We start from the raw sequence: 56720 nt of genomic DNA on the forward strand, positions 1-56720 counted from the left end.
TCGGCCCCAGATGTGGACAAGGATGGCAGGTCGGCCATGAGCCCTGCGTTCATCTGTAGTTCGATGCGGCTGCCGCACTGCGTTTCGGCGGGTTTGTCCCGGATTGAGGCGTAGCGTTCGAGTGCGGCGGCCTGCATTTCCAATTTATCGCGGAAGGCGTTGCGCACGCTGTCGTCGGGGCGCAGGTGAACGATGCCTTGGTCTCCATCCACCAAGACCACGTCATTGTTGAGCGCCTCGGTGGTGATGCCTTTGCAGTTGATCACGAGTGGAATAGCCCAAGCCCGAGCCACGATCGCCGCGTGTGATCCGACAGAGCCTTCCTCTAGGATCACTGCGCTGAGGCCACGGCCATACTCCAACAGTTCAGCCGGCCCAATGTTGCGCGCCACAAGGACTGCGCCGTCGGGCAGGGCCTCGGCGCTGACAGTGGCTTGGCCGGTTAGCTGTCGCAGCAGGCGGTTGGACAGGTCATCCAGATCGGCCAAACGGTCGCGCAGATAGGGATCCGGGACTTGGCCCATTCGGGCACGGGCGGTTGATTGCTCTTTCTCGACGGCGGCTTCGGCCGTGAGGCCAAGGTCAATGTCTTCTTCCATCCGGCGCAGCCACCCGCGCGAGTTGGCAAACATCCGGTACGCCTCGATCACTTCGACCTGCTCTTTGTCGCCTCTGGCGCCTTCGAGCATTTCATCGACCGAAACCCGCAGCACATCAACAGCGGCGCGCAGCCGCTCGAGTTCGGCTTGGGGGTCGTCGGCCACGGGGTTGGTGATCACCACCCGTGGGTTATGCAGGAACACAACGCCCTCGGCCGCGCCTTCTTGTGCGGTGCCACCCCGAAACAAAACCTGACTTTTGTGGCGGGCGCGTAGTGCTTCGCCTTCGCCGACAAATGCGCCCAGCTCGGTCATCTCGGCCAGAACCATCGCCACAACCTCAAGGGCGTAGACTTCATCCTCAGTATAACTGCGCGCGTCCTTGGACTGTACAACCAGAACACCCAGCGTTTCGCCAAGGCGCTGGATCGGCACACCAAGAAAGCTGGAATAAATCTCTTCCCCGGTTTCGGGCATGTAGCGGAAACCGGGTGAGCTAGGGGCGTCGGACGCATTTACGGGGGCGGCACGTTTGGCCACGCGGCCCACAAGGCCTTCGCCCACGCGCATACGGGTGACGTGCACGGCCTCGGCGTTCAAACCCTTGGTCGCGCACAGTTCAAGCGTTTCGGCGTCGCGGTGTAAATAGACCGAGCAAACCTCGGTGCCCATGCTGTCTGCAACCAACGCCGTAATCCGATCAAGCCGCGCCTGACCTTCGCCAGCCTCGGCCATAACGCCTTGCAAACGTTGCAAGAGCCTGCGGCTATCTGAGTCTTTGGTCTGTACCATGTGACCCTCCCTGAGAGGGCACTATGAAGACAAAGCCAGCCCAGTGAAAGGGGCATGAAATGACCCGTGGGCCGAAAATTGCTGTCTGTTGGGTGGTCGGGGGCGAAATGTGTCGCCCCAGTTGAATTTTTAGGCTTTTTCTAACTCGAACGTATCGTGCAGGGCTTGCACGGCAAGCTCCATATACTTGCGATCAATCAGGACCGAGACTTTGATCTCGGATGTGGTGATGACCTTGATGTTCACGTTCTCATCGCTGAGGGCTTTGAACATTTTGGAGGCCACGCCCGCGTGACTGCGCATCCCGATACCAACGACGGACACCTTCGCGACCTCGGTGTCGGCGATCAGATCGTGGAAGTTGATCGAGCCGACCTCACGGGCTTCTTGCATCGCGCGCTCTGCCTTGAGGACCTGATCCACAGGGCAGGAGAACGTCATATCGGTGCGCCCCTCCTCGGAGATGTTCTGAACGATCATGTCGACGTTTACGCCAGCATCAGCCAAGGGGCCAAAGATCGCAGAAGCGATCCCGGGGCGGTCTGCCACCGATACCAGCGTCATCTTTGCCTCGTCGCGCGAATAGGCCACACCGGCCACAACATTGCTTTCCATGATGTCCTCCTCGTCGCACACAAGCGTGCCAGCGTCGTCAGATTGTTCCTCAAAACTGCTCAGAACGCGCAGTTTCACTTTGTAGCGCATCGCCAGCTCAACCGAGCGGGTTTGCAGCACTTTGGCCCCGAGGGACGCGAGCTCGAGCATTTCCTCAAAGGCGATCCGGTCCAGTTTCCGGGCCTTTTTGGTGATGCGCGGGTCGGTGGTATAGACGCCGTCAACGTCAGTATAGATGTCACAGCGTTCCGCGTCGAATGCGGCCGCAAAGGCCACCGCGGTCGTGTCCGAGCCGCCCCGGCCGAGCGTCGTGATCCGGCCCTCGGGGCTGATGCCCTGAAAACCCGCCACAATCGCGACCTTCATGCCTTCGTCGAATTTGGTTGCCAAATTCTCGGTTGGGATTTCTTCGATCCGCGCGCTGGAATGTGCAGAAGTCGTCATTACCGGCACTTGCCAGCCCTGCCATGACCGTGCGGGCACGTCCATTTCTTGCAGAACAAGGGCCATTAACCCGGCGGTGATATTTTCACCCGACGACACAACTGCATCGTATTCGCGTGCATCGTGTAGCGGTGAGATTTCATTGACCCAGCCGACCAGTTCGTTGGTTTTGCCGGACATGGCCGACACGATCACGATGACATCATAGCCCTTCGCGACCTCAACGCCGACACGCTTGGCGGCGCGGCGGATACGGTCAAGGTTTGCGACAGACGTGCCGCCGAATTTCATTACGAGGCGTTTACGTTGGCCTGACATTGCTATTCCCGGGACGTGGCTCCTGTTAGCTGGGCCTGTTAGGGGAGGGGGCGTCAAAGGGCAAGGCCTCGACGCGAATAGGGTTGGGTTTTGTGCTGTGGCATGGGCGCATGTTGCCATGTCTACACAGGCTCAGTCGTGCGGAGATCGTTGCTAAAGAGTACGGCCCAAACCCAAAGGAGCGGACCGTACTCATCGTCGTACTGGGCTAATCGTTAACCATAGAAACAACACTAAGCTGCACCAGTTCGAACACATTCTTGCCCGTTTGTGGCGAGAACATGTCAAAATAATGCCACCCATCGATATTTCGGTGCGCAAAGCGTTTGCCGCGCCGGGATCGGCGGATTTAAGCTGGTTTCAGGAGTCTTTGGGCCTCTGTTCGGGCGAATTTGCTCATTTTTTCACCGTGTAGGGCGATAAAGATGCGGACACGCTCAGGGTCACGCTTGCTTAGCTCGCGCAGCCACCACGCTACGGCCTTTTGGATGAACCATTCAGGATTCGTTGCGTAGCGCTCTGCCCAGCCCAAAATTCGTTCCCGAGCTTCCAACTCGGCAGGTTTGGGGTGGGGTTGTTTTGTCCAGGGCAGCGTCATGACCATTGCCGCCCTTTGGGTCCAAAGGTGGTCAGAGGTTGTCCAACCCTCAACCACATCCAGCCGGGCCGGGTCAGCGATTAAGCGGCGTGAGCCTGCACTGGAGACGGCGTCGGCAATGGCCCAGCTGTCAAATTCCGGCACCCACGATTGGATCATATCCCATGCGGGCGTGTCGTCGGGGCGAATGCGGGCTTGGGTCAACAGTTTGGCCGCAGTGATCCGGGCCTCAAATACGTCAGTTTCCCACAATCCTTGCGCAAGGGTCAGCCGATCGCTCAGAGTAAGCGTTTGGCGCCAGTCCTTGGCGTGGGCATCCAGCGTGGCGCTGGGCACGCCCAGATACCGCCGCTCAATCTTGTGGTAAGCGGCCATCTCAACGGCTTTGTCCGCATCGCCCAACTGTTCCAGCGCGACAAGCGCGTCCTGCGGTGTCATTCCACGGTCACCGATTTGGCGAGGTTCCGTGGCTGGTCCACGTCCGTCCCTTTGTGCACCGCTGTGTGATAGGCTAGCAGCTGCGCGGGCACCACATAGACGAGCGGCGCAAAAATGGGGTCAACATCGGGCATCTGTATCGTGGCCCACACGTCATCGCCGGCCTGCGTGATCCCGGCGGCATCAGACACCAGTAGGACCATGCCTTTGCGCGCCATGACCTCCTGCATGTTGGATACGGTCTTGTCGAACAGTGCGTCACGGGGGGCCAAGACGACGACGGGCAGGGTTTCTTCCACCAAGGCGATGGGGCCATGCTTTAGCTCGCCGCTGGCGTAGGCTTCTGCGTGGATATAACTGATTTCCTTCAGCTTCAGCGCGCCTTCATGGGCCATTGGATACATCGACCCGCGCCCAAGAAACAGGATGTCAGAGGCTGTAGCCAGCTTGCGCGATAGGTCTGAGATATGTCCGGACAGGCCGAGGGCTTGGTTGATCAGGCCGGGCACATGGGCAAATTGGCCCACCAGTTCGGCTTCGCGCGCGGCATCAATTGCGCCGCGTTGACGAGCGGCGGTGATGGCGAGCGACATCAGGACTGCCAACTGATTGGTGAACGCCTTGGTGGATGCCACGCCCACCTCAACGCCAGCATGAATGGGAAAGCTCACGTCGCTTTCGCGCGCGATTGAGCTTTCGGGGACGTTCACGACCGACAACACCGATTGCGCCTTGTCTTTGCAGTACCGCAGCGCCGCGAGGGTATCGGCGGTTTCACCGGATTGGCTGACGAAAATCGTGGCGGTACGGGTTTGGATGGGCGGTTCGCGGTAGCGGAATTCGGATGCGATATCGACCTCAACCGGCAGGCGGGCCAATTGTTCAAACCAGTACTTCGCCACGGTGCAGGCGATATGCGCGGTGCCGCAAGCAACCATGATGATCCGGTCGATCCCGGTGAAATCGAATGGCTCTGGCAGGGTGATCGCATTGTTGCTGATATAGGTCTTGAGACAATCGGCCAGCACGGCGGGCTGTTCATGGATTTCTTTGGCCATGAAGTGCTTGTGGCCGCCCTTTTCGACCTGCGTGTGCGCTAGGTTCACCTCACGGATTTCGCGGTTGGCCAAGGTGCCGCTGTGATCGTAGATCGTGGCGCCTGCACGGGTGATCTCGGCGCGGTCGCCTTCCTCTAGGTAGGTGATCCGGTTGGTCATGGGGGCCAGCGCAATCGCGTCGGAGCCGATGAACATTTCTCCGTCGCCGTGACCTATTGCCAAGGGTGAGCCGAGCCGCGCGGCGATCAAAAGGTCTTCTTCACCGTCAAAAATGAAGCACAGCGCAAAGGCGCCCTCAAGGCGGGCGATGGTTGCGGTGGCGGCGTCCTGCGGACCCAAGCCGGTGGCCAGATAGTGCTCGCACAATAGGGCTACGGTTTCAGTGTCGGTTTCCGTCTGAAACGGGACACCCAGCTCGGCCAGCTCGGCGCGCAGCTCCCGGTAGTTTTCGATGATGCCGTTGTGCACCACGGCCACGCGACCTGCGCGGTGCGGGTGTGCGTTGCCCACACTGGGTGCGCCGTGTGTGGCCCAACGGGTGTGCCCAATGCCGACCTTTCCGGCCAGCGGTTCATGCACCAGCTTATCGCTTAGGTTAACCAGCTTGCCGACTTCCCGGCGGCGATCCAGCCGTTTTTCGTGCACGGTGGCAATGCCGGCACTGTCGTAGCCGCGGTATTCCAGCCGTTTGAGCGCCTCAACCAGTTGAGGAGCGGCTTCGTTATTGCTTAGGACGCCGACAATTCCACACATCAGTTCGTGCCTTTCGCTTTGAGCCGTAGGGCAAGGTCGTGCAGTTTGCGCGCAAGCCCGGGCTTTGTTTCCTGCTTGGCGCGGGCCACGGCCAGCGCGCCGTCGGGCACGTCATTCGTGACGACTGATCCGGCGGCGGTCATCGCCTCGATCCCTACGCTGACAGGGGCCACAAGGGCGGTGTTGGTCCCGATAAAGCTGCGCGCGCCGATTTCAGTGCGGTGCTTGTTGACCCCGTCATAGTTGCAGGTGACGGTGCCCGCACCGATGTTTGCCTCTGGCCCAACAGTTGCGTCGCCGACGTAGGACAGGTGATTGACCTTGGCGCCAGTACCGATGCTGGCCTCTTTGATTTCGACGAAATTGCCGATCTTGACGCCGCGGTCCAGCTCTGCGCCGGGGCGCAGGCGGGCGTAGGGGCCAACGACGCAACCGCCTGAGACGTGACACCCCTCTAGGTGGCTGAACGCACGGATATGGGCCCCGGTCTCAACCGTGACCCCGGGGCCGAACACAACATTCGGCTCAATCACAACATCGCGCCCGATGTACGTGTCATGGGCGAAAAAGACCGTTTCGGGTGCGGTGAGCATAGCCCCTTCGTTCAGGGCCTGCGTGCGGGCGGCCGTCTGAAATGTGGCCTCTGCGGCGGCCAGATCGGCGCGGGTGTTGACGCCAAGTGTCTCGGCCTCATCGCAGGTCACGACACGTGCAGTCAGGCCGCGCTTGGTCGCAAGGCCGACGATGTCGGTAAGGTAATACTCACCAGCTGCGTTGTCGTTTCCGACGGCCGCCACCAGATCAAAAAGCAAGGTGCGCGGGGCGCAGACGACGCCTGAATTGCACAGACGCACGGCCAATTCTTCGGGGGTGGCGTCTTTGGCCTCTACGATACGCTCAAGCTGGTCGCCTTGGGTGATCAACCGGCCATAACGGCCCGGATTGGCGGCTTCAAACCCTAGCATCACGATGTCGGCCCCGCTTGCACGGGCGGCAAGCATCGCTTCGAGCGTTTCGGCAGATACAAACGGCGTATCGCCGTACAAAACGATGACGTCCCCGTCAAAATCCGCAAGCGGCGGGCCCGCTTGTGCGACGGCGTGGGCGGTGCCCAATTGCGGCTCCTGCCGGACGGTTTGCGCCTCAGGGTGCGATGCGGCCAGCTCTGCCTCAACCGCTTCGGCTCCGTGACCGGCCACCACGACAATGCGGGCGGGATCAAGCGCCAAACCCGACCCAATTGCATGGCTCAACAGCGGGGCGTGGCCGATTCTGTGCAAGACCTTGGGCAAGTCAGAGTGCATTCGGCTGCCGTGTCCAGCAGCAAGAATGGCGAGAGCTATAGGCATACCTGTAAATCGCTTTTTCTATCATTCGTTAACGTTTCTCTTGTCACATCCCGGCGCGGGGCTGCAAGACAAGCGATGGTCAAATTGCATAACAGAGTGTAACCGCGATGGGCGGGATGCCGCCAATGAAAGGGCAGGGGACAAGATGCAAACGGTTATATTCGATCTCGACGGAACACTTGCGGACACCAGTGGCGACCTCTTGGCGGCGGCGAATGCGGCCTTTGATGCGTTGGGCCACCCCGCCCGGCTTGACCCGGTCGCTGCAGAAGATCAGGCCACCGCGCTGCGCGGCGGGCGCGCGATGCTTCGGCTGGGGTTTGGGCGACACGGTGCCATTGATGAGGCCGCGGTCGATGCGGGCTATCCGGTACTGCTAGAGGCCTATGCCCAAGCGCTGAGCGTGCATACCACCCTTTATCCCGGCGTGATGGACGCGGTTGAGCGGTTGCGCGTTGCGGGCCATCCGGTTGGTATTTGCACCAATAAACCCAGTGGCTTGGCCGAAAGCCTGATGCGAGACTTGGGTGTTCGTGATGCGTTTGGTGCGCTTGTGGGGGCGGACACCCTGCCAGTACGCAAACCTGACCCTGCCCCGTTTCGTCACGCGGTCGAATTGGTGGGCGGCGATCCGGCGCGCGCGGTCCTAATTGGTGACACTGAAACCGACCGGGAAACTGCCCGCGCGGCGGGTGTGCCCAGCGTGCTGGTGACGTTCGGACCCTTGGGGCGCGGTGTTGAGGCGCTCTCTCCCGAGGCGCTTTTGGATCACTACGATGATCTGGACCGGGTTCTTTCGGGCATCTGGACCGACTGAGGGCAATTGACGCAGCCACAATTGCTTCATATCGCTAGGGTATCGCGTGTTTGAGAGGCTGCCATGACCGAGAGTTTTACGGGATCGTTTACTCAGCAGGAACCCATTCCAGAGGCCGGGATCGAAGCCGCGCTAGAGGTGCTGCGTTCGGGTCGTTTGCATCGCTACAACTTGTCTCCGGATGAAATCGGTGAAGTCGGCCTGTTGGAGGAGGAATTCGCCGCCTCTGTCGGGGCGAAATACGCGCTGGCCGTTGCCTCGGGTGGTTATGCCATGGGCTGCGCGTTGCGCGCGCTGGGCGTCGGTCCCGGTGATAAGGTTTTGACCAATGCCTTCACGCTGGCCCCGGTGCCGGGCGCCATTGCGAGCGTCAATGCTGAGCCGGTTTTGGTCGAAATCACATCGGAGCTTGTGCTCGATCTAAACGACCTTGAGGCGAAGGCGAAATCTTCCGGCGCGCGCGTCCTAATGCTGAGCCACATGCGCGGGCACTTGGTCGATATGGAGGCGTTGGTGGCGGTTTGTAACCGGTTGGGCGTCACGATCATTGAGGATTGCGCACACACGATGGGGGCGGCGTGGAACGGCAAAGCCTCCGGCACGTTCGGTGCAGTCGGCTGTTTTTCGATGCAAACCTATAAACACATCAACTCTGGCGAGGGCGGGCTGATCGTCACGGATGACCCAGAGCTTGCGGCGCGGATGATCCTGCTGTCGGGCAGCTACATGTTATATGAACGCCACGGCGCGCGCCCACCGATGGAGGCGTTTGAGGATGCTCGTTTTGTGATGCCCAACGTGTCAGGCCGGATGGATCACCTGCGAGCGGCGATCTTGCGTCCGCAATTGGCGGACCTGCCGCGGCAGGTGGCGCGATGGGCCGAGCGGTATCAGACGCTTGAAGCGGGGCTTGCCCAAACACCCGGCCTACACGTGGCGCCCCGCCCAGATGCAGAGACTTATGTGGGCTCTAGCTTTCAATTCACTTTGCCCGGCGCTTCGGCCGATCACATTCGTGATTTCGTGGCACGCTGTGCCGCGCGCGGTGTTGAGCTGAAATGGTTCGGGGCGGATGCGCCCGTGGGCTTTACGTCGCGCCACAGCCATTGGGGCTATGTCAGCCCGCAGCAATTACCCAACACGGATCGTATCCTGTCAGGGCTGTTGGATATGCGCGTACCCTTGACGTTCAGGGTCGAAGATTGCGCGTTGATCGCGCGGATCATTGATGCCGAGGCACGGGTGCCTGCATCCGTGGCCGCTGAGTAAAACGTGCCGCGTTGGTGGATATTTGCGCCCATTGCGGCGTTCTTCGGGCTGATTGGCGTTATGGCTTTGCTCTATGGCAAAGATATCGCGGAGCTGTCCGAGACCGAAGTCATTACCCACTACGCCGAGCGCTATGTGGTTGAGAGCGACAATCCAAATGCGCGCATGACGGACTGCCACGCGGTTCCCGGTGCGGACAATGTTTGGATCATCGTGCGTTGTGCGGGGCATGAATATGCGGTGAACCGCTTTGGCGGGCTGATCGAATACACGCCGCTGTCGCAACTGCCGCCCAGCACCTAGCGCGCCTTGCGCAGAACATGCGCAACACCCTTGATGCCTGCGCGATACTGGGCACTGTAGGGGCACCTTTTTAGTACACTTATTAACGTATGGATTTTGATATGTCTGATTTCACGGATCTTATTGATTGGTATCGACCTGTTGGCGGCATTCGGTACCGCACGATCAAACCTGTCCCGTGGGAAATCGGCGCCAAGGGATCGGGCCTGCGGATCGTTGTGCCGGTCGATTATGAGTTCGACGTCTCAATCCCTTGGTTCCTGCGTTGGCTGTTTGATCCCCATGATGCGCGCTATCTCAAGGCGGGGGCGCTGCACGATTATGCCCTGCATGTCCTCAGCTGGTCACGGGTTGCGGCCGCTGCCTCCTTTTCAGAGGCGCTGAGCGCGGACGACGTAAAGCTATGGCGCAGATTGCCCATGGTGCTCAGCGTAATCGTCTACAAATTCGACTGAGTCGTCACCGGACGATCCATGGCGCGGATCAGGCTGGCAAAGGCCACCGTCCAAGCCTGCGTCAGGACGCCGCCCCTGCAAAATCCAAAAATTCCCGCCTGCGTTGCAAATCAGGCGGGTACTGCGACGCTGCGCCGATTGACCCCCCGGGTCATGGGGACTAGATACCCCTCCAAGGTGCCTTTCGCATGAACGACCGAAACGAAGGAGGCCCACGTGGACGCGCTACTTTCGGAATACTTGCCTATCTTGATGTTTATCGGTGTGGCTGTCGGCCTCGGCCTTGTGCTGATGTTGTCGGCGCTGATCGTTGCTGTGCGCAACCCCGATCCCGAGAAACTCTCTGCTTATGAGTGTGGTTTCAACGCCTTTGATGACGCGCGGATGAAGTTCGACGTGCGGTTCTACCTCGTGGCGATCTTGTTCATCATTTTTGACCTCGAAATCGCATTCCTGTTCCCGTGGGCCGTGGCCTTTGGGGATATGAGCATGGCGGCCTTCTGGTCCATGATGGTGTTCTTGGCCGTTTTGACCGTGGGCTTTGCTTATGAGTGGAAAAAGGGAGCCCTCGAATGGGAGTGATGACAGGCGCACACACGGCCGGACCCGACAAGGAACAGGCCACCGCTCTTATCAATCAGGAGTTGCAGGACAAAGGGTTCCTCGTCACCTCCACGGATGATCTGATCAACTGGGCGCGCACTGGTTCGCTGCACTGGATGACCTTTGGGTTGGCCTGCTGCGCCGTTGAGATGATGCACACCGCGATGCCGCGCTACGACATGGAGCGGTTCGGCACCGCGCCGCGTGCGTCCCCGCGTCAGTCGGACCTGATGATTGTGGCCGGTACGCTGACCAACAAAATGGCGCCCGCGCTGCGCAAGGTCTACGATCAGATGCCAGAGCCGCGCTATGTGTTGTCGATGGGGTCCTGTGCGAACGGTGGCGGCTATTATCACTACAGCTATTCGGTTGTGCGCGGGTGTGATCGGATCGTTCCGGTCGATCTGTATGTGCCCGGTTGCCCGCCCACGGCAGAGGCGCTGCTGTATGGTCTGTTGCAGCTGCAACGCAAAATCCGCCGCACTGGCACGATCACGAGGTAGGCTATGTCTGACGCACTCCAACAGGCTGCGCATCAGGCGCTTTTGGACTTGGCGGACCATATTTCGGCCAAGCAACCCGATGCCGTATCCAGCCACACTGTGACCCACGGTGAGTTGACAGTTGAGGTCTCGCCCTCGGCCATCGTGGATTTCGTGGATTTTCTGAAGTCCGACGCGACCTGCCGGTTCAGCAGCTTGGTGGATATCACTGGCGTGGATTATCCCGGCGAAGAGCGTCGCTTTGTGGTCGTCTACCACTTTTTGTCGATGTACCAAAACCAGCGTATCCGGGTCAAAGCGGCGATCCGCGAAGAGGAAATCATCCCTTCGATCGTATCGGTTTATCCGGCGGCCAATTGGTTTGAGCGTGAAGTGTTCGACATGTACGGCGTGCTGTTTTCCGGTCACCCGGACCTGCGCCGTATCCTGACGGATTATGGGTTCCGTGGCTATCCGCTGCGCAAAGACTTCCCCACCACGGGCTACACCGAGGTGCGCTACGATGAGGTTCAAAAACGCGTGGTCTATGAGCCCGTGAACCTGACCCAAGAATACCGCCAATTCGATTTCATGTCCCCGTGGGAGGGTGCGGAATACATCCTGCCCGGTGACGACAAAGCGGAAGAGAAGGCCTAATATGATGGACGGCACGAACTTCGACGACGCCCTCACGGGCGAGCAAAAAATCCGGAACTTTAACATCAACTTCGGGCCTCAGCACCCGGCTGCCCACGGCGTGTTGCGGCTGGTGCTAGAGCTGGATGGTGAGATCGTGGAGCGGTGTGACCCGCACATCGGCCTGTTGCACCGTGGCACCGAAAAGCTGATGGAAAGCCGCACGTATCTGCAAAACTTGCCTTACTTCGATCGCCTCGACTACGTGGCGCCGATGAACCAAGAGCACGCTTGGTGTCTGGCCATTGAAAAGCTGACAGGTGTCGAAGTGCCCCGTCGTGGCTCTTTGATCCGGGTTCTGTACTGTGAGATCGGGCGCATTCTGAACCACATCCTAAATGTGACCACACAGGCCATGGACGTTGGCGCGCTGACGCCGCCGCTGTGGGGCTTTGAGGAACGCGAAAAGCTGATGTGCTTTTATGAGCGGGCTTGCGGCGCACGTTTGCACGCCGCGTACTTCCGCCCCGGCGGTGTTCATCAGGACCTGCCTGATGATCTGCTGGATGATATCGAAGAATGGGCGCATTTCTTTCCCAAGGTCATGGATGACATCGACGGCCTGCTGACGGAAAACCGTATCTTCAAACAGCGTAACGTAGATATCGCCATCGTGACCGAGGAAGAAGTCACCGATTGGGGCTTTTCGGGTGTGATGGCGCGGGGCTCTGGCCTTGCGTGGGATTTGCGTCGTGCGCAGCCCTATGAGTGCTACTCCGAGTTTGATTTCGACATCCCAATCGGCAAAAGCGGCGATTGCTACGACCGCTATTTGGTCCGCATGCAAGAGATGCGCGAAAGCCTGAAGATCATCCTGCAAGCCATCGCCAAGCTGCGCGAATGCCCCGGTGATGTGCTGGCCCGTGGGAAAATCACGCCGCCCAAGCGTTCGGACATGAAAACCTCGATGGAAAGCCTGATCCACCACTTCAAGCTTTACACCGAAGGTTTCCACGTGCCCGCAGGTGAGGTCTATGCCGCCGTTGAGGCCCCGAAGGGTGAATTCGGCGTTTATCTCGTGGCGGATGGAACCAACAAACCCTATCGCTCCAAAATTCGGGCGCCCGGGTTTTTGCACCTTCAAGCGATGGATCACGTCGCCAAAGGCCACCAACTTGCAGACGTTGCAGCCATCATCGGCACCATGGATGTGGTGTTCGGAGAGATCGACCGCTAGCGACGCGCCCCGACCATTGGGCTAGCCAGAAACAAGAACGAGACCGACCACATGCTCCGCCGCCTGCACAAAGACCAACCTGAGAGTTTCGCCTTCACGCCGGATAACCACGCGTGGGCCGAAGCCCAGATCAAGAAATACCCCGAGGGTCGTCAGGCTTCGGCGATTATTCCGCTGTTGTGGCGCGCGCAGGAGCAGGAGGGCTGGTTAAGCCGTCCCGCGATTGAACATGTCGCGGCGATGCTGGATCTGGCCTACATCCGGGCGCTTGAGGTTGCGACGTTCTATTTCATGTTCCAGCTACAGCCGGTGGGCGCGGTGGCGCATATTCAGATTTGTGGCACGACCTCGTGCATGATCTGTGGCGCAGAGGATCTGGTCGCGGTCTGTAAGGACAAGATCGCAAAGGCCCCGCATGTGATCTCGGACGATGGAAAGCTGTCGTGGGAAGAGGTTGAATGCCTTGGGTCCTGCGCAAACGCGCCCATGGCCCAGATCGGCAAGGATTATTACGAAGACCTTACGGCCGAAAAGTTCGCGACCATCTTGGATGAGCTGCGCGCTGGTCGTGTGCCGACCCCGGGTCCGCAGAATGGTCGCTACGGCTCTGAGCCGTTGGGCGGTTTGACCAGCCTCAAATCCTATGAGGCGGGTAAGGCTGCGGGCAACGCGTCTGTACAACTGGCCACCGACATTGGCGATACCGTGAAACGGATCGACGGAACCGAGGTGCCTTTGTTGACGCCGTGGATCCATGATGGCGCGGCCAACACGTCCGCAAAGCCAGCCGCGCCGAAAAAGGCGCAAAAAGCCGCCGACACGGCGACACCGGGCACCAAACCTGCTGGCCTGACGGCCGCGCGGGACGGCAAGGCCGACGATCTTAAGCTGATCAAAGGCGTTGGGCCCAAGCTGGAAACGCTCATCAACTCCCTCGGGTTTTATCATTTTGACCAGATCGCAGCGTGGTCCGAGGATGAGATCGCATGGGTCGATCAGAACCTCGAGGGCTTCAAAGGTCGGGTCACTCGGGACACTTGGGTTGCCCAAGCCAAGGCGCTTGCCGCCGGAGGGGAGACAGAAATCGCATCTCGCGTTAAGAAGGGGGACGCCAACGAATAAGGCGCTTTTAACGGGGAGAAGTTAATAATGGAAAAATCATCTAGCAAATTGACCTGCGCGATCACCTGTTGGGGGATTGCTGCGTTATTTGGTGTGGTCGTTGCGGCCGTTTTGATTTCCATGAGCGGATGGATGTTTTTGCAAGGCGCCTTCATGGGCGCCGTCGGTTTTGTGGTTCTTGGGGTGCTGTTGTCGCTGACGTTGTGCCGAGACCTGCCGCACCTGTCTGAGGTTCGCGCCGTGAGCAGCGCGCCTGCGCCAACAGCAGCACCTGATGCGCCATCGGCCGCCCGCACATCCGCGACAGCGGCAGCCGCCGCCGCGATGGACACGGCAACCGCGGATGCAACCGACGACGTCGCGGCACCTGCGCCTGCCCCTAAGAAAGCGGCCCCGGCACCTACGCCTGCGCCAAAACCCGCGCCAGCCAAACCAGCAGCGGCGGAAGGCGAAGGTACCAAGCCCGCGGCCTTGGCAGCAGCCCGCGCGGGCGGTGCAGATGATTTGAAACGTATCAAAGGGGTCGGCCCAAAATTGGAGCAGACCTGCAATAGCCTTGGGTTTTACCATTTCGATCAAATCGCGGCATGGACCGCAGATGAGGTCGCTTGGGTGGATCAAAACCTTGTTGGCTTTAAGGGCCGCGTGAGCCGTGATGATTGGGTCGCGCAGGCCAAGCTTTTGGCGTCCGGAGGGGAGACTGAGTTCTCCAAGAAGGTCGACAAAGGCGATGTATACTGAGGTGTAAATGGCACCTCGCAACACGGACGCCTCCGTCCGCACGGCCAAACAGGCTAAACTGGTCGCTATCGTGCTTGTCGCCACGATGGTGCTCTGGATGGGGGCGAATTTCATTGGCGCGCAGGTGGGGATATCGACCCGCTTTGCGTTGCTGTTTGATCTGGCGGCGCTGGGGGCCTTTATCTGGGCCCTTATCGTGACGATTGGCATCTGGCGTGCGCGCCAGAACGAAAAGGACTAGGACATGCTGCAAGATCAGGACCGGATCTTCACCAACCTTTACGGAATGCACGACCGCACCCTAGCGGGCGCGCAACAGCGCGGCCATTGGGACGGGACCAAGGATCTGATCGGTTTGGGCCGTGACAAGATCGTCGAAATCATGAAGGCGTCGGGCCTGCGTGGCCGTGGCGGCGCGGGCTTTCCTACTGGGCTTAAGTGGTCCTTTATGCCCAAGGAAAGTGACGGCCGTCCTGCGTACCTTGTCGTCAATGCGGACGAGTCCGAGCCGGGCACCTGCAAAGACCGGGAGATCATGCGCCACGATCCCCACACCCTGATCGAAGGGTGCCTGATCGCGTCTTTCGCGATGAATGCGCATGCCTGCTACATCTACATCCGGGGCGAATATATCCGCGAAAAAGAGGCGCTTCAGGCCGCTATCGATGAGGCCTATGCCGCGGGTCTGGTCGGTCCGAACGCGTGCAAATCCGGTTGGGACTTTGAGATATACCTGCACCACGGGGCAGGGGCCTACATCTGCGGCGAAGAAACTGCGCTGATCGAGAGCCTTGAGGGCAAAAAGGGCATGCCCCGCATGAAGCCGCCGTTTCCTGCGGGTGCGGGTCTTTATGGCTGCCCCACGACGGTGAATAACGTCGAATCCATCGCCGTTGTGCCGACCATCCTGCGCCGTGGCGCTGAGTGGTTTTCCCAGTTCGGTCGCCCCAACAACGCTGGCACCAAGCTGTTTGCGATCTCGGGCCATGTGAACAACCCCTGTGTCGTCGAAGAAGCCATGTCGATTAGTTTTGAGGAACTGATCGAGACCCATTGCGGCGGTATTCGTGGCGGTTGGGATAACCTCAAGGCCGTGATCCCCGGCGGATCCTCGGTGCCCTGTATCCGCGGCGAAAACATGCGCGACGCGATCATGGATTTTGACTACCTGCGTGAGCAACGCTCGGGCCTTGGGACTGCGGCGATCATCGTGATGGATAATTCCACCGATATCATCAAGGCGATCTGGCGGCTTTCGAAGTTCTATAAACACGAAAGCTGTGGCCAATGTACGCCCTGCCGTGAAGGCACGGGGTGGATGATGCGGGTCATGGACCGGTTGGTCCGAGGCGAAGCTGAGGTTGAGGAAATCGATATGCTGTTGGACGTGACCAAGCAGGTCGAAGGCCACACGATCTGTGCCCTTGGTGATGCGGCCGCGTGGCCCATCCAAGGCCTGATCCGCAACTTCCGGGATGAGATCGAAGATCGCATCATCGCCCAGAAAAAGGGCCGCGTTAGTGCGGTAGCCGCAGAATGATCCGTGCCTCTCTCCTCCTGTGTTGCCTCGCGACACCCGCGTTTGCGGCTGAAAAAGTCCCTGCGCCCACGTATTTCGTGTCCACGGTCATGGAAACCTCGACCGCTCAGATGCTGGCCGTTCGATGTTCGACCTTGTCGATCCATCTGGGCAAAGCCGCGCTGCGCAGCGAAAGCGTGTTGGTGCAACTGACGAAGGACGGGTTTGAGCCTTCGAACCTTGAGGACCAGATGCAAGACCCCTCTGCCGACGTGGCAGTGTTGCAGGATGCCTTTGTGGCCAAGCATAACCTGCGTGGCACGGTGACCGAAGATCAGATTTGTGCCGCGGGCCAGATCGAAATCGCCGAAGGCACCGGCATTGGTGAGCTGTTGTTGGGTGTTGCTCAATGATCCGCGCACTGGTGATCGCCTTTTTGGTCGCAAGCCTGTCCGGCTGTGGCTGGTTCGGCATTGGCCAAGACCGCGCGCTGCGCTCAGAGCGGGTGTTGTTTGACGGCATCCGGTTCCGTACCGACGTAGACAGCACCAGCCAAGACCGCCGCGACTTTACCGTCGATGTCCGGGGTGCGTCGCGCAGCTTGGCGGGCGCCCAAGAGGCGGGTGAGTTCGAAGCGGTTAAGTATTGCCTCGGCGTGTTCGGCGGATCGGATATCGCCTGGACACAATCCCCGTACCAAGAGCTTGAGGCCTTGGAATTAGGGGCGAATGACACATTGACGATTGCAGGGCGCTGCACCAAACGCTGAGCCCAAGCCAGCGCCGCCAGACACGGCGCGCGAAGTATGATGAAGGACGACGAAAATGAGCGACCTTAGGAAAGTGAACATCGACGGCCATGAGGTCGAAGTCGACGGTGCCATGACCCTGATCCAAGCCTGTGAAGAGGCCGGGATCGAGGTGCCGCGGTTCTGCTATCACGAGCGTCTTTCCATCGCGGGCAACTGCCGGATGTGTTTGGTTGAGGTCGTTGGCGGCCCGCCCAAACCTGCGGCCTCCTGCGCGATGCAGGTCCGCGATTTACGCCCCGGCCCCGAAGGTCAGGCCCCCGTCGTCAAAACCAACTCCCCGATGGTCAAAAAGGCCCGTGAAGGGGTGATGGAGTTTCTGCTCATCAACCACCCACTGGATTGCCCTATCTGTGATCAGGGCGGTGAGTGTGACCTGCAAGACCAAGCCATGGCGTATGGCGTTGATTTCTCCCGCTTCCGGGAACCAAAGCGCGCCACGGAAGACTTGGATCTCGGCCCATTGGTCGAAACCCACATGACGCGCTGCATTTCTTGCACCCGTTGCGTGCGCTTCACGACCGAGGTCGCGGGCATCCACCAGATGGGCCAGACGGGACGCGGCGAAGATGCCGAGATTACCTCTTATCTAGGTGAGACGTTGAACTCGAACATGCAGGGCAACATCATCGACCTGTGCCCCGTGGGTGCGTTGGTGTCGAAGCCCTATGCCTTTACGGCTCGCCCTTGGGAACTGACCAAGACCGAGAGCATCGACGTGATGGACGCGCTTGGCTCAAACATTCGGGTTGATACCAAGGGTCGTGAAGTTATGCGGTTCCTGCCGCGCAACCACGACGGCGTGAACGAGGAATGGATTTCCGACAAAACGCGGTTCGTGTGGGATGGTCTGCGTCGCCAGCGTCTGGACAAGCCCTACGTGCGTATCGACGGCAAGCTCAAGCCCGCCAGCTGGGGTGAAGCGCTTCAAGCCGCCGCCAAGGCGATCAAGGGTGCGCGCAAAGTTGCCGGTGTTGTGGGTGATTTGGCCCCAACCGAGGCGGCCTTTGCGCTTAAGGCACTGGTTGAAGGCCACGGTGGTGCGGTCGAGTGTCGTGCCGATGGTGCGAAGTTGCCGTCTGGCAACCGCTCTGGCTATGTCGGGACCGCGTCGATCGAAGATATCGACACGGCAGAAGCGATCATGCTTATCGGCTGCAACCCGCGCGATGAGGCGCCTGTGCTGAACGCGCGTCTGCGCAAGGCGTGGTCGCGGGGCGCAAACGTGGGCGTCGTTGGGCCAGAGGTCGATTTGACCTTTGATCACGCGCATCTGGGCACTGGGCCCGCCGCTTTGACGGAGCTGCTGGCAAAAGATCATTCTGATGTCGCTGACAAGCCATCGTTGATCATTGTCGGCCAAGGCGCTTTGGCGCGCGAAGACGGTGCGGCGGTTTTGGCTGCGGCTCAGGCTTTGGCGGATGCGACCAAATCCAAATTCTTGGTTCTTCATACCGCAGCGGGCCGTGTTGGTGCGATGGATGTCGGCGCGACCACGGATGGTGGCATCACGGCGGCGCTGGATGGCGCTGATGTGGTGTACAACCTTGGCGCGGATGAGGGTGATATCCCCGCCGGGCCGTTCGTGATTTACCAAGGTTCCCACGGGGACCGAGGCGCGCACCGTGCAGACGTGATCCTGCCCGCGGCTGCCTACACCGAGGAAAACGGCCTGTTCGTGAATACCGAAGGCCGCCCACAACTGGCGATGCGCGCGAGCTTCGCCCCCGGTGAGGCCAAGGAAAACTGGGCGATCCTGCGGGCGTTGTCGGGTGAACTGGGCGCGCCATTGCCCTATGACAGCCTTGCGCAATTGCGTCAGGCCTTGGTCAAGGCGGTGCCGCACCTCAAGAAAATCGACGAAGTTGCGCAAAACGAATGGACACGGGAGGCCGAAGGCAAAATGACCGACGCGCCGTTCGCGCGTGCAATTTCGGAGCATTACCTGACCAACCCGATCGCGCGGGCAAGCCAGTTGATGGGCGAACTCGCGGCCAACGCCAAAGCGCGCCAAGACGCGCCCATGGCTGCGGAGTAACAAACGATGGCGGTGGGCCTTAGACCGGCCCTTGTCTGCGGTGCCATGGCCCTTGGGGCCTGCACGCCACAGACGCCGCCCACACAAGATACCTTTAGGCCCGTGTACATCGGGCTTGAGACACGCAAACTGGACAACGACCTCGTGAATTTCCTTGTTGAGATGAAAGGCGCGCGCACGGGCGCAGACGTCGCGGAATACGCAAAGTGCGCAGCTGCACAATATGCGTTGATCCGGGGCTTCGGTTTTGCGCGTCACGTCCGCACATCTGTGGACAACAAGGGTGGAATCTGGAGCGGCGATGCGGTTTACACCGTCTCACCGGCGCTCCCGCAGGGCGTACGAACGATTGATGCTGAGGTTGTGGTGGAAAACTGCCGCGATCAGGGCATTCCGACGGTATAGGGACGACTAGAGATGGCTGAATTCTTCACCACACCCGCCGGCATTGCGGTGCTGATCTTGGCTCAGACCCTTGCGGTTGTGGGCTTTGTGATGGTTTCACTCATTTTCCTCGTCTACGGCGACCGGAAAATCTGGGCCGCTGTGCAGATGCGCAAGGGTCCGAACGTCGTTGGCCCGTTTGGGTTGCTCCAGATTATCGCGGATTTCCTGAAATACGTCGTCAAAGAAGTCGTCATCCCCTCGGGCGCTGACCGCACGTTGTTCATGCTGGCGCCGATGATCACATTCGTCCTCGCACTGATCGCGTGGGCGGTGATCCCGTTCAACACGGGTTGGGCGGTTGCTGACATTAACGTGGCCGTTTTGTACGTTTTCGCTGTTTCGTCGCTGGAGGTTTACGGCGTGATTGTTGGTGGCTGGGCGTCGAACTCGAAATACCCCTTCCTTGGCTCGCTGCGCTCTGCGGCGCAGATGATTTCCTATGAGGTGTCCATCGGCCTGATTATCATCGGGGTGATTATCTCGACGGGTTCGTTGAACTTCGGCTCGATCGTTGCGGCCCAAGACACTGACTACGGGTTCTTTGGGTGGTACTGGCTGCCGCACCTGCCGATGGTGTTCTTGTTCTTTATCTCGGCCCTGGCTGAAACCAACCGCCCTCCGTTCGACCTTCCGGAGGCTGAGTCCGAGCTGGTCGCAGGCTACCAGGTTGAATACTCGTCCACGCCGTTCCTGTTGTACATGGCGGGTGAGTACATGGCGATCTTCCTGATGTGCGCGCTGATCTCGCTGCTGTTCTTTGGTGGTTGGTTGTCGCCCTTCCCATTCCTGCCTGACAGCCCGCTGTGGATGGTCGCGAAAATGGGCTTCTTCTTCTTTATCTTTGCGATGGTGAAGGCCATCGTACCCCGCTACCGCTACGACCAATTGATGCGCATCGGTTGGAAGGTCTTCTTGCCGATGTCCCTCGCGTGGGTTGTGGTTGTGGCGTTCCTTGCAAAATTCGAAGTGCTTGGCGGCTTTTGGGCCCGCTGGGCCGTGGGAGCATAGGACATGACGCAGATCGACTACGGACGGGCCGCGAAGTACTTTTTGCTGGCCGACATCTTCAAGGGCTTCAAGCTGGGAATGAAATACTTCCTCGCGCCGAAGGCTACGGTGAATTACCCGCACGAAAAGGGCCCCATCAGCCCGCGCTTTCGGGGTGAACACGCGCTGCGCCGGTACCCCAACGGCGAAGAACGCTGCATCGCCTGTAAACTTTGCGAAGCCGTGTGCCCGGCTCAGGCCATTACAATCGACGCCGAGCCGCGCGAAGACGGCTCACGCCGGACGACGCGCTATGACATCGACATGACCAAATGCATCTACTGCGGTTTCTGCCAAGAAGCCTGTCCTGTGGATGCAATCGTAGAAGGGCCGAACTTTGAGTTCGCCACCGAGACCCGCGAAGAACTGTTCTATGACAAGGACAAGCTTCTGGAAAACGGGGACCGCTGGGAAGCCCTCATCGCCCGCAACCTTGAAATGGACGCGCCGTACCGATGATTGATCCCAAGAACCCATTCGCCGCTTTCCTTGAGCAAAGCCAAGCTATGGCCAAGGCGCTGAACCCCGCGCTGGAACATTTTACGCCTCAGGGCTTTGAAAAGCTGTGGCCCACGATGCCCGCCGAAATGATGGAAGCCACCATTGGCAAGGGCGCCAACCCCGAAGGGTTGGATGCGAAGACCAAGCTGTTGCTGACGTTGGCCGGGCTGACGGTGCACGGTGCGCAAGCAGAGGCGCAGGTGCGCCTGACTGTGCGCCACGCCAAAGAGGCAGGGGCAACCCATCAAGAGATCGCCGAAACCATCGGCATGATGGCCATGTTCGGCGGCGTGCCTGCGATGAACAAAGCGATGGAACTGGCGACGTCTGTTCTGGACGGGTCCGAGGAGTAAGCCCTGTGTCGATTGCTGAGATCACTTTCTACCTCTTTGCCATCACAACCGTGACGGCGGGGCTTTTTGTCGTCGTGGCGCGCAACCCTGTGCACTCGGTCCTGTGGTTGATCCTGACGTTCCTGTCTACGGCGGGCCTGTTCGTGCTAGTCGGGGCGGAGTTTGTGGCGATGCTGCTGGTCATCGTCTACGTCGGTGCTGTCGCGGTGTTGTTCTTGTTCGTTGTGATGATGCTGGACATCGATTTTGCTGCTCTCAAGGCTGAAATGGCCAAATACGTGCCGCTTGCGGGTTTGATCGGTGTCGTCTTGCTGATGCAACTCGCGCTGGCGTTTGGCGTTTGGGAAACTGCGGACGGCGTGTCTACGGCTGCAAACCTTGGTGCGATTGAACGCGGTGAGATGGAGAATACGGCAGCCTTGGGTATGATCCTCTATGATCAATACTTCTTGCTGTTCCAACTGTCGGGTTTGATCCTGCTCGTAGCTATGATCGGGGCGATCCTTTTGACCCTGCGCCACCGTCAAGACATCAAACGCCAGAACGTTCTGGCCCAAATGTACCGCGATCCAGCCAAGACCATGGAAATCAAAGACGTCAAACCGGGGCAGGGGCTGTAATCTTGTTCCGTTTGGCCTCCATATCGTTTGCCCTGGCTGCGCCTGCGGCAGCCTTGGACCTTGGTCAGTGTACGCGCACGACCCATGTTTCCCATGGTGGTGAGGCTGAGCATCGTGACCTCGGCGCAGGTCGCGTCGGATGGGCCGAGTGGTGGAGCCAAGAAGGCGTCTATGTGGATGCCTACGTTGCGGATTGCGGCACGGCGCGGGTTCTGATCACCCGTCTGCGTGAAGAAAACGTTGGCGCGCGGCAGTTTGATCGCCGGGATGCGGGCCAAAAGATTATTGAGCGTCATACGCGTCGGCATCCCTCGCTGTTCTCGCTTGAAGGATTGGCGGACGATTTGGCCAACACCGGTGAGGACACGCAGCTGTCCGACATGAAAACAGAGCCCTGCGCCTGCGCGAGCCTCTATCCCAATATGCGAGGGGCCATGATGCCCTTCGTTCTGAACTAGCAGACAGTTTTTCGTGAAAAACTGTTCGCCCTAAAATCTTTCAAAAGATTTTTTGGGCATGAGTAAGACCACCGGGCCGCAAAGGCCCACAATGAAGACAAGGGGCCAACGCGCTCCGGAGGGACGACATGATCGGCTTGGAACATTACCTCACGGTGGCGGCAGCGCTTTTCGTGATCGGGATTTTCGGCATCTTTCTGAACCGCAAGAACGTCATCATTATCCTGATGAGCGTTGAGTTGATGCTGCTTGCGGTCAACATCAACCTCGTGGCGTTTTCTGCGTTTTTGGGCGACCTCACGGGGCAAGTGTTTACGCTGTTCGTTCTGACAGTAGCCGCCGCTGAGGCCGCAATTGGCCTTGCGATCCTTGTCTGCTTCTTCCGTAACCGTGGGACAATCGCGGTCGAAGATGTCAACGTGATGAAGGGCTAAGATCATGGAAACGATTATCCTATTTGCGCCCCTCGTTGGCGCCCTGATCTGTGGCTTTGGCTATAAGTGGATCGGTGAAACACTGGCGATGTGGGTTGCCACGGGCTTTTTGTTCCTTGCGGCGATCTTGTCTTGGGTCGTGTTTGTAACGTTCGACGCATCTGCGCATGACGGTGGGTTCTACACGGTAACGATCCTGCGCTGGATCGAAAGCGGCAGCCTCGCGACGGATTGGGCGATCCGGATGGACGCGCTGACGGCGACGATGTTGATTGTCGTAACAACTGTATCTGCGCTCGTGCACCTATATTCCTTTGGGTACATGGACCACGATCCGCAGTGGCGCGATGGCGAAAGCTATAAGCCGCGCTTCTTTGCGTATCTGTCGTTTTTTACCTTTGCGATGCTCATGCTCGTGACGGCGGATAACCTGATCCAAATGTTCTTTGGTTGGGAAGGCGTGGGCGTCGCCTCCTACCTTTTGATTGGGTTCTACTGGCGTAAGCCTTCGGCGTCTGCTGCCGCGATGAAGGCCTTTGTGGTCAACCGCGTGGGTGACTTCGGTTTTGCGCTTGGGATCTTCGGGATCTTTTTGCTGACCGACAGTGTCGAGTTCGCGGTGATCTTCGAAAAGATGCCCGAGCTGGCCGATACAACCGTCCGCTTTTTGTGGTCCGACTGGAATGCGGCCAACTTGATCGCGTTCTTGTTGTTCATCGGCGCGATGGGGAAATCGGCACAGTTGCTTTTGCACACATGGTTGCCCGACGCGATGGAAGGCCCGACGCCCGTGTCGGCCCTGATCCACGCCGCGACAATGGTAACGGCGGGTGTGTTCCTTGTCTGCCGCATGTCCCCCCTGATGGAATTCGCGCCCCAAGCGATGGAGTTTGTGGTGTTCCTCGGGGCGACCACAGCCTTTTTCGCCGCGACCGTGGGTCTTGTGCAAAACGACATCAAGCGCGTGATCGCCTATTCGACGTGTTCCCAGCTTGGCTACATGTTCGTGGCGGCGGGGCTTGGCGTTTATTCGGTGGCGATGTTCCATTTGCTTACCCACGCGTTCTTTAAGGCGATGCTGTTCTTGGGTGCGGGCTCCGTGATCCACGCAATGCACCACGAACAAGACATGCGGAACTATGGCGGTCTGCGTAAGAAAATCCCCCTGACTTTCTGGGCGATGATGATCGGTACATTGGCCATTACAGGTGTCGGTATTCCGCTTTTGTACGTGGGCTTTCCGGTTGGCTTCGCGGGCTTTGTCTCCAAGGACGCCATCATCGAGAGCGCATATGCAGGCACCGCGGGGGGCTACGCCTTCTGGATGCTGGTCGTCGCAGCCTTGTTCACCAGCTTCTACAGCTGGCGCCTGATGTTCATGACATTCTACGGCACGCCGCGTGGTGACAAGCATACCCATGAACACGCCCATGAAAGCCCCCTCGTGATGACTGCCCCGCTTGGTATCCTTGCGATTGGTGCCGTGTTCGCGGGCATGGTGTTCTATGGTCCGTACTTCGGCAGCCAAGCCAAGGTCGACAAATTCTTTGGCACCCATGAGGGTGGCGCGCATGGTGAGCATCACGCCGCAACCAATGTGATCCCGTTGATCGCACAGGCCCATGCCGCAGGCGACAAAGACCACGCCGAGCGCGCACCCCAAAAAGCGGGCCACGGTGGTATCTACATCGGCGATGACAACACCATGATCCACGACGCGCATGTCGTGCCCAAATGGGTTAAGGTATCCCCGTTTATTGCGATGTTGCTGGGCTTTGCCGCGGCATGGGTTGGCTATATCAAACGCCCCGAATGGCCCAAGGCATGGGCCGAGGCGGCGCAGCCGCTGTACTTGTTCTTGCTGAATAAATGGTACTTCGACGAACTCTACGACGCGGCCTTCGTTAAACCCGCCCAAGCCATTGGCCGGTTCCTTTGGAAAAAGGGCGATGAGGCGACGATTGACGGCGGTATCAACGGGCTTGCGATGGGGATCATTCCCTTCATCACCCGTCTCGCGGGTCGGGCACAGTCCGGCTATCTGTTCCACTACGCCTTCGCGATGGTCATTGGGATCGTTGTGTTGGTCACATACATGACGATCGCCGGAGGGGCGAAATAATGGAAAACAACCTCCTCTCCTTTATCACGTTTACCCCATTGTTGGGGGCTCTGATCCTTGCGTTGTTCTTGCGCGGCGATGACGCCGCTGCACAGCGCAATGCCAAGTGGTTGGCCCTTGGTGCTACGGTATTCACGTTCCTGTTCTCGATCGGGTTGCTGACCGGGTTTGACGCGCAAAACACGGACTTCCAGTTTGTTGAGGAGCGCACTTGGCTGTTGGGTCTGACCTACAAGATGGGTGTTGATGGCATTTCGGTTCTGTTCGTGATGCTCACGACATTCCTGATGCCGCTGGTGATCGCCGCCTGTTGGGATGTGACCCACCGGGTTAAAGATTACATGATCGCGCTTCTGATCCTTGAGACGCTGATGATCGGCGTGTTCTGCGCGCTCGACCTGATCCTGTTCTATGTCTTCTTTGAGGCGGGCCTGATCCCGATGTTCCTGATTATCGGGATTTGGGGCGGCAAGAACCGCATCTACGCGAGCTTCAAGTTCTTCCTCTATACCCTCCTCGGGTCGGTATTGATGCTGGTGGCGATGGTCGCGATGTATGTCGACGCGGGCACGACGGACATTCCGACCCTGCTGACCCACACCTTCGCAACCGAGAGCTTTTCAGTCCTAGGTATCCATGTCATCGGCGGCTTGCAGACCATGATGTGGCTTGCGTTCTTTGCGTCATTCGCGGTGAAGATGCCCATGTGGCCGGTGCACACTTGGTTGCCCGACGCCCACGTTCAAGCGCCGACAGCGGGCTCTGTCGTTCTGGCGGCGATCTTGCTGAAAATGGGGGGCTATGGGTTTCTGCGGTTCTCATTGCCTATGTTCCCGGTGGCATCAGACTTGCTGGCACCGATGGTCATGTGGCTGTCCGTGATCGCGATTATCTACACCTCTCTGGTGGCGTTAGTGCAGGACGATATGAAAAAGCTGATCGCCTATTCGTCCGTGGCACACATGGGCTACGTCACGGCGGGGATCTTTACGGCCAACCAGCAAGGCATTGACGGGGCGATCTTTCAGATGATCTCCCACGGGTTCGTGTCTGGCGCGCTGTTTTTGTGTGTCGGCGTGATCTACGACCGGATGCACACCCGTGAGATCGACGCCTACGGCGGTCTTGTGAACCGGATGCCTGCTTATGCGTTGGTGTTCATGCTGTTCACGATGGCCAACGTCGGCCTGCCGGGCACTTCGGGGTTCATCGGTGAATTCCTCGTGCTGATGGGTTTGTTCCAATACAACACATGGATCGCAATGTTCGCGACAACTGGTGTGATCCTGTCGGCCTGTTACGCGCTGTGGCTTTACCGTCGTGTCGTGTGGGGTGACCTGATCAAAGAAAGCCTCAAATCGATCACGGACATGACCATGCGTGAGCGTGCGATCTTTGCGCCGTTGATCGTCATGACGATCCTCTTTGGCGTCTATCCCGCCCCCATTCTCGACATCATCGGGCCCTCGGTTGAGGCTCTTGTCGCTGATTATCAAACCGCGACCCTCGTGACGGACACCGTCACGGCTGTGGCCGCCGCAAGCCAATAGGACGCACGTGATGAGCGCTGACCTCAACATCATCCTGCCCGAAATCCTGCTGTCGCTGTTCGCGATGGGGGCCCTGTTGGGCGCGGTCTATACCGGCAAGGACAAACTGGCCCTGCCGATTTTGTGGGCCACCGCAGGCCTGTTCGTGGCCATGGCATTCTGGATCGGCGTGTCCGGTGACACGGACCGTATGGCGTTTGGCGGCATGTTCACCGATGACGCGTTTTCGCGGTTCGCCAAGGTGACGATCTTGCTGAGCGCTGCGGCCGTTTTGTTGCTGGGTCAAGACTACATGACCCGCAACGATATGCTCAAATTCGAGTACCCTGTGCTGGTCACACTTGCGGTTGTCGGCATGATGACCATGGTCTCCGCTGGTGATCTGATGGTCCTCTACATGGGGCTGGAGCTGCAATCTTTGGCGCTTTACGTCGTGGCGTCTATGCGCCGCGATAACCTTCGCTCGACTGAAGCGGGGCTTAAGTATTTCGTGTTGGGCGCGCTGTCTTCGGGTCTGTTGCTTTATGGTGCGTCGCTCACCTACGGCTACGCGGGCACGACTAATTTCGCAGGCATCATTGCCGCGGCTGAGGGCGATATCTCGCTCGGGCTATTGTTCGGACTTGTGTTCATGGCGTCTGGCCTTGCGTTCAAGGTTTCGGCAGCACCCTTCCATATGTGGACACCAGACGTTTACGAAGGTTCACCCACGCCTGTCACCGCGTTCTTTGCGACCGCGCCGAAGGTTGCGGCCATGGGGCTATTTGCCCGCGTCGTGCATGATGCCTTTGGTGGTGTTGTCGCTGACTGGCAGCAGATCATCGCGCTGCTGGCTGTGGCGTCGATGTTCCTAGGTGCGATTGCTGCGATTGGTCAGACCGATATCAAACGCTTGATGGCTTATTCTTCGATTGCTCATATGGGCTTTGCTTTGATGGGGCTTGCGGCGGGTACGGCTGCGGGTGTGCAGGGTATGCTGATTTACATGGCAATTTACGTCACCATGAACATCGGGACCTTTGCGTTTATCTTGTCCATGCGCCGCGATGGCCGGGATGTCACGGACATTGCCGCGCTCAACATGCTGTCTAAATCGCATCCGACACATGCCTTGGCGCTGTTGGTTCTGTTGTTCTCGCTTGCGGGTATCCCGCCGATGCTGGGCTTCTTTGGTAAGCTGTACGTGCTACAAGCCGCCGTGGACGCGGGCCTGTTCTGGCTTGCGGTTCTGGGCGTTGTCGCTTCGGTAATTGGTGCGTTCTATTACTTGCGTCTGGTCTATTTCATGTACTTCGGCACGGAGGGCGAGCCTCTCGATCAAGCGATGCCTGCAATCCAATGGGTGGCAATGGTTGGTTGTGCTGCGATCATGGTCTTGGGCATCGTAAACCTGTTTGGGATCGAAGGTCTTGCGGCGGCGGCTGCCGAAACGCTGGTCCGCTAAGATGCGGATTGGTTGTGTCCATCGCGGGGGTCACGCATCGTGATCCCGCGCTGGCCCGAGGGTGTCGGGCAGGTAATCCTCCCCACCGTTGATAGCACATCGCTGGAGGCCGCGCGCCAAGCCCCGCATATCGCGGGGCCGACGTGGTTTTTGGGGCTAGAGCAAACCGCGGCCAAGGGGCGGCGCGGGCGCGCGTGGTCCAATCCGGCGGGCAACTTTGCAGCATCGTTGGTCTATCGCCCCGGTGGCGCGATTGCGCATCGGGCGCTGCGCAGCTTTGTGGCCTCGCTTGCGTTGCAGGACGCGTTGATCGCGGCCACGGGCCGGACCGAGGGGCTGCGGCTTAAGTGGCCCAACGACGTGCTGTTGAATGGGGGCAAACTGGCGGGCATCTTATTGGAAAGCGGCCCCTCCGAGACCCTGATCATCGGGATCGGTGTCAACCTGCGCGCCGCCCCAACGCAGGCTGAGGTCGAAACCGGTGCGGTTGCGCCAGTGTCCCTTTTGTCCGAGACAGGCACCGACATCACGCCCGAGGCATTCCTTGATCTTTTGGCGCCCGCCTTCGCCGCCGTTGAGGCGCAATTTCTGACCTACGGCTTTGACGCTGTGCGCACCCGCTGGCTGGCCAATGCCGCCAAATTGGGTGAGCCGATCCACGCGCGCACCGTCACCGAGACCCACCACGGCACGTTCGAGACCGTGGACGCGGAGGGGCAACTGGTGTTACGGACCGCGGCGGGCCAGCGGATGATCTCGGCGGGCGACGTATTTTTCTAAAGGGGGCAGCCATGCTTCTTGCCATCGATTGCGGAAATACCAACACCGTCTTTTCCATCTGGGACGGCGATGACTTCGTTGCGAGCTATCGGATGTCGACGGATCATGCCCGCACCGCGGATGAGTATTTCGCATGGATCAGCCAGATGATGCTGCTGCAAGGGGTGGCTGCGCGGATCGACAGCGCGATCATCTCATCGACGGTGCCGCGTGTGGTGTTTAACCTGCGGGTGCTGTGCGACCGGTATTTCGACTGCCGCCCCCGGGTTGTGGGCAAGCCGGGCTGTGCCCTGCCGGTCGAAACACGGGTGGACGCCGGGACTGCCGTTGGGTCAGATCGCCTTGTAAACACGGTGGCAGGTTACGACCTATTTGGGGGCAACCTGATTGTCGTCGATTTCGGCACCGCCACCACGTTTGATGTGATAGACCATGACGGTGCTTATATCGGCGGCGTGATTTCCCCCGGGGTGAACCTGAGCCTTGAGGCGCTGCACCGTGCGGCGGCCGCGCTCCCCCATGTGGATATCAGCAAGCCATCGGCCGTGATTGGCACCAACACCATCGCCTGCATGCAGTCGGGCGTTTTCTGGGGCTACATCGGCCTCGTCCGAGAGATTTGCGCGCGGATCAAATCTGAGCATGGCGCGCCTATGAAGATCATCGCTACAGGGGGACTGGCCCCACTTTTCCAGCAAACCGAGACGCTCTTTGATGCTTTCGAAGAGGACCTGACAATGCACGGACTGACCGTGATACATAAATACAATGAGAGTTTAGAGGCCTAATGAAAAAACCTGACCGACTGATCTACCTCGCCCTTGGGGGCGCGGGTGAGATTGGCATGAACGCCTATGTGTATGGCTACGGCCCCAAAGGCAAAGAACGCTTTATCCTTGTGGACCTAGGCATCGCCTTTCCTGACATGGACAGCACTCCGGGTGTGGATGTGATCCTGCCGGATATGTCGTGGCTCGCGGAACAGGCGGACCGTTTGGATGGTATCTTTATCACCCACGCCCATGAGGACCACGTGGGCGGCGTGGCCCACATGTACCGCCATTTCAACGCGCCGATCTATGCGCGCCCGTTCACTGCAAACATCGCCAAGCGCAAGATGATTGAGCAAGGGCACGCCCCCGAAAATGTGCATGTGGTCGAGGCGATGGAGCCGGTCGAAGTGGGCCCCTTTACGGTCAGTTACCTGCCCATCTCACACTCCGTTCCCGAAAGCGCAGGCCTTGTGATCGACAGCCCCGAGGGCCGTGTGATCCACACCGGTGACTTTAAGCTGGACGAAAGCCCCGTCGTGGGTGAAGCCTTCGATCCCGACCTCTGGGCCGAAGTGTCCAAGCCCGGCGTCCGCGCCCTTGTGATCGATTCGACGAATGTGTTCACCGGCCATGCGGGTCGCTCTGAGGCGGTTTTGGGCCCAGAAATCCAAAAGCTGATCAAGGCTCAAAAGGGCATGGTCGTGGCCACAACGTTCGCCTCAAACATCGCGCGTCTGAAAACGCTGGCGGATGCGGGGCGGGATGCAGGGCGTTCGATCGTTCTGTTGGGTCGCGCGATGCGCCGCATGACCGAGGCCGCGATGGAGGAAGGTATCCTTACGGATTTCCCCAGCGTGATTTCGCCCGAGGACGCCAAGAATGTGCCGCGCGAAAACCTGATGCTGATCGTGACCGGTTCGCAGGGTGAGCGGCGCGCAGCGTCTGCCCAGCTTAGCCGGGGTAAGTATCTGGGGCTAGAGTTGAAGGAAGGCGATACGTTCCTGTTTTCCTCCAAGACGATCCCGGGGAATGAGCGCGGCGTGGCCCAGATCATGAATAACTTCAGCGAGATGGGGGTTGATGTCGTGACCGATGCGGATGGTCTGTACCACGTGTCAGGTCACGCAAATCGCCCTGACCTTGAGCGGATCACGGGTATCGTGAACCCACAGGTCGTGATCCCGATGCACGGGGAACACCGTCACCTGCGCACCCATTCCAAGCTGGCCACGGCCAATGGCCGCCAAGGCGTGTTGGCCCCCAACGGGACCATCGTCGACCTGTCCGGAAATGCGGCCACGGTTGCGGGCTACGTCGACACAGGCCGGGTGTATTTGGATGGTGCCGCACATGTCGGATCCTACGACGGGGTTGTGCGGGATCGCCTGAAAATGGCGCTGAACGGGCATGTGGTTGTGGCGGTGATGGTCGATGAAGACGATGACCTGCTAGAGGATGCTTGGGTTGATATCCGGGGCCTGAGCGAAGTGGGCACCAATGGCGCCCCGCTTTTGGACCTGCTTGAGGATGAACTCGCCCAAGCCTTGGCGCGCGTTGATGGGCGGACTGCTGCGGATGATGACAAGCTGTCTGATGTTGTCAAACGTGCGGTGCGGCAGCTCTGCAAAGAACAGATCGGCAAGAAGCCTGAGGTCACGACGTTGATCACGCGGCTGGCGGCTGAATAACGAAAAAGGGCGGGATCAACTCCCGCCCTTTCCAATTCTAACGATGCGATATGTGCGGACTGACCGCCGCAGGGATTAGCCTGCGTTTTCTTCGCGGCGTTCTTCAAAGCTGAGCGCGATGAAGCCGGGCAGATGATCGCCCAAACCCACCACACGATTGTCCTGACCGCCGGAGCGACCACGTCCGCCGCGCGAACGTCCGCCACCTGCGTTGTCACGCTTGGGGGCTGGTTGCTCTGCTGGAGCGGCGTTGTCGGCTTGGGCCTCAGGGGCGGCTGCCTGTGCTGCGGTATCCTCAGCGGGACGCTCCGACTTGTTGCGGCCACGGCCACCGCGCGAACGGGTCCGCTTGGGGCGCTCTTCGGTCTGCTCTGGCGCCGCGTCATCAGAGGCGGGCTTGTTGCCGCTGCCGGGTGGGGACCATGGGCTTTCGACCCGTGGAATTTCCTTTTCCACCAAACGCTCAATCGCGGTGAGGTATTTTTCGTCCGACGGCACCGAGATTGAGAACGCCGTTCCCAATTTGCCCGCGCGCCCGGTGCGACCGATGCGGTGCACGTAATCTTCGGCGTGGCTGGGCAGATCAAAGTTGAACACGTGGCTCACGTCCGGAATGTCCAGCCCGCGCGCAGCCACGTCAGAGGCCACAAGGAACCGCAATGACCCCTCACGGAACCCGTCCAATGTGCGCATCCGCTGGGCCTGATCCAGATCGCCGTGAATAGGCGCTGCGTCATAGCCGTATTTCTTGAGCGACTTGGCAACGATATCCACGTCAACCTTGCGGTTACAAAAGATGATACCGTTTTTGCATTTGTCGCCTTCGCTATCGATCAGCGCGCGCAGGATTTCGCGTTTGTCCTTGGCCGTCATATCGCGGCGTTTGGGCGTGTGCTGGATCAACCCTTGAGTAATCGTATCGGAGGTCGAGTTCTGCCGCGCGACTTCAATCTTTTCGGGGTTCGACAAGAAGGTCGATGTGATCCGCTCAATTTCAGGCGCCATTGTGGCCGAGAAAAACAGAGTTTGCCGGGTGAAGGGCGTCAGCTCAAAGATACGCTCAATGTCGGGGATGAACCCCATGTCGAGCATCCGGTCAGCTTCATCCACCACCATAATCTGCACACCACCGAGCAGCAGTTTGCCACGCTCAAAGTGATCCAGCAGACGGCCCGGTGTTGCAATCAGGACGTCAACACCACGGTCGATCAGCTTGTCCTGTTCTTTGAACGAAACGCCGCCGATCAGCAGAGCCTTCGTGAGGCGCGAGCCTTTGGCGTAGGTGTCAAAGTTCTCAGCAACCTGTGCTGCCAACTCCCGTGTGGGGCACAGCACGAGGCTGCGTGGCATCCGCGCGCGCGCGCGGCCTTTGCCGAGCAGGGTGATCATGGGCAGGGTAAAGGCGGCGGTTTTGCCGGTGCCTGTTTGGGCAATTCCCAAGACATCGCGGCCTTCGAGGGCAGGCTTGATCGCGCCTTCTTGGATCGGTGTCGGAGACGTGTACCCTGTGGCTTCGATAGCCTTCAGGACTTTGGGGTCGAGGTTGAGCTCGGAAAATGTCGTCATGTGCGTCCATTGTTAGCGGGGAGCCGTATTGCTCTGATCCGCGGGGGGAGGACGCCTGCATTCACGCCCAAACGGTTTTCAAACGCGCGTTCTTCGCACGTGCGGCAGGACCTAGACCATAACGCGCAAAACGTCAACTTTTGCCCGTGTCGCGGGCGGTTGGGTGTACATCGGGGCGGTAGCCGTGCCGAAGGGTGGCAATTGTCGGGGCAGGGGTCAGGACCGTGACGGTCCCGCTGGGCCGGGGCTTGGGTGGGCCGTACCCTGCGGGGCTATAGGTATGCGCTGCATTTTTAGTCAGCAATATCGGGGTTTGTCCGGCGATAAAGCTGCCCGGCGGCAGGTCGGCTGCATCCGCGCTATGCACGATCTGTTGGCGGCCGCGTGTGACGCGGGCGGCGTGCAAGGCCCGGTCTAGATCGGGCATGCGTGTGACGGGGCCGCCGATAGGACCATGTGCAGCATCCCACGCCGCGCGAAATTCCCGTGCGCGGGCGCGTTGGCAGTAGTGGCAGGGGCGGTGACCCGCCGCGAGTGCAACAGCCTCATCAAGGAAAAACAGCGCGGTCCAGGCGCGGTCCGGCATCGGACCATGATAGGTACCGCGCGGGTGATGTAGCGTGCAAATCACCCAATTGGGGTGCTGCCACCGAGAGGTGCCAAGGGTCTGATCGGGCCGGTGCAGGATGCCCCGGTTGCCGGTCAGCGTTCCGCGGGCTGGATGGGTGATAATCTCACCCGTCGGAGCCACACGGTTTTGCAGTGTCACACCATCATTTCCTTGGTGTTTGACAGGGTCACATCCGGATAATCGCGCACCACACGGTCGATATCCCACTGAAGGCGGGTCAAAAACACCACGTCGCCGTCGTTGTCGTGGGCGATGTGCTGTTTGTTGGCATTCACGAGCTTGTCTACCGCCTCTTCGGTGCCATGCACCCAGCGCGCGGAGGTAAATTGCGACGGCTCGAACCGGACGGGCAGGCCGTATTCCAGCTCAATCCGCGAGGCGAGGACTTCAAACTGCAACGCGCCCACCACGCCGACGATAAAGCCGCTGGCGATGGAGGGTTTGAAGACCTTGGCCGCGCCTTCTTCGGCAAATTGCATCAGCGCCTTTTCGAGGTGCTTGGCCTTCATAGGGTCGCCCGCGCGGACCGTTTGCAAAAGCTCGGGCGCAAAGGACGGGATGCCGGTGAACTTGAGGGCCTCACCCTCTGTTAGGGCGTCGCCGATGCGCAATTGGCCATGGTTGGGGATGCCAATGATGTCACCGGCCCATGCCTCTTCGGCCAACTCGCGGTCTGCGGCCAAGAACAGCACAGGGTTTGAGATCGCCATCGGTTTTTTGGACCGCACGTGCGTCAGCTTCATACCGCGCTGAAAGTGACCAGAGGCAAGGCGCACAAACGCCACGCGGTCCCGGTGTTTGGGGTCCATGTTGGCCTGCACCTTAAACACAAAGCCTGCGACTTTCTTTTCATCGGCGCTGACTTGGCGGGGGGAGGCGGATTGCGGCTGTGGCTCGGGCCCGAACTCCGCGATGCCGGACATCAGTTCCTGCACCCCGAACGAGTTGATTGCAGAGCCGAACCAAATGGGGGTCAGAGTGCCCTCAAGGAAGGCTTTGTGGTCCATGGCTGGCAGCAACTCGCGCGCCATCTCGATCTCTTCCAGAAAGGTATCCAGCAATTCTGCGGGAACGTGTTCCGCAAGTTTGGGGTCATCCAGACCTTCAATCGCGATGCTCTCAGAGATTTTGTTACGGTCCGCGCGATCCATCAGCTCTAGCCGGTCGCGCAACAGATCGTAGCAACCCACAAAGTCGCGACCGCGCCCAATTGGCCATGAGGCCGGGGTCACGTCGATCGCGAGGTTTTCCTGGATCTCATCGATGATCTCAAAGGTATCGCGGCTTTCGCGGTCCATCTTGTTACAAAACGTCAGGATCGGAAGGTCACGCAGGCGGCAAACCTCAAACAGCTTTTGCGTCTGGCTCTCAACGCCCTTGGCGCCATCGATCACCATCACGGCGGCGTCTACGGCGGTCAGCGTACGATAGGTGTCTTCGGAGAAATCCGAGTGGCCCGGCGTATCCACAAGGTTAAAGCGAAACTCGCGTTCGGGCGTGTGATAGTCGAACGACATCGCTGAGGCCGACACGGAGATGCCGCGATCCTGCTCCATCTTCATGAAGTCCGAGCGCGTGCGTCGCGCCTCACCCTTGGCGCGCACCTGACCCGCCATCTGGATCGCGCCCCCGTACAACAGGAACTTTTCCGTCAGCGTCGTTTTCCCGGCGTCGGGGTGCGAGATGATCGCAAACGTCCGGCGGCGGCTGATTTCGGGGGGCAATTGGGGCGCATTATCAAGCATGATCGGGCTATAGAGCGCAGGCGATCAACGTGCAAGTTCGCAGGCCTATGCCGCCCGCTTCTTGGCTTTGGATTTTGCGGGGCCCCAGTCCAGTTTGACCTTCTTCTTTTTCAGCTTCTTAAGGTACGCTTGCTCCCAGTGGGTGTAGTGGCCAAGCGTATCTTGTTGCTGACGCAGCATGTCCAGAAACGCGATCTGGTGCTTTTCCTTTTTCAGCCCCTTGAACAGGGATTTTTGCGCCTTGGTCATGGAGCATCCGATGCAGTGGCCTTCGCGCTTGAATTTGCACACGTCAATGCAGGGGCTGGGCACTTTGCTCATTGTGGGTTCCGTGTGTTGCGGGCCTTTATTCAATACTTGATGATTTTGCCCCAAATTTCAATCCCGACAAAAACAATCAGACTAGGCGCCGGCACGGCGTAGACCGGCCCCTATCGATTGCAGGTTGCAGTACGCGCGCATTCGGCTAGGTCTAGCGCCGAAACGTATGGGAGAAGACGACTATGGATCTGGGTATCAAAGGTAAACGCGCCCTCGTGTGTGCAAGCTCCAAGGGTTTGGGCCGTGGGTGCGCCGAAGCACTGGCCGAGGCTGGCGTTGATCTGGTGCTGAACGCCCGTGGGGCAGAGGCGCTTGAGGCGACCGCGGCACACATTCGCAGCACCTACGGCGTAGAAGTCACGGCCGTGGCCGCCGACATCACATCCGAGGATGGCCGCGCGGCCGTGTTGGCCGCCGCTGGCGACATCGACATTCTGGTCACCAACGCGGGCGGCCCGCCCCCCGGCCTGTGGTCCGATTGGAGCCGCGATGATTTCATCGCAGCCATCGATGGCAACATGCTGGCCCCCATCGCATTGATGCAGGCAGCACTGCCGGGCATGATCGCGCGCGGCTGGGGCCGTGTGGTGAACATCACATCCGGTTCGGTCAAAGCACCGATCCCACAGTTGGGTTTGTCGAACGCGGCACGCACCGGGCTGACCGGCTTTGTCGCAGGCACCGCACGTCAGGTCGCCGAAAAAGGTGTGAACATCAACAACCTGCTGCCCGGCATCCACGATACCGACCGTGCCGTATCGCTGGATACAGGCGTGTCCAAGGCGCAGGGCATCACCATGGATGAGGCCCGCACACAGCGCGAAGGCACCATTCCGGCCCGTCGCTACGGCACCGCGGCTGAGTTTGGCGCGACCTGCGCATTCATGTGCTCGCAGCATGCGGGCTTTATGGTCGGGCAGAACGTTCTGCTCGATGGCGGCGCAATTAACGCCACGATCTAAGGCCAAATTAGGCAAAAAGTGTCGCAGGACTGGCCAAGGGCTGGACCTGCGACGGTTTCGCACCATCTTGCCCCTTGAATAGAAGGGAGCCTTAGATGTTCGACGAAACACACGACCCCGCGACCGCCATGCGCCAACGCCGCCAAGAGGCTGAGGCCCAGATCCGCGCAAAAGAATTGCGCAAGGTCGCTCAAGGCCACGTCTTGATGGCTGGCTTTGAAGCCTACGGCAACGGCATGAACGGCAAAGGCCTGTTTGCAAAGGTGAACACGGCCGCCAAATGGGGCTTGATCTGGTTCGCGATGATCGCGCCAATTCTTTTGGTGATTGACCAACGCTGGTAAGCCAGCTGGCTTCGATGTCTGAGCGTGGTCCCCTTGGGGCCGCGCTTTTTGCGTTTCTTGATGTATGCCATCACATCATTCCATTTGACGCTGGTGCGACCCTCCGCGAATGATATCCGTATCGCAACGTAGTGGAGGCCGGGATGAAAGACAGCAACTTCCTAAAGGAAATGAACGCGCGCAAGCTGTGGCACCCGATGGCGCACCCCGGTGCGATGCGGGACGCCCCGCCCAAGATTATTACCAGCGCGGATGGCATCCACATTACGGATATCGACGGGCACAGCGTGCTGGATGCAGTTGGCGGGCTTTGGAACGTTAATCTGGGATATTCCTGCCAGCCAATCAAAGACGCGATTGCTGCCCAATTGCAGGTGCTGCCATATTACAGCGCCTTCAAGGGCACTACGACGGATCTTGCGATTGAGCTGTCGGATGTTGTGGTGGATTCTTTCGATCAAGAGGGGATGGCGCGCGCCTTTTTCACCTCAGGCGGCAGTGACAGTGTGGAAACCGCGCTCAAGCTTGCGCGGCAATATCACCGTCTGCGCGGTGAGGCAGGGCGCACCAAGTTCTTGTCCCTGCGCAAGGGCTATCACGGGACGCATTTTGGTGGGGCCTCGGTGAACGGCAATCCGCTGTTCCGCGCCTCTTATGAGCCGTTATTGCCCGGCTGTTTCCACGTGCCTGCGCCCTATACCTATCGCAACCCGTTTGATGAGACCGACCCCGAGCGGCTGGGCGCGATGTGCCTACGCGCACTGGAAGAAGAGATCACCATGCAAACACCGCAAACGATCGCGGCGATGATTATGGAACCCGTTCTGGGGGCGGGCGGCGTGATTGTGCCGCCCGAAACCTATATGCCGGGCGTGGCCGAAATATGCGCGCGCCACGGAATTCTGCTGATCTCGGATGAGGTTATTACCGGCTTTGGTCGCACCGGATCATGGTCCGGCGCGCGGCGCTGGGGCGTGAAACCCGATATGATGACCACCGCCAAGGCGATCACCAACGGGTACTATCCGTTCGGTGCGGTTCTGCTGTCGGGTGAAATGGCTGAGGTGTTTGAGAGCGCGGATGAAGCGGCAGGCATGATCGGCCACGGCTATACCTATTCGTGCCACCCCGTGGGCGCGGCGGCGGCGCTGGCCTGTTTGGCGGAAACGCAGCGGTTGAACGTGATGGAGAACGCAAGCGCGCGCGGTGCACAATTGTTTTCGGGCCTGCAATCCTTGGCTGAACGGTTTTCGCTGATCGGCGATGTGCGCGGCGGGGCCGGCTTGATGTGCGGAGTGGAACTGGTCTCTGACCCGGCGACCAAGACGCCCCTAGACGCGGCGACGGCCAAGAAAATCTTTGAAGCGACCTATGAGGCGGGTGTCATGGTACGGTTGTCTGGCACCAACCTGTTGATGTCGCCCCCACTGATTTTGGGCGCGGGTGATGTGGATACTATCCTTGCTGCACTGGCAAAAGGCTTGGAGGCGGCCTAGGTTACGCACCCTAACGCGCTTGCATCGAAGGCAAATTCCATGACCGCTCGGATATTCATCAACGGCTTTGGCCGCATCGGTCGCTCTGTCCTTCGGGCACTTTTGGCGCGGGATGAGGACCTTGAGGTCGTGGGCATTAACGACATCGCGCCTTTGGAAACCTGCGCTTATCTATTTGAGTTCGACAGTGTGTTTGGTCCCTGGAAGGGCACCGTCGCGGTTGAGGGCGATGCGCTTGTGGTGGATGGGCGACGGTTCGCGTTCCACCGCACGCCCGACATTCGGACCCTTCGGCTGGGCGATGTTGATCTGGTGATGGAATGCACCGGCCACGCCGAAACTCGCCCCGAGGTTGAGCGCGGTCTGCTGGCAGGCGCGGGCAAGGTTTTGATGTCGGGACCCTCTGCCGTGGCGGATGGCACCGTTGTTCTTGGGGCAAATGACGCGGCTTTGCGCCCCGATATGCGGGTTGTGTCCAACGCGTCATGCACCACCAACGCGGTCGCGCCGCTGGTCCGGGTGCTGGACGATGCCTTTGGGGTAGAGACCGGGACCATGACCACGATCCACTGTTACACCGGCTCTCAGCCGACTGTGGACAAACCAACAGGTGGATTGGCGCGGTCACGTGCAGCGGCTTTGTCGATGGTGCCGACAACCACCTCGGCGGGGCGGTTGGTTGATGTGGTCTTGCCGCATCTGGAGGGACGGGTCGTGTGCACGTCCGTGCGGGTGCCTGTCGCATCCGTGTCGGCCGTTGATCTGACCGTACGATTGACCAAGGACTGTGACGCAGGCGCGGTGAATGCAGCAATTTTGGTGGCTAGTGGGCCCATCATCGGCACAACGGACAAGCCGTTGGTCAGTTCGGATCTGCGCGCCCGCGCCGAAAGCTATATTCACGCTCTGCCCGAGACGTTTGTCACGGACGGAGGCCTTGTGCGGGTGTTTGGCTGGTACGACAACGAGTGGGGCTTTGCGCATCGGATGATTGATATGGCTGTGCGAATGACCGCGCGCGCCTAAAACCGAACGTGGTATTTCGGTTGGCCTCGGGCGGATCGGCGCGTGGCCTAGGCCAGGCCCTTTTGAGGCGAACCGGCAAGGCGCGACCCTTGCCCAAGATCCCACGATATTCTCTAAGGCCGTGGCGCTTATGCCGATTGCAGCGCGCTATTCAGGTTAGTCCAACGTGCCCAGCGCGGTGAATAGACCCGCCTGTGTTAAAGGTCCGGCGGCAAACCGGTCCGCGGGCACGCCTTGTTTGGACAATGCACGCGCATAAAGCCCGCACAGCACTTCTCGCCCGATGAGGGCGACTTGCTGACCCAGCCAATAGGGTTTTAACGCGGCTATCTCGGCCCCGATCAATAGACCCGACAGCCGAGCATCTGCCGCCGTCTTGGTCGCGCCGGTCAAGACATGGCTCGCGCGGATCGCAGCCACTTCGGTGACCAAGCGTTCTGGATTGGACAGTGTCACATCCACCCCTTCGTCAAAGGCGATGCCATCCGGGTCACCATGGGCCACGGAATGACGCAGGATCGAAGTCTCAGCCAGAAGGTCATACATCTCACCCGTCATGGTGGTTTCAAAGCTGACGATTTCCTCGGCACTGACATGGGCCCACTTGGAATGCGTTCCGGGCAGGCAAATGACGCCCTCGAACGTGGGATGAGAGGCCAAAAATCCAGATATCTGGGTTTCCTCGCCGCGCAGAATTGTGGGCTTGGGGCGTAATTGTGACAGTCCAGGCATCATATAGACTTGTAGCCCTGCATCCTGCGTCGGTACGCGCGTTGGTGCCAGCGTGCGGGGGGTGCATGGGGCCTGAGCAAACGGGGCCTCAAACCAACCCTCGCGGGAGCCTGCCTCACCACAGATCAGGATCATCACAGGGCGATCCCCCCAAGTGCTGCGCCAAGGGTCGATCAATTTGCTCAACGTTGGTTCAAACTCATCGCGATTGAGGGTGCGCGCCCCGGCGGACCTATCCCCGGCCTCGGCCACGGCAGTGTCATCCTGCATCAGCCAAGCCCGCAGGTTTGACCCGCCCCAATCAACGGCAATCCAAGTCATTAAGCGCACCCTTTTCTGTCTCATTCAGCCCAAGCTGCGCCCCTTATGCGCAATGCGCGGCCCAAGACCAAGGCTTGGATTGGCGGCATCGTGGGTGCGGCAGCGGATGGTTTTGTCGGGCATAAACCATCAAGCGTGAACATGGTCCTAAGAGCCGGGCACAACGCGAATACGTTTGAAGCTTGGGGGGTGCTCCGCGCTTTTGGGCCGAGTGGAACCAGTGGATGCGCCCACCCGCAAACGCCGCGCGCCTTCGGATGTCGGCGGCAGGCTCTGACGCGACCTCAGCCGTGCCATCAGGTCCGCCACAGGTGTCGTCAGTTCCATGCCGTAGACGACAAAACGACCGTCATCGCCGCGCGCACCGCCGGAGATTATCGACAGAATCCGGCGATTGCCGTCTTCTTCGATGAATACCGGGGCCCCGGATGAGCCGAAGGTCGCGGCACAGTTGAACTCTAGGATGCCCCCAGAATAGCGGTTCGTGATTGCGCAGCCGCGTTCTTGGGTCAGGGCTTCCTCTCGGCCCTTGCCGTAGGACAGCAGCATGACTTCAGTGCCTTGGCTCGCGCGGGCGTGAATTCTAAAGGGGGAGGCGCTGGTTACGAAAATCTCACTCTCCAGCTGTAATAGCGCGATGTCATGGGGGATGGTATTGGCGGTCGACTTGCCGCCCGGATCGCGCACATAGCCCTGTGGGATGTGAGCGGCCACAACGCGTCGCTCCGCGCTGGCGGCACCGTGTTGATAGCCTGCGCGAAACACCAAATCGCGGGGCAGTTTGGTTCCGGCTTTGACATGGTCATAGACACAATGCGCTGCCGTCAGAACGATATCGCGCGCAATAAGTGTGCCGGTGCAAAACCCGCGACCAAAATCGAGCCTGCCGACACCTTCCCACCCCATGCGCTTGAATGGTGCGTCCAGCGTTTGGATAGATTGGGCCTGGACACTGTGGGAGCATACCAACACCACCATAATCGCAAGCGCGTGTGCAGAGCGGCGCGCAAATTGGTAAAGCATGGTCGGACCCCCGTGATAGCACTGCCCCCAACGTAGGCGCGGGGCGGGACAATTCTGCGGCAACAACAGGGAGATTTCGCATCATCCCTGAAACAATGGCGCTGTGGAGGTGGAATTGTTTAGCCAGCGTTTCCACCAATCAGCGAAACTTCTTGACGTAAGGGTAACGTTGCGCGTCACTGAACCGGCACCGTGATCGGGGAGGGATCATGCCGGCACTTTTACAAGCAGCGCGCCTATGGGGGGCTGCCAACGCGGGCCTGCTTTGGGCGGGCCGTTGGTTGGCAGTGGGCTGCTTGGGGTTGATGGTCGTCATCATCCTTGTGCAGGTCGTGGCGCGCTATGTCCTCAACAACGCGCTGCCTTGGCCCGATGAAGCCGCGCGCTTTTTCATGCTGTGGATGACGGGGTTAATGGCCCCAACCGCGCTACGGCGGGGCGGCTTTGTCGCGATCGACATGCTGGTGTTGATGTTACCACGGGTGGTGGCAAGTGTGCTGATGCTGGGGCTTTTGGCCGTTTCGGGCATGGTGTTGGTTGTCGCCGCACAGTTGGGCTGGGCAGAGGTCACGGGCTTCGGCGGCAGCTTCAAAACCGCCTCATTAATGACGTTCTTTACGATTGATTTCGCGGATGGCGTGCCGTTCGTTCGCGTTGACTGGGGCTGGCAGCCGATGCCGCGCAGCCACATGATGGCCTCGTTGATGGTGGGGGTGTGGTTGATGCTAACCGTCACCGGGGAACTGATGCTGCGCCAGATCATCACGATGATGGGACATGGCGACGCTCTGACGGATATCCCCGAAAATGCGACGGTGGGGGCGGAATGACGTGCTGATCTGGTTCTTGCCGCTGTTTCTTGTGTTCCTGATGATCGGCTTGCCGGTCTTTTTCGGACTGCTGGCAGCACCCGGGCTGCTGTTATGGCTCAATGGCCAAGAGCGCGACATCGCCCTGCTGTACCGCAACGTCTACAACGGCATGGACAGTTTTCCGCTGATGGCGATCCCGTTCTTTATGCTCGCGGGTGAGATGATGAACCGTGGCGGCATCACGATGCGGCTGGTTGAGTTTTCGCAAGCCTGCGTTGGGCATTTTCGGGCGGGACTGGCGCAGGTGAATATCCTCAGTTCCATGCTCTTTGCGGGCCTTTCTGGGTCGGCAGTTGCGGATACCTCGGCGCTGGGCTCAATGCTGATCCCGGCGATGAAGAAGGAAGGCTATACCGTCAAGTTTGCGGCGGCGGTTACGGCAGCATCCTCCGTGATTGGGCCGATCATTCCGCCCTCGGGGATCATGATCATCTATGCCTATGTCATGGGCGAATCCGTGGCGGCCCTGTTCCTTGCGGGTATCGTTCCGGGTGTGTTGGTCGGTATCGGTTTGATGACCGTGACCAACATCATCGCCCGTCGATTAGATGATTTTCCGGCCCTACGCCGTCGCGCGACGTGGCCTGAAAAGGGGCAAGCCTCGCTTAAGGCGTTCTTTCCGTTGCTGACCCCTGTGATTATCCTTGGGGGCATCCTTGGGGGTGTCTTTACACCAACCGAAGCCTCTGCCGTCGCGGTGGCCTACGCATTGTTTGTGTCGCTGTTCCTGCTGCGATCTATGGGCCTGCGCGATGTGCCGGATGTGTTGATGAAGGCCGCAATCACGTCGGCAGTGGTGTTGTTGCTGGTCGGTGCGGCGATGGCGTTCAAAACCGTCGTCTCGTTGAGCCATGCCCCCGAAACACTGGCGGCTTTTATCCTATCACTTTCGGACAACCCGCTGGTGTTGTTGCTGTTAATCAACCTGTTGTTGTTCATCGTGGGCATGTTTCTGGACGCAGGCCCCGCGATCATCATTTTGGGTCCGATCCTTGGGCCCATCTTTGTGGATCTGGGCGTGGACCCGGTTCACTTTGCAATCATCATGTCGGTCAATCTGACCGTTGGGTTGGCCACGCCGCCTATGGGGCTTGTGCTGTTTGTCGCCTCCAGTGTTTCGGGCGAACGGGTCGAGACAATCGCCCGCGCGATCCTGCCGTTTCTTGCTGTCGAAATCTTTGTCATCGGGCTGATCACATACATCCCGGCCATCTCACTTTTCGTGCCGACCTACTTCGGCTTCATCATGCCTTAAAACCAGTCCAAAGGGAGGACATACCATGCTATTTTCCAACACGATAAAGGCGTTTGGCATCGCCACATTGCTTGCCGCCAGCAGTATCGGCGCGGCCTATGCGCAGACCATTACACTGCGCGCCACAGCCAATTCGAATGAAAACGATGAAGATTACGACGGCCTCGTGGTGTTCAAAAACTACGTAGAGGCGGCGTCGAACGGGGCCATTGAGGTGGAGTTGTTCATCGGGACGCAATTGTGCGGCAACGGGGCTGAGTGCCTTGCGGGCGTCGCGGATGGCACCATTGATATCTATATCTCAACCTCGGGCGGGGCCTCGGGGATTTTTCCCTACGTTCAGGTGTTGGATCTGCCGTACCTGATGGCCGATGACCGGGTCGCCGAGGCGGTGTTGGACAACGACAGCGCGTTGGTCAACTGGATGCAGGACCGGGTGCTAGAGGACAGCCAAGGCTCCATCCGGCTGATGACCATCGGCAACACGGGCGGCTGGCGCAACTTTGCCAATACGCAGCGCCGGGTGGCGGAACCCGCGGATATGGACGGTTTGAAAATCCGGACAGTTGTGGCGGACCTGCCGCAGGAATTAGTGCGCGCGCTTGGGGCCTCGCCCACGCCGATCCCGTGGCCTGAGCTGTTCACGTCATTCCAGACCGGCGTGGTCGAGGGGTCCAAGAACGGGATCACGGATATCATGGGCATGAAGTTCCCGGATGCGGGTCTGCAGTATGTCACGCTGGATGGGCACGCCTACATGGGGGCGCTGTGGTTTATGAACAACCAACGCTTTGCCGAGATGGACATGGGCCTGCGCCGCGTCGTGGTGGACGGGTTCTATGCGCTGCAACAGGCGACCTTTGCCTCGCCCAAGCGTAAATCTATCGCCGCCTACCAAGAGTTCGTCGCAGGCGGCGGTGATTTGTACGTGCCCACACCGGATCAAAAAGCCGCATTCGCGGGGGCTGCGGGGCCGGTGTTTGAGTGGTTTGAAAAGAACGTGGATGGCGGTTCTGAAGTGCTTGCCGCCATGCGAGAGGCCGTTGCCACCGCAGAAGCGGATATCGCCCGCGCCTATGAGGACGACCTCAACTAAAGGCCAGCGGTGGGGCGGCCAACCTAGCCGCCCCACCTTTCCTCGTCGCCACTTACGGAGCCTGCACCATGCTCAGACCCATCGGATATCTTGCCGCGTTGCTGGCCGTCACGGGCTGCACATCGCTGGATTACAACGCCGTGCCCGTGGGCCGGTTTGAGGGATCGGCGCTTGTGGTGTGGGTGGGTCCGGGGGATGAGGACACGTCTGGCGATGGCAAGTTCCTGTACGTCCCGCGCACCGGGGATGAGTTGGAATTCTTCCGTGACGCGTCCGCCGAAGCCTCGACGGGCAATGAGGTCATCCGACCCGGCCCGTTCTATACTAACGGCGGCTCTATCCCCCGGTTTGTGCAGAACATCCGCGGCTTTAATGCTTGGGCCTTTGGCCCGGCCTATATCATACATGATTGGCTGTTTGTGGTGCGCAAATCCGCCAATGACGGGGACCCGGACGCGCTCAGCCAACCAATCGCGCGCATGGAGTTCCGTGAAACCGGCCTGATCATGGCCGAAACGATCAAGACAGTGTCTGCTCAGTACGATCTGGCCCCGGAAACCGGGCAGGCAGGTTCGATCATCGCGCCGGTGACGTTGGGCCCAATTTCCCGCGCGCTGTGGGAGCAAACCGGCGCCTGCCCCGCGCAACAAGTGGCGCCAGAGCATTTGGCAATTGTCGATGAGATCAACGGTGTACGCTTTGATGCTATCATTGTCGCGCCAGATGATGGGCCATCAAAGCTCGAAACCCTCGCAGCGCCAAAACCGTCCTACGTAATTGTGGGCACAATCGATTTCGCGGGGCGATGATGTCAGGGATGCAAGAGCGCGACGCGCCGCCCACGGCCCGGGGGCTTTTAGCGAAACGGGTACATCCAGACCTTATAGTCAGCGATCAACGCATGGGCATGTTCGATCTGTTCCGGCGTCATTTTCTTGATCACCTCTTCTTGGCTGATCGCCGCATCAGGGTCGCCGCCAATCGCGCTCAGGGCGTACCACATGTAGGCGCGGACCAGATCAATCTGGATGCCGATGCCAACCTCATAGTACCAACCTATCCCCGATTGCGCGCCAGGGTGCCCCTTCATAGAGGCGCGCAGATACCATTCAAACGCACGCACCGGGTCCTTGTCGACGCCAAGTCCAAGGGCGTACATCACACCAATCAATTCTTCGGCGTCGGCGTTGCCGGACCGCGCGGCTGGCCAAAACGCATCATAGGCTTCTTCAAAGCGGCCCGTTTCCATCAGGTCGCGCCCGCGCTCGACGTCGGCAAAGGTGGGCGTGGCCAGCAGGGTCAGGCCATAAGCAAGCAAAAGGGCAGGGCGCATCGTTGGATCCTCCTAATGGGACTGTGCCTTTGTGGCGGCGCGCAGGCAAGTGAGGTGGCCTTTCATCCCTTTGATCCCGACAAAGCCGCGCTGGGCCGGTTGTTGTTTTATGATCCGGTCTTGTCGGGCAATCGCAATATTTCTTGCGGAACCTGCCATCACCACGATCATTTTTCTGCGGATGGGATCAGCCTAAGCATCGGTGAAGGTGGCGACGGCCTTGGCCCCAAACGGCGGGCGACCATGGGCGCGAACCGTCCCAAAAAACGGATCCCGCGCCATGCGCCCGCATTGTGGAACATCGGCGCGCGTGAGTTTACGCATTTCTTTCACGATGGGCGTGTCAGTCGCTCGGACCTGTTTGAGAATGGCTTTAACACCCCGGCGGAGGAATGGTTGCCGCCCGGTCTGTCGGGGCTGCTGGCCGTGCAGGCCCTGTTTCCCATGACCGCGCAGTTCGAAATGGCAGGCAACCCCAAGGAGAATGAGGTCGCGGGCGCGATCCATGACCGATTGGACAATGCGTGGCCGATCTTGGCCAAACGGGTGCGGATTATCCCCGAATATGGCGCAGCATTTGTCGATGCGTTTGAGGAGGTCGAGCGCGCCGAAGACGTCACAATCGCGCATATCGCCAACGCTTTGGCGGATTTCATGGGGTCAGAGTGGCGCTCTCTCGATAGCCCCTATGATGCTTATTTGACCGGCACGCCCTTGCCCGCAGATGCAGAACGCGGGCGGCAGTTGTTTTTTGGCGCGGCAAACTGTGCCAGCTGCCATTCCGGGCCGCTGTTCACCGATCACGGGTTTCATGCCATCGGCGTGCCGCCTTTTGGGCCGGGACGCACACGCCGCTTTGATCCGATGGTGCGCGATGTGGGGCGCATGGCCGAAAGCGACCAACTTGAGGACGCCTACCGCTTTCGCACGCCCTCACTGCGGAACGTGGCACTGACCGCGCCCTATGGCCACAACGGTGCCTATCCAACGCTTGAGGGGATCGTGCGTCATCACCTTGATCCGGTCGGTAGCTTATCAAGCTGGGAGCCGCGATTGGCCAACCTGCCGGATGCGCCGTGGTTGTCGGCGATTGATTTCGTGGTCTGGCAGGATGCGCGCGAAATGGCGCGATTGCGGGCGGCGATTGATATCGTGCCGGTCGATCTGTCTGAGGCCGATATCGCCGATCTTGTCGCGTTTTTGCAAAGTTTGACTGGCGGCAGCAGTCGCCATGGCCGATTGGGCCGTCCGGACCGGGTGCCATCTGGGCTGAGGGTCGATTGATGGCGGGTGTCTTGGTGTGCGGTATCGCGGTGGTGGATCACGTGTTCAGTGTGGATACCCTGCCGACACGTGCCCAGAAGCACCGGGCCCACGCGATGGATGTGATTGGTGGGGGATGTGCGGCAAACGCCGCCGTGGCTATCGCGCGGCTGGGTGGGGCGGCGCAATTGTTAACGCGTTTGGGCGACGATGACACCGGGCAGGTGATCCGATCGGAACTGGAGGATGAAGGCGTCGATATGGGGCCTACCGTTGTCACGCCCGGTGCGCGCAGCCCTGTATCCTCGGTGTTTGTCGATGCCGCAGGTGAGCGGATGATCATGAGCTTTCGTGGCACGAGGTTAGCTGATGATGCGCCCATCCCGCCCCTGCCCGAGGCGGTGTTGGCCGATACCCGTTGGCCTCAAGCTGCGCGCGCTCTGTTCCGCGCCGCCCGAGCCAAGGGCATTGCAGCCGTTTTGGACGCAGAGGCCCCGGTGCCCCACGATCTGGCCGAGGCCGCAAGCCATGTTGTGTTTTCGGCCCAAGGCCTGCGCAATTTCACGGGGGCTGAAAGCCTTGAGGCAGGCCTGCCTATGGCCCAAGCCGCACTTCCCGGCTGGGTGGCTGTGACAGACGGCGCGCGGGGGATGGCCTATATGGATCACGGCCGCGTCGCGTGGCTTGTCGCGCCAAAGGTGGATGTTGTGGACACCCTTGGCGCCGGTGATGTGTGGCACGGTGCGTTCACGCTGGGCCTTGCGGAAGGGATGACCGAGATGGAGGCCGCCTGCTTCGCTCACGCGGCGGCTGCTTTGAAATGCACCGCATTCGGGGGCCGCAAAGCTGCGCCGACCCGCAAAATTTTGAATGAATTCATGGAGACAATGTTATGATCCGACTTACCCCCGGAAAGCAGCTTGGACTGCGCCGGATGGCCGACCCCAATGGTTTGTTCAAGATGACAGCCGTGGACCAGCGCCCACCGATCAAGGGCCCCATCGCCAAACACCTGGGCACCGATCATGCGCCGTGGTCTGAGGTTGCTCGGTTCAAGACGCTGCTTGTCGAAACCCTGCAAGACGCCTCTAGCGCGATGCTCTTGGACCCGCATTACGCCATTCCCCATGGCCTGCCTTCTCTTGATGCGCACAAGGGGCTGATCGTCACGCTGGAGGACTCGCTGTTTGAGGACAGCGGTATGGGGCGTCGATCCTCAGCTATTGATGATTGGTCGGTGGGCAAGATCAAACGCATGGGCGGCGATGCGGTAAAGGTGTTGGCGTGGTATCGCCCCGATGCTGACCCTGCGGTCAATCAGCACCAACAGGACTTTACCAAGCGCATCGGTGAGGCCTGCGCGCACTACGACATCCCGTTTTTGTTTGAACTGCTGGTCTATCCGCTGGCCAAGGACACGGAGCAAACCACCGACTACGTTGAGATGCAGAGCAAGCGTGCCGACGATGTGCTGGCCTCGGTCGAGGAGTTCGCCAAGCCGGACTACGGGGTGGATGTGTTCAAACTGGAATCCCCTGTTGCCGCGCGCCAGGTGGATGGGACCGACGCGGCTGTCCAAGCGCTGTTTGACGAAATGGGGCGTCTTGCCGGGCGGCCTTGGGTGATGCTGTCGGCGGGGGCGGGCAAGACCGATTTTCGCAACATTTTGCGCCACGCCTACAGGGCCGGAGCCAGTGGCTATTTGGCAGGGCGCGCCATCTGGTTGGATGCGTTTGACGCCTATCCCGACTGGGCCGCGATTGAGGCCGGGCTGCGCGACGTATCCGTACCCTATATGCAGAACCTCAACGCCCTGACAGAGGCCGCAGCAACCCCGTGGCACGCGCATGCGTGGTATGGCGGCGATGGGTTGGCATTTAATGACCCCACCGCCGAGTTCCGGCACGGCTATGGGGATATCTAGGATGAAAATCGGAGTGCTCCCCCTCGCGCGGGCGACATTTGATGTGCCCTACGCTGAGGAAAAACTGGCCGCGATGTTGGCTGAGTTGGATGCTTTGGGGCATCAGGTCGTCGGCAGTCGGGATCTGTTGACGGATGCGCAGGCGGCGCAAGCGGCACTTGAGGCCTGCGGAAACGTTGATTTTCTGCTGGTCCTCCAGGTCACTTTTACCGACGCGGCGTTCATCGTGCAGGCCGCGCATGCGGTGGCCGCCCCAATGGGTATCTGGGCCGTACCGGAGCCAAGACTTGGCGGACGCCTGCGGCTCAACGCGTTTTGCGGGCTGAACCTTGCGTCCCATGCGCTGGGCCTGAATGGGCGCACGTTTGGCTGGCTCTATGGCGGGCCGGGGCAGGTGGACTTGGCGGGGCTGCTCGCCGGGGGGCATCAGTCGCCTGCGCCAAGGCTTCGCCCTGCGCGCGCCACGGGCAGTGTGCCCCAGCCCATGAAAATCGCTCGGATCGGGGCACACCCAGAGGGGTTTGATACCTGCGCCTATGACGGGGATGCGTTGCGCACCCTTGTCGGGGCAAGCGTGCAGGAGATGTCGCTAGACGCGCTGTTCGACCGTGCCCGGCGAATGCCCGAGGCAGCCACGGCCCCCTACCGCGCGCAGGCCAATGCGCTGCCAAACGTGGGGGATATGGATTCGGATGAGTTGGATCGCTCGCTCAGGCTTGCCTCCGCGCTTGAAAGCATCCAGCGTGAGGGGGCATTCGACGGCTTTGCTATCCGCTGCTGGCCCGAGACATTTACGGAATATGGCGGCGCGGTTTGTGGGCCTGTGTCCATGATGGGTGAGGCGCGCGTGCCATGTGCTTGTGAGGCGGATGTCTACGGCGCGGTCACGCAGGTCTTGTTGCAGCGCGTGGCCGATGCGCCCGTGTTCCTTGCGGACATCGTGGATATGGACGCGGCCGACGGAACTGGCGTGGTCTGGCACTGCGGGCAAGCCCCTCGGTCCATGGCAGCTACCACGCCCCACGCGACCATTCACACCAACCGCAAACAGGCGTTGCTGCTGGAGTTCGCTCTCAAACCCGGGCCTGTGACGTTGTTTCGGATCAGCCAAGCCCATGGCAACCCCAGGGCTGTGATTGCGCGCGGTGAAATGCTGGACCGGCCGATGGCCTTCACTGGCACCTCCGGCGTGATACGGTTTGAAAACGGGCTAGAGGCCAGCCTTCGGGATTTGATCGGTGCTGGGTTAGAACACCACATGGCGCTGGCCTACGGAGATCACGCCGAGGCGCTGGAGGCCGTTGCCGGTGCCATCGGCTTGCCCGTGTTGGAGCTGGGCGCATGACCCTGCGCTACGCGTTGATTGGCGCGGGGATGATGGGGCACGAACACATGCGCAATCTCGCACTGCTGGAGGGTGTTGAGGTTACGGCATTCAGCGACCCCAACCCAGCGATGCGTGCCACCGCGGGGGCGCTCGCGCCGGGCGCGCGGGCGTTCACCGACTACAAACAGATGCTCTCGGCGGATATCGCGGATGTTTATCTGATCGTCAGCCCCAACGATATGCATAGCGCCCATCTGCGCGACGTGATGGCGACGGGTAAGCCGATCCTCGTCGAAAAACCGCTTGCCACAACCACTGCCGATTGCCGCGAACTGCTGACCTTGGCGCAGGGCCGCACCGCGCCTGTTTGGGTCACGATGGAATACCGCTACATGCCCCCGCTGCAACGGCTCTTGGCATCGGTGGCCGACGGCGTGGCAGGCACCCCGCGCATGATATCGATCCGCGAACACCGCTTTCCGTTCCTGCCCAAGGTCGATGATTGGAACCGATTTAACCGGCGCACCGGGGGCACTTTGGTCGAAAAATGCTGCCACTTTTGGGATTTGATGCGCCTGACGCTGCAAAGCAATCCGGTCCGCGTTTATGCCAGTGCGGGCGTCGATGTGAACCACTTGGATGAGGTGTATGACGGCCAAACTCCGGACATTATCGACAATGCTTTTGTGGTGGTCGATTTTGAAAACGGCACGCGCGGGATGCTGGATTTGTGCATGTTCGCCGAAGGGTCATACTGGCAAGAACGGATCGCCGTCACCGGTGAAAAGGCGCGGTTAGAGGCGCTGATCCCCGGGCCTGCAAGGTTCTCACCAGATGGATCCGAGCGCGCCGCTGAGTTCGTCATATCACCCCGCGCCACCAAGCAAGAGTTGCGCGAAGTCGTGCCTGTTCCTGAACACATCCTTGCTGCGGGTGATCACCACGGGTCCACCTATTTTCAACATGAACGCTTTCGTGATCTGGTGCTGGCCGGAGTGGGTAAGCCTGAGGTTACGGTTGAGGATGGCTACTGGTCCGTCCTTGTGGGCGAGGCGGCAGAGCAATCCGCGCGGACCGGTATGGCCGTGGACCTAAGGGGCAAGGGGCCATGATGCCAGAAGCCTTCTGTTGAAAAATGCCTCTGTTGTTCGTGAAAATTGCCGCTATCACTTGTACAACGACCTAGCGCTTGGACCCCTTTATGACCGACCCGCGTGCCCCTGACGGCAGCCTTATCACGACCCACGACATTGCCCACGCAGGCCTACGCGCGCGGCTGACATCGTGGGGGTCGGTGCTGATGGACCTGCGGTTGGATGGGCACGAGGCCCCGCTGGTTTTGGGGTTTGAGGACCCCGCGCTATACCTGCGGCACTCGCCCTATTTTGGGGCCACTGCGGGGCGCTTTGCCAATCGGATAGGCGGGGGGCGGTTTGTAATCGACGGCACCTCGTATCAAGCTGATTGCAACTATCTGGGTGAGCATACGCTGCACGGCGGTGAGGTTTCGATGGGCAAGCGCAATTGGGATACGATTGCTCTGTCCGACACCTCGGTGACTATGACAATTGGGCTTGAAGATGGTGAGATGGGCTTTCCCGGCGCGCTCCGGGCTGAGGTGACATATGCGTTGGTGGTGCATGACGGCTGTCCTGCGTTGCGCATTGATTACCGCGCCACCAGCGATGCGCCCACGTTGTGTAACTTGGCCCATCACAGCTATTGGGCACTGGATGGGTCCGGCGATCTGGGGCACCACAGCTTGCAGGTCGATGCCGCGCAATATACCCCTGTTGATGCGGAGCTGATCCCCACCGGGGAAATCGCGGACGTCACCGGGACCCGGTATGATTTTCGCCAGCCGCGCAGTGTTATGAGCAATCGTCTCGGGGAGGGGCCGATCGATCACAACCTTTGCCTTGCGCCCACGCGCCGGGCGCGCCGCCGGGTCGGGACCCTGCGCTCGCGTCTGTCCGGCGTGTCGATGGACATCACGACGACTGAGCCGGGTCTTCAGGTCTATGACGGGGCCAAGATCAACGTCTCGGTGCCGGGGCTAGATGGACGCGTCTATGGGGCCCATACAGGCGTTGCCCTAGAACCCCAAATCTGGCCCGACGCCCCCAATCATCCCGGTTTTCCCAACGCCATTTTGCGCCCGGGGGAAACCTATCGCCAAACAACGATTTTCAGTTTTTCAAAGGAGGCTCCCGATGAGCTTTGAGACCTACATGCGCCAAGCCAACCTGATCGCCGGAGAATGGGTCGGGGCGGATAGCGGCAAGACAATCGACGTCACAAACCCGGCCACCGGCGACGTCATCGGAACCGTGCCCGCTTGCGGCACCGCCGAGACTGAGCGCGCGATCGCTGCCGCTCACGGCGCCTATGCCGACTATGCGGCCACCTCATTGATGGACCGTGTTGGGCTTTTGTGGAAGCTGCACGATGCGCTGATGGACAACCAAAAATCGCTGGCTGAGCTTCTGACCATCGAGATGGGCAAGCCATTGGCCGAGGCAATGGGTGAGATCGCAATCGGCGCACAATACGTTCGCTGGTTCGCTGAAGAAGCCCGTCGTGCCAAGGGTGAGATCGTCCCCGCAGGCGTGAATGGTCGCCGCATCCTCGTGACAAAGCACCCTGTGGGCGTGGTCGGCATGATCACACCGTGGAACTTTCCGTCCTCGATGCTCGCCCGGAAAATCGCGCCTGCGCTGGCGGTTGGCTGTACTGTGGTAGCCAAACCCGCAACCGCGACGCCATACTCGGGCCTCGCATGGGGGGCATTGGCCCAAGAGGCAGGGTATCCGGCGGGCGTGGTCAACGTGCTGACCGGGTCCGCGCGGGCAATCGGGGGCGCTATCATGGACAGCCCGGTTGTTCGTAAAGTGACTTTCACCGGCTCAACTGAGGTCGGTAAGGAGCTGATCCGGCAATCTGCAGACACGGTCAAAAAGGTCTCAATGGAACTGGGCGGCAATGCACCTTTCCTCGTGTTCGATGACGCGGATATTGATGCCGCCGTCCAAGGTGCAATGGTGTCCAAGTTCCGCAACGCGGGCCAAACCTGCGTCTGTGCCAACCGCATTTATGTGCAGGCCGGTATTCACGATGCTTTTGTAGCCAAGCTCGTAGAGGCCACTGAGGCCATGAAGGTCGGCAATGGTCTTGAGCCGGGTGTCGAGCAGGGCCCAATGATTGACATGGATGCGGTCGAAAAGGTTGAGGAATTCATCGCTGACGCGACCTCCCAAGGCGGCACAATCGCTACAGGCGGGGCGCGTCATGGCAATGGCGGTACATACTTCACACCCACGGTCGTCACCGGCGCCACACAGTCGATGAAGTTCGCGACCGAAGAAATCTTTGGCCCCCTCGCGCCGGTGTTCAAATTCGATACCGAAGAGGAAGCGATCGCGATGGCCAATGCGACAGAATATGGTCTCGCATGCTATGCCTACACTCGTGATCTGGCCCGCACATTCCGCCTCAACACCGCTCTGCAGTACGGGATGATCGGGGTAAACTCCGGCCTCATCACCACCGTCGAGGCTCCGTTCGGCGGGGTCAAAGAAAGCGGCTTGGGCAAGGAAGGCGGCAGCCAAGGGCTAGAAGACTACATGGACACCAAATACGTGTGCATCGACGGGGTCTAAAAACGGCCCGTCCTTTGTTCTTAAAATACTCCGGGGGTGCGGGGGCCGCGCCCCCGCGTCAGGCGCAGCCTGAAGAGGCTGCGCAACCCACTAAGTCACACGCTTGATCAAACGTGCATGTTGATCGCAGGCGATATTCAATTCGCCGACCGTCGTAATGTCGCGCGCCTCCAGCATCGGGATCAGCGCCTGCAACGCAAGTGCAGTGGCGCGGGCGTCTCCTAGTGCGGTGTGCCGTACCTCTTCGGGGATTTCGATCCCCAGCCGCGCGCACAAGGCGTCCAACGTGTGCGTCTGGGATTGCCCAAATACCACGGCTGACATCAGCACCGTATCCAGCACCGGCATATCAAACCGCAGCCCCAGTTGCGTCTCGCGCCGCCGCAGGAAGGCCATATCAAACGGGGCGTTATGGGCCACCAATGCATGGCCATCCGTATAGCGGTGAAAAGCCCGCAGGGCATCGCGCACCAAGGGCGCCTCACGAACCATGGCCTCAGTCACATTGTGAATGGCGGTCGAGGCGGCGGGGATCGGGCGGTTGGGATTGACATAGGTGTCGAACGGCTCGGTGGTGAGGATCTCTCCCCCGACCACCCTTAGGGCCGCGATTTGTACGATCTCATCGCCCTCGTCGGGCAATAAGCCAGTCGTTTCAGTGTCAAAGACTACCAGATCAAGGTCGCGCAGGCTGGTCGCCTCACTCAGCGGATGCGAGGGGCGCCCTAGGAGGCGAAAGTCGCGGGCGCCCGCGCCGCGTTTGGCCCCTTCGCCCAATCGCACAAGGTAGCCTGTGCCGATCTCAGGCAGGTCGATCTTGCGCACGCCCGCGCGATCCGCGGCAGGGGGCAAGCGGCGGTTCAAGCCAACCTCAACATCCCCAACCGACAGCCCAGAGGCGGCTGCGTTATACGCCACGACCCGTCTGTCCTCAGAGCACAGCACATAGGCCTCGGGCAAGTTGTCCAGAACGGCCTCTAGGCGTGCGCGCTCTCGGCGCAAGGCGCGGGTTTCACGTGCCAGTGCTGCCGTAACGGCCTCTCGGCTCTCCGCGAGGGAGCCTGCCATTGCATGCGCGGCATCGCCCAAATCTCCCAGATAGCGGGCATGAGTGATGTCCATTTCATGGGTGGTTTCGGTATGGGCGCGGGTGCGCAATTGCGCGGCCAACGCCTCAACGGGTTTGGCGACGTTCTCATCGAACAAAAGCCAGACCCATGTCGTCAGCCCCAAAACCGCCAGTCCCGCCACCAGCCCAGCAATCACAAAGCCCGACAGAACCTCTGGCTGCGCAAGGCGCATATAGCCCAAGATCAACCCGCCCGTGATCAACGCAATCCCACCCAATGCCATCAGGGCAAAGAACAGAAAAATCCGCAGCCGGAGTGAGAGGTTCGCGAGCCCCATGACCTAGCCCTGACACACAATCGGCAGGAACGGATCGTCATCCGCCAGCGCGCGCCAGTCGCTTTCCGCCGGTAAATCCGCGCCGTCGGGCAGGTCCGCACGCCGCTTGCCGGCGCAGTCAAACACCACAGGCATCGCAAACAGCGGTGCATCGCGGGTAAAGACATAGACGGTGGCCAGTTTCGCGCTCTCCATCGCGGGGTTCGTCAGAATGGTGTCCCGGTCCACAGCCATGAACGTGTGGACATAGGGGCGTGCCAGGGTCCACGGGCGGTACCATGCGCTGCTTTGCTGGTTGTTGACCTCAACAAATCCAGCAGGCATCGCGTTTAGGTTGCGCGGGTACCACGAATATTCAGCGTTGATCGAAAAGGCGACCATGGCCAAAGCGGCTGCGGTGGGGGTGACCCAGCGGGGGATGACGTTACCCACAATCACCCGCACCAACATGACGACCCCTGCCACGGCGGCCCCACTGGCCAGCATCGCGATCAATTCCCAAATCATCTCTACTCTCCCCTTTGTCGTTTCTTATTGCGCCAAGCCGCGTCCGGACTGGAGCGCGCTTTGCATTGTTTTCACCACGACAAATGCGTCGCGGAGGTGTGATCTCTCCAGGTCGGACAATTGCCCCGGAGACATGAAGTTATCGGGCGCCTCGCCGCGATCAATTTGCGCGGCTTGATGCAAAAGCCGGGTTTCGGCGATCATGTCATAGGCGTCGCGCAGGTCCTTGGCTCCGGCGGGTGAAATCAGGCTGGCGTCTGCGGCAGCCATCAATCGCGCCCCGGTGTTCACCACACGCATTTGCCCCAGCAACGCATAGACCCGCCCCAAATCGACCACTGGCACGACGCCGTTGTGTTTAAGGTCTAGGGTATTCTTGTGCTCTCCCGAGCGGATGGTGGCAAGGCCGCGCAACAGCCCAAGGGGTGGCGCGTGTTTCAGCGAGTTGGCGATCATTTGCGCCACAAAGATCGAGTTCGATTTCGCGGCAGGCAGGGTCTCATCCAATAGTGCCATCAACAATGCTGGATCGCCGCCAATCGGGCGCAGATCAAACATGACAGAGGCCAACATCTGCGCCTCCGTACTGGGGTTGCTGATCCACTTTTCAAAGTAGCTTTTCCACACGCGCAGGGGCTGGCGCCAGCGCAGTGTCGTGGCCATCATTTCGCCGGGGCAATAGACGTAACCACAGGTGTT

58 protein-coding genes (2 of these 58 running past the window's edge) are annotated in these 56720 nt (G+C 59.9%); 43 read left to right on the plus strand and 15 right to left on the minus strand.

What is annotated here, in order from left to right; translation table 11 throughout:
• From ptsP to glmU, 5 genes are all read right to left on the minus strand, one after another.
• Positions 1 to 1391, minus strand: the 5' portion of a protein-coding gene (gene ptsP, locus THS5294_RS16400; protein ID WP_058124580.1) for a phosphoenolpyruvate--protein phosphotransferase. It extends 850 nt beyond the left edge of the window; only the first 1391 of its 2241 coding nucleotides appear in the window; its start codon is at positions 1389 to 1391; the stop codon falls past the left edge of the window.
• 129 nt (positions 1392 to 1520) lie between these two features.
• Complete coding sequence (locus THS5294_RS16405) at positions 1521 to 2768, minus strand: aspartate kinase (protein ID WP_038004623.1); 1248 nt, start codon at positions 2766 to 2768, stop codon at positions 1521 to 1523.
• Positions 2769 to 3117: 349 nt separating this feature from the next.
• Positions 3118 to 3804, minus strand: coding sequence for a DNA alkylation repair protein (locus tag THS5294_RS16410; protein WP_058124581.1), 687 nt, complete (start codon positions 3802 to 3804; stop codon positions 3118 to 3120).
• Positions 3801 to 5615: a glutamine--fructose-6-phosphate transaminase (isomerizing) gene (gene glmS / locus THS5294_RS16415; RefSeq protein WP_058124582.1), complete on the minus strand. Its 1815-nt coding sequence runs from the start codon at positions 5613 to 5615 to the stop codon at positions 3801 to 3803. The genes THS5294_RS16410 and glmS overlap by 4 nt, the downstream gene beginning before the upstream one ends.
• On the minus strand, positions 5615 to 6964 hold the full coding sequence (gene glmU, locus THS5294_RS16420; protein ID WP_058124583.1) for a bifunctional UDP-N-acetylglucosamine diphosphorylase/glucosamine-1-phosphate N-acetyltransferase GlmU: 1350 nt from the start codon (positions 6962 to 6964) through the stop codon (positions 5615 to 5617). The genes glmS and glmU overlap by 1 nt, the downstream gene beginning before the upstream one ends.
• Positions 6965 to 7109: 145 nt before the next feature.
• On the opposite strand from glmU, the gene THS5294_RS16425 reads away from it, so the two are divergent.
• From THS5294_RS16425 to THS5294_RS16560, 28 genes are all read left to right on the plus strand, one after another.
• Positions 7110 to 7781 carry an HAD-IA family hydrolase gene (locus tag THS5294_RS16425; protein ID WP_038004631.1) on the plus strand — a complete coding sequence of 224 codons (672 nt, stop codon included), beginning with the start codon at positions 7110 to 7112 and terminating at the stop codon, positions 7779 to 7781.
• 63 nt (positions 7782 to 7844) lie between these two features.
• A complete protein-coding gene (locus THS5294_RS16430; RefSeq protein WP_058124584.1) occupies positions 7845 to 9050 on the plus strand; it encodes a DegT/DnrJ/EryC1/StrS family aminotransferase in 1206 nt (401 codons plus the stop codon).
• 3 nt (positions 9051 to 9053) lie between these two features.
• Complete coding sequence (locus THS5294_RS16435) at positions 9054 to 9353, plus strand: hypothetical protein (RefSeq protein WP_052068219.1); 300 nt, start codon at positions 9054 to 9056, stop codon at positions 9351 to 9353.
• A 101-nt stretch (positions 9354 to 9454) separates the two neighbouring features.
• Positions 9455 to 9808, plus strand: a complete 354-nt coding sequence (locus THS5294_RS16440) for a DUF1353 domain-containing protein (protein WP_038005171.1) — start codon at positions 9455 to 9457, stop codon at positions 9806 to 9808.
• A 216-nt stretch (positions 9809 to 10024) separates the two neighbouring features.
• Positions 10025 to 10390 carry an NADH-quinone oxidoreductase subunit A gene (locus tag THS5294_RS16445; RefSeq protein ID WP_038004634.1) on the plus strand — a complete coding sequence of 122 codons (366 nt, stop codon included), beginning with the start codon at positions 10025 to 10027 and terminating at the stop codon, positions 10388 to 10390.
• The gene (locus tag THS5294_RS16450) at positions 10381 to 10914 is read left to right on the plus strand and encodes a NuoB/complex I 20 kDa subunit family protein (protein WP_038004636.1); all 534 of its coding nucleotides are present in this window, start codon (positions 10381 to 10383) and stop codon (positions 10912 to 10914) included. The genes THS5294_RS16445 and THS5294_RS16450 overlap by 10 nt, the downstream gene beginning before the upstream one ends.
• 3 nt (positions 10915 to 10917) lie before the next feature.
• Entirely contained in the window at positions 10918 to 11550 is a 633-nt protein-coding gene (locus tag THS5294_RS16455; protein WP_038004639.1) for an NADH-quinone oxidoreductase subunit C, read from the plus strand.
• Positions 11551 to 11554: 4 nt separating this feature from the next.
• On the plus strand, positions 11555 to 12766 hold the full coding sequence (locus THS5294_RS16460; RefSeq protein WP_038005173.1) for an NADH-quinone oxidoreductase subunit D: 1212 nt from the start codon (positions 11555 to 11557) through the stop codon (positions 12764 to 12766).
• A gap of 51 nt (positions 12767 to 12817) precedes the next feature.
• Entirely contained in the window at positions 12818 to 13888 is a 1071-nt protein-coding gene (nuoE, locus tag THS5294_RS16465) for an NADH-quinone oxidoreductase subunit NuoE (RefSeq protein ID WP_058124585.1), read from the plus strand.
• Positions 13889 to 13915: 27 nt separating this feature from the next.
• Positions 13916 to 14629 (plus strand): helix-hairpin-helix domain-containing protein, encoded by a 714-nt coding sequence (locus tag THS5294_RS18165; protein ID WP_038004643.1) that lies wholly within the window; start codon positions 13916 to 13918, stop codon positions 14627 to 14629.
• Positions 14630 to 14636: 7 nt separating this feature from the next.
• Positions 14637 to 14870, plus strand: coding sequence for a DUF5337 domain-containing protein (locus tag THS5294_RS16475; RefSeq protein WP_038004645.1), 234 nt, complete (start codon positions 14637 to 14639; stop codon positions 14868 to 14870).
• A 3-nt stretch (positions 14871 to 14873) separates the two neighbouring features.
• On the plus strand, positions 14874 to 16169 hold the full coding sequence (gene nuoF / locus THS5294_RS16480; protein WP_038004646.1) for an NADH-quinone oxidoreductase subunit NuoF: 1296 nt from the start codon (positions 14874 to 14876) through the stop codon (positions 16167 to 16169).
• The gene (locus THS5294_RS16485) at positions 16166 to 16561 is read left to right on the plus strand and encodes a DUF5333 domain-containing protein (RefSeq protein WP_038004648.1); all 396 of its coding nucleotides are present in this window, start codon (positions 16166 to 16168) and stop codon (positions 16559 to 16561) included. Before nuoF ends, THS5294_RS16485 begins: the two co-directional genes overlap by 4 nt.
• Positions 16558 to 16917: a hypothetical protein gene (locus THS5294_RS16490; RefSeq protein WP_058124586.1), complete on the plus strand. Its 360-nt coding sequence runs from the start codon at positions 16558 to 16560 to the stop codon at positions 16915 to 16917. The genes THS5294_RS16485 and THS5294_RS16490 overlap by 4 nt, the downstream gene beginning before the upstream one ends.
• A 55-nt stretch (positions 16918 to 16972) precedes the next feature.
• Positions 16973 to 18994 carry an NADH-quinone oxidoreductase subunit NuoG gene (nuoG, locus tag THS5294_RS16495; RefSeq protein WP_058124587.1) on the plus strand — a complete coding sequence of 674 codons (2022 nt, stop codon included), beginning with the start codon at positions 16973 to 16975 and terminating at the stop codon, positions 18992 to 18994.
• 6 nt (positions 18995 to 19000) lie between these two features.
• Entirely contained in the window at positions 19001 to 19399 is a 399-nt protein-coding gene (locus tag THS5294_RS16500) for a YNQ4 family lipoprotein (RefSeq protein ID WP_058124588.1), read from the plus strand.
• A gap of 12 nt (positions 19400 to 19411) precedes the next feature.
• Positions 19412 to 20449, plus strand: a complete 1038-nt coding sequence (nuoH, locus tag THS5294_RS16505; protein ID WP_038004654.1) for an NADH-quinone oxidoreductase subunit NuoH — start codon at positions 19412 to 19414, stop codon at positions 20447 to 20449.
• A 3-nt stretch (positions 20450 to 20452) separates the two neighbouring features.
• Positions 20453 to 20947 (plus strand): NADH-quinone oxidoreductase subunit NuoI, encoded by a 495-nt coding sequence (gene nuoI, locus THS5294_RS16510; protein WP_038009391.1) that lies wholly within the window; start codon positions 20453 to 20455, stop codon positions 20945 to 20947.
• A complete protein-coding gene (locus tag THS5294_RS16515; protein ID WP_038004657.1) occupies positions 20944 to 21342 on the plus strand; it encodes a carboxymuconolactone decarboxylase family protein in 399 nt (132 codons plus the stop codon). Before nuoI ends, THS5294_RS16515 begins: the two co-directional genes overlap by 4 nt.
• 5 nt (positions 21343 to 21347) lie before the next feature.
• On the plus strand, positions 21348 to 21962 hold the full coding sequence (locus THS5294_RS16520; RefSeq protein ID WP_038004659.1) for an NADH-quinone oxidoreductase subunit J: 615 nt from the start codon (positions 21348 to 21350) through the stop codon (positions 21960 to 21962).
• Between the two features lie 2 nt (positions 21963 to 21964).
• A complete protein-coding gene (locus THS5294_RS16525; protein ID WP_072936590.1) occupies positions 21965 to 22420 on the plus strand; it encodes a hypothetical protein in 456 nt (151 codons plus the stop codon).
• Positions 22421 to 22548: 128 nt separating this feature from the next.
• On the plus strand, positions 22549 to 22854 hold the full coding sequence (nuoK, locus tag THS5294_RS16530; RefSeq protein WP_038004664.1) for an NADH-quinone oxidoreductase subunit NuoK: 306 nt from the start codon (positions 22549 to 22551) through the stop codon (positions 22852 to 22854).
• Between the two features lie 4 nt (positions 22855 to 22858).
• Positions 22859 to 24976 (plus strand): NADH-quinone oxidoreductase subunit L, encoded by a 2118-nt coding sequence (gene nuoL, locus THS5294_RS16535; protein WP_058124590.1) that lies wholly within the window; start codon positions 22859 to 22861, stop codon positions 24974 to 24976.
• The gene (locus tag THS5294_RS16540; RefSeq protein ID WP_058124591.1) at positions 24976 to 26526 is read left to right on the plus strand and encodes an NADH-quinone oxidoreductase subunit M; all 1551 of its coding nucleotides are present in this window, start codon (positions 24976 to 24978) and stop codon (positions 26524 to 26526) included. Before nuoL ends, THS5294_RS16540 begins: the two co-directional genes overlap by 1 nt.
• 10 nt (positions 26527 to 26536) lie before the next feature.
• A complete protein-coding gene (gene nuoN, locus THS5294_RS16545) occupies positions 26537 to 27970 on the plus strand; it encodes an NADH-quinone oxidoreductase subunit NuoN (RefSeq protein ID WP_038004669.1) in 1434 nt (477 codons plus the stop codon).
• A 42-nt stretch (positions 27971 to 28012) separates the two neighbouring features.
• Positions 28013 to 28750: a biotin--[acetyl-CoA-carboxylase] ligase gene (locus tag THS5294_RS16550; protein ID WP_038005178.1), complete on the plus strand. Its 738-nt coding sequence runs from the start codon at positions 28013 to 28015 to the stop codon at positions 28748 to 28750.
• Between the two features lie 11 nt (positions 28751 to 28761).
• Positions 28762 to 29538 (plus strand): type III pantothenate kinase, encoded by a 777-nt coding sequence (locus tag THS5294_RS16555; RefSeq protein ID WP_058124592.1) that lies wholly within the window; start codon positions 28762 to 28764, stop codon positions 29536 to 29538.
• Positions 29538 to 31211, plus strand: a complete 1674-nt coding sequence (locus THS5294_RS16560; protein ID WP_038004672.1) for a ribonuclease J — start codon at positions 29538 to 29540, stop codon at positions 31209 to 31211. The genes THS5294_RS16555 and THS5294_RS16560 overlap by 1 nt, the downstream gene beginning before the upstream one ends.
• A 75-nt stretch (positions 31212 to 31286) precedes the next feature.
• Here the strand turns inward: THS5294_RS16560 and THS5294_RS16565 are convergent, their stop codons facing one another.
• The 4 genes from THS5294_RS16565 to THS5294_RS16580 form a co-directional block, all read right to left on the minus strand.
• A complete protein-coding gene (locus THS5294_RS16565; RefSeq protein ID WP_058124593.1) occupies positions 31287 to 32777 on the minus strand; it encodes a DEAD/DEAH box helicase in 1491 nt (496 codons plus the stop codon).
• 133 nt (positions 32778 to 32910) lie between these two features.
• Positions 32911 to 33546 (minus strand): hypothetical protein, encoded by a 636-nt coding sequence (locus THS5294_RS16570; RefSeq protein WP_058124594.1) that lies wholly within the window; start codon positions 33544 to 33546, stop codon positions 32911 to 32913.
• Positions 33543 to 35153, minus strand: coding sequence for a peptide chain release factor 3 (locus THS5294_RS16575; RefSeq protein WP_058124595.1), 1611 nt, complete (start codon positions 35151 to 35153; stop codon positions 33543 to 33545). The genes THS5294_RS16570 and THS5294_RS16575 overlap by 4 nt, the downstream gene beginning before the upstream one ends.
• Before the next feature lie 45 nt (positions 35154 to 35198).
• Positions 35199 to 35474, minus strand: a complete 276-nt coding sequence (locus tag THS5294_RS16580; RefSeq protein ID WP_052068222.1) for a DUF1289 domain-containing protein — start codon at positions 35472 to 35474, stop codon at positions 35199 to 35201.
• A gap of 182 nt (positions 35475 to 35656) precedes the next feature.
• Here THS5294_RS16580 and THS5294_RS16585 point away from each other — a divergent pair, with 182 nt between their 5' ends.
• From THS5294_RS16585 to THS5294_RS16600, 4 genes are all read left to right on the plus strand, one after another.
• Positions 35657 to 36436, plus strand: coding sequence for an SDR family oxidoreductase (locus THS5294_RS16585; protein WP_038004679.1), 780 nt, complete (start codon positions 35657 to 35659; stop codon positions 36434 to 36436).
• A gap of 95 nt (positions 36437 to 36531) precedes the next feature.
• Positions 36532 to 36780: a hypothetical protein gene (locus tag THS5294_RS16590; RefSeq protein ID WP_038004681.1), complete on the plus strand. Its 249-nt coding sequence runs from the start codon at positions 36532 to 36534 to the stop codon at positions 36778 to 36780.
• A 143-nt stretch (positions 36781 to 36923) separates the two neighbouring features.
• Positions 36924 to 38276, plus strand: a complete 1353-nt coding sequence (locus THS5294_RS16595; RefSeq protein ID WP_058124596.1) for an aminotransferase class III-fold pyridoxal phosphate-dependent enzyme — start codon at positions 36924 to 36926, stop codon at positions 38274 to 38276.
• Positions 38277 to 38315: 39 nt separating this feature from the next.
• Positions 38316 to 39302: a type I glyceraldehyde-3-phosphate dehydrogenase gene (locus tag THS5294_RS16600; RefSeq protein WP_058124597.1), complete on the plus strand. Its 987-nt coding sequence runs from the start codon at positions 38316 to 38318 to the stop codon at positions 39300 to 39302.
• Positions 39303 to 39458: 156 nt separating this feature from the next.
• Here THS5294_RS16600 and THS5294_RS16605 read toward each other — a convergent pair whose 3' ends face one another.
• Positions 39459 to 40355: a 2-dehydro-3-deoxygalactonokinase gene (locus THS5294_RS16605; RefSeq protein WP_058124598.1), complete on the minus strand. Its 897-nt coding sequence runs from the start codon at positions 40353 to 40355 to the stop codon at positions 39459 to 39461.
• Between the two features lie 147 nt (positions 40356 to 40502).
• A complete protein-coding gene (locus THS5294_RS16610; protein ID WP_058124599.1) occupies positions 40503 to 41378 on the minus strand; it encodes a trypsin-like serine peptidase in 876 nt (291 codons plus the stop codon).
• Positions 41379 to 41587: 209 nt separating this feature from the next.
• Between THS5294_RS16610 and THS5294_RS16615 the strand changes: the two genes are divergently transcribed.
• The 4 genes from THS5294_RS16615 to THS5294_RS16630 all read left to right on the plus strand — a co-directional run bounded on the left by THS5294_RS16615 (position 41588) and on the right by THS5294_RS16630 (position 45410).
• The gene (locus THS5294_RS16615; protein ID WP_058124600.1) at positions 41588 to 42208 is read left to right on the plus strand and encodes a TRAP transporter small permease; all 621 of its coding nucleotides are present in this window, start codon (positions 41588 to 41590) and stop codon (positions 42206 to 42208) included.
• Position 42209: 1 nt separating this feature from the next.
• Positions 42210 to 43505, plus strand: coding sequence for a TRAP transporter large permease (locus tag THS5294_RS16620; RefSeq protein WP_058124795.1), 1296 nt, complete (start codon positions 42210 to 42212; stop codon positions 43503 to 43505).
• Positions 43506 to 43530: 25 nt separating this feature from the next.
• A complete protein-coding gene (gene dctP / locus THS5294_RS16625) occupies positions 43531 to 44601 on the plus strand; it encodes a TRAP transporter substrate-binding protein DctP (protein ID WP_058124601.1) in 1071 nt (356 codons plus the stop codon).
• Positions 44602 to 44669: 68 nt separating this feature from the next.
• Complete coding sequence (locus tag THS5294_RS16630) at positions 44670 to 45410, plus strand: hypothetical protein (protein WP_058124602.1); 741 nt, start codon at positions 44670 to 44672, stop codon at positions 45408 to 45410.
• A gap of 47 nt (positions 45411 to 45457) precedes the next feature.
• Here THS5294_RS16630 and THS5294_RS16635 read toward each other — a convergent pair whose 3' ends face one another.
• Positions 45458 to 45934 (minus strand): tetratricopeptide repeat protein, encoded by a 477-nt coding sequence (locus THS5294_RS16635; protein WP_058124603.1) that lies wholly within the window; start codon positions 45932 to 45934, stop codon positions 45458 to 45460.
• A 15-nt stretch (positions 45935 to 45949) separates the two neighbouring features.
• On the opposite strand from THS5294_RS16635, the gene THS5294_RS16640 reads away from it, so the two are divergent.
• From THS5294_RS16640 to THS5294_RS16670, 7 genes are all read left to right on the plus strand, one after another.
• A complete protein-coding gene (locus tag THS5294_RS16640; protein WP_058124604.1) occupies positions 45950 to 47218 on the plus strand; it encodes a cytochrome-c peroxidase in 1269 nt (422 codons plus the stop codon).
• Positions 47218 to 48093: a PfkB family carbohydrate kinase gene (locus THS5294_RS16645; RefSeq protein ID WP_058124605.1), complete on the plus strand. Its 876-nt coding sequence runs from the start codon at positions 47218 to 47220 to the stop codon at positions 48091 to 48093. Before THS5294_RS16640 ends, THS5294_RS16645 begins: the two co-directional genes overlap by 1 nt.
• On the plus strand, positions 48090 to 49121 hold the full coding sequence (locus THS5294_RS16650; RefSeq protein WP_058124606.1) for a tagatose 1,6-diphosphate aldolase: 1032 nt from the start codon (positions 48090 to 48092) through the stop codon (positions 49119 to 49121). Before THS5294_RS16645 ends, THS5294_RS16650 begins: the two co-directional genes overlap by 4 nt.
• A 1-nt stretch (position 49122) precedes the next feature.
• The gene (locus THS5294_RS16655) at positions 49123 to 50466 is read left to right on the plus strand and encodes an L-fucose/L-arabinose isomerase family protein (RefSeq protein WP_082645063.1); all 1344 of its coding nucleotides are present in this window, start codon (positions 49123 to 49125) and stop codon (positions 50464 to 50466) included.
• Positions 50463 to 51560: a Gfo/Idh/MocA family protein gene (locus THS5294_RS16660; RefSeq protein WP_058124608.1), complete on the plus strand. Its 1098-nt coding sequence runs from the start codon at positions 50463 to 50465 to the stop codon at positions 51558 to 51560. The genes THS5294_RS16655 and THS5294_RS16660 overlap by 4 nt, the downstream gene beginning before the upstream one ends.
• An 89-nt stretch (positions 51561 to 51649) precedes the next feature.
• Positions 51650 to 52672 carry an aldose epimerase family protein gene (locus tag THS5294_RS16665; RefSeq protein WP_058124609.1) on the plus strand — a complete coding sequence of 341 codons (1023 nt, stop codon included), beginning with the start codon at positions 51650 to 51652 and terminating at the stop codon, positions 52670 to 52672.
• Positions 52662 to 54107 carry an NAD-dependent succinate-semialdehyde dehydrogenase gene (locus tag THS5294_RS16670; protein WP_058124610.1) on the plus strand — a complete coding sequence of 482 codons (1446 nt, stop codon included), beginning with the start codon at positions 52662 to 52664 and terminating at the stop codon, positions 54105 to 54107. The genes THS5294_RS16665 and THS5294_RS16670 overlap by 11 nt, the downstream gene beginning before the upstream one ends.
• Positions 54108 to 54197: 90 nt before the next feature.
• Here THS5294_RS16670 and THS5294_RS16675 read toward each other — a convergent pair whose 3' ends face one another.
• The 3 genes in view from THS5294_RS16675 to THS5294_RS16685 are tightly spaced (at most 24 nt apart) and all read right to left on the minus strand, a layout consistent with a single transcriptional unit that may run on beyond the window.
• Entirely contained in the window at positions 54198 to 55514 is a 1317-nt protein-coding gene (locus tag THS5294_RS16675; protein WP_058124611.1) for a 3'-5' exonuclease, read from the minus strand.
• A 3-nt stretch (positions 55515 to 55517) separates the two neighbouring features.
• Positions 55518 to 56021: a hypothetical protein gene (locus THS5294_RS16680; RefSeq protein WP_058124612.1), complete on the minus strand. Its 504-nt coding sequence runs from the start codon at positions 56019 to 56021 to the stop codon at positions 55518 to 55520.
• A gap of 24 nt (positions 56022 to 56045) precedes the next feature.
• A protein-coding gene (locus THS5294_RS16685; protein WP_058124613.1) for a DUF294 nucleotidyltransferase-like domain-containing protein crosses the window boundary here: on the minus strand, positions 56046 to 56720 show its 3' portion. The gene runs 1152 nt beyond the window's last position; the window shows 675 of its 1827 coding nt (coding positions 1153-1827); its start codon lies beyond the right edge, outside the window — the gene reads right to left on this strand; it ends in the stop codon at positions 56046 to 56048.

Origin of the sequence: Thalassobacter stenotrophicus (assembly GCF_001458315.1) — a bacterium.
Taxonomy (GTDB): domain Bacteria; phylum Pseudomonadota; class Alphaproteobacteria; order Rhodobacterales; family Rhodobacteraceae; genus Thalassobacter; species Thalassobacter stenotrophicus.

Coding starts and splice junctions, on each gene's coding strand:
- nuoN (WP_038004669.1), top strand. CDS start 26,537: ATGAGCGCTGACCTCAACATCATCCTGCCCGAAATCCTGCTGTCGCTG.
- THS5294_RS16450 (WP_038004636.1), top strand. CDS start 10,381: ATGGGAGTGATGACAGGCGCACACACGGCCGGACCCGACAAGGAACAG.
- THS5294_RS16460 (WP_038005173.1), top strand. CDS start 11,555: ATGGACGGCACGAACTTCGACGACGCCCTCACGGGCGAGCAAAAAATC.
- THS5294_RS16500 (WP_058124588.1), top strand. CDS start 19,001: ATGGCGGTGGGCCTTAGACCGGCCCTTGTCTGCGGTGCCATGGCCCTT.
- nuoH (WP_038004654.1), top strand. CDS start 19,412: ATGGCTGAATTCTTCACCACACCCGCCGGCATTGCGGTGCTGATCTTG.
- THS5294_RS16540 (WP_058124591.1), top strand. CDS start 24,976: ATGGAAAACAACCTCCTCTCCTTTATCACGTTTACCCCATTGTTGGGG.
- THS5294_RS16615 (WP_058124600.1), top strand. CDS start 41,588: ATGCCGGCACTTTTACAAGCAGCGCGCCTATGGGGGGCTGCCAACGCG.
- THS5294_RS16635 (WP_058124603.1), bottom strand. CDS start 45,934: ATGCGCCCTGCCCTTTTGCTTGCTTATGGCCTGACCCTGCTGGCCACG.
- THS5294_RS16555 (WP_058124592.1), top strand. CDS start 28,762: ATGCTTCTTGCCATCGATTGCGGAAATACCAACACCGTCTTTTCCATC.
- nuoK (WP_038004664.1), top strand. CDS start 22,549: ATGATCGGCTTGGAACATTACCTCACGGTGGCGGCAGCGCTTTTCGTG.
- nuoI (WP_038009391.1), top strand. CDS start 20,453: ATGACGCAGATCGACTACGGACGGGCCGCGAAGTACTTTTTGCTGGCC.
- THS5294_RS16410 (WP_058124581.1), bottom strand. CDS start 3,804: ATGACACCGCAGGACGCGCTTGTCGCGCTGGAACAGTTGGGCGATGCG.
- THS5294_RS16650 (WP_058124606.1), top strand. CDS start 48,090: ATGATCCGACTTACCCCCGGAAAGCAGCTTGGACTGCGCCGGATGGCC.
- THS5294_RS16425 (WP_038004631.1), top strand. CDS start 7,110: ATGCAAACGGTTATATTCGATCTCGACGGAACACTTGCGGACACCAGT.
- THS5294_RS16585 (WP_038004679.1), top strand. CDS start 35,657: ATGGATCTGGGTATCAAAGGTAAACGCGCCCTCGTGTGTGCAAGCTCC.
- glmS (WP_058124582.1), bottom strand. CDS start 5,615: ATGTGTGGAATTGTCGGCGTCCTAAGCAATAACGAAGCCGCTCCTCAA.
- THS5294_RS16595 (WP_058124596.1), top strand. CDS start 36,924: ATGAAAGACAGCAACTTCCTAAAGGAAATGAACGCGCGCAAGCTGTGG.
- THS5294_RS16475 (WP_038004645.1), top strand. CDS start 14,637: ATGGCACCTCGCAACACGGACGCCTCCGTCCGCACGGCCAAACAGGCT.
- nuoG (WP_058124587.1), top strand. CDS start 16,973: ATGAGCGACCTTAGGAAAGTGAACATCGACGGCCATGAGGTCGAAGTC.
- THS5294_RS16455 (WP_038004639.1), top strand. CDS start 10,918: ATGTCTGACGCACTCCAACAGGCTGCGCATCAGGCGCTTTTGGACTTG.
- THS5294_RS16665 (WP_058124609.1), top strand. CDS start 51,650: ATGACCGACCCGCGTGCCCCTGACGGCAGCCTTATCACGACCCACGAC.
- THS5294_RS16660 (WP_058124608.1), top strand. CDS start 50,463: ATGACCCTGCGCTACGCGTTGATTGGCGCGGGGATGATGGGGCACGAA.
- THS5294_RS16670 (WP_058124610.1), top strand. CDS start 52,662: ATGAGCTTTGAGACCTACATGCGCCAAGCCAACCTGATCGCCGGAGAA.
- THS5294_RS16590 (WP_038004681.1), top strand. CDS start 36,532: ATGTTCGACGAAACACACGACCCCGCGACCGCCATGCGCCAACGCCGC.
- THS5294_RS16405 (WP_038004623.1), bottom strand. CDS start 2,768: ATGTCAGGCCAACGTAAACGCCTCGTAATGAAATTCGGCGGCACGTCT.
- THS5294_RS16515 (WP_038004657.1), top strand. CDS start 20,944: ATGATTGATCCCAAGAACCCATTCGCCGCTTTCCTTGAGCAAAGCCAA.
- THS5294_RS16440 (WP_038005171.1), top strand. CDS start 9,455: ATGTCTGATTTCACGGATCTTATTGATTGGTATCGACCTGTTGGCGGC.
- THS5294_RS16605 (WP_058124598.1), bottom strand. CDS start 40,355: ATGACTTGGATTGCCGTTGATTGGGGCGGGTCAAACCTGCGGGCTTGG.
- THS5294_RS16580 (WP_052068222.1), bottom strand. CDS start 35,474: ATGAGCAAAGTGCCCAGCCCCTGCATTGACGTGTGCAAATTCAAGCGC.
- nuoL (WP_058124590.1), top strand. CDS start 22,859: ATGGAAACGATTATCCTATTTGCGCCCCTCGTTGGCGCCCTGATCTGT.
- THS5294_RS16485 (WP_038004648.1), top strand. CDS start 16,166: ATGATCCGTGCCTCTCTCCTCCTGTGTTGCCTCGCGACACCCGCGTTT.
- THS5294_RS16645 (WP_058124605.1), top strand. CDS start 47,218: ATGGCGGGTGTCTTGGTGTGCGGTATCGCGGTGGTGGATCACGTGTTC.
- THS5294_RS16680 (WP_058124612.1), bottom strand. CDS start 56,021: ATGATTTGGGAATTGATCGCGATGCTGGCCAGTGGGGCCGCCGTGGCA.
- dctP (WP_058124601.1), top strand. CDS start 43,531: ATGCTATTTTCCAACACGATAAAGGCGTTTGGCATCGCCACATTGCTT.
- THS5294_RS16640 (WP_058124604.1), top strand. CDS start 45,950: ATGGGACTGTGCCTTTGTGGCGGCGCGCAGGCAAGTGAGGTGGCCTTT.
- THS5294_RS16490 (WP_058124586.1), top strand. CDS start 16,558: ATGATCCGCGCACTGGTGATCGCCTTTTTGGTCGCAAGCCTGTCCGGC.
- THS5294_RS16630 (WP_058124602.1), top strand. CDS start 44,670: ATGCTCAGACCCATCGGATATCTTGCCGCGTTGCTGGCCGTCACGGGC.
- nuoF (WP_038004646.1), top strand. CDS start 14,874: ATGCTGCAAGATCAGGACCGGATCTTCACCAACCTTTACGGAATGCAC.
- THS5294_RS16565 (WP_058124593.1), bottom strand. CDS start 32,777: ATGACGACATTTTCCGAGCTCAACCTCGACCCCAAAGTCCTGAAGGCT.
- THS5294_RS16655 (WP_082645063.1), top strand. CDS start 49,123: ATGAAAATCGGAGTGCTCCCCCTCGCGCGGGCGACATTTGATGTGCCC.
- THS5294_RS16675 (WP_058124611.1), bottom strand. CDS start 55,514: ATGGGGCTCGCGAACCTCTCACTCCGGCTGCGGATTTTTCTGTTCTTT.
- THS5294_RS16610 (WP_058124599.1), bottom strand. CDS start 41,378: ATGCTTTACCAATTTGCGCGCCGCTCTGCACACGCGCTTGCGATTATG.
- THS5294_RS16430 (WP_058124584.1), top strand. CDS start 7,845: ATGACCGAGAGTTTTACGGGATCGTTTACTCAGCAGGAACCCATTCCA.
- THS5294_RS16560 (WP_038004672.1), top strand. CDS start 29,538: ATGAAAAAACCTGACCGACTGATCTACCTCGCCCTTGGGGGCGCGGGT.
- THS5294_RS16575 (WP_058124595.1), bottom strand. CDS start 35,153: ATGCTTGATAATGCGCCCCAATTGCCCCCCGAAATCAGCCGCCGCCGG.
- glmU (WP_058124583.1), bottom strand. CDS start 6,964: ATGCCTATAGCTCTCGCCATTCTTGCTGCTGGACACGGCAGCCGAATG.
- nuoE (WP_058124585.1), top strand. CDS start 12,818: ATGCTCCGCCGCCTGCACAAAGACCAACCTGAGAGTTTCGCCTTCACG.
- THS5294_RS16600 (WP_058124597.1), top strand. CDS start 38,316: ATGACCGCTCGGATATTCATCAACGGCTTTGGCCGCATCGGTCGCTCT.
- THS5294_RS18165 (WP_038004643.1), top strand. CDS start 13,916: ATGGAAAAATCATCTAGCAAATTGACCTGCGCGATCACCTGTTGGGGG.